Genomic DNA, 57671 nt, shown 5'->3' on the forward strand with positions numbered 1-57671 from the left:
ATGGTGCCGCCCAGCGTGGTGTTGCCGGCCACGTTGGATACCAGCGCACCGTTGTTGGTGATGTCACCCACGATCGCGCCGGTTGCACCGCCGTTGCCCACCTGCAATGTGCCACCGGCATTGATGGTGGTACCGCCGGTGTAGGTGTTGTTGCCGGTCAGCACCAGCGTACCGCTGCCGGCCTGGGTCAGGCTGCCACTGCCGCTGACCACACCGCCCACGGTTGCCGTGGTGCCGAGGTTGTAGACCAGGCTGCCGTCGTTGGTGATGTCGCCCAGCACCGAGCCGGTGCTGCCACCGTTGCCGATCTGCAGCGTGCTGCCACCGTTGATGGTGGTGCCACCGGTGTAGGTGTTGTCACCGCTCAGTGTCAGCGTGCCGGTACCACTCTGCACCAGGCCACCGGTGCCGCCGATCACGCCGGCGAACGTGGTGCTGGCGTTGTTGCCGCCGGTGGTCAGCGTTGCACCGCCCAGCGCCACCGTACTGCCGGTAACACCGGCCAGGCCACCGATGCTCTGGTTGCCACCGGCACTGATGTCCAGCGTACCGGTGCCGGCCAGGTTCACCGTGCTGGCGCCGGACAGGCTGCCGCCCGCGCCCACCGCCAGCGTGCCGCTGTTGATGGTGGTGGTGCCGGTGTAGCTGCTGGCGCCGGCCAGGGTCAGCGTGGCCGCACCGTCCTTGGTCAGGCCGCCTGCACCGGAGACCGCACCGGCCAGCGTCAGGTCGTTGTTGCCCAGCACATCAAGCGTGGCACCGGCGCCGAGTGCAACGTTGTTGGCCAGGGTCACCGCCGCGTTGGCATCCAGCGAACCGTTCCCGGCCACGTTCAACGCACCCGTACCGAGCGCGGCATTGTTGCCGACCACCAGCCCGCCGGCATTGAGGGTGACGCCGCCGCTGAAGGTGTTCGCACCGCCCAGCGTCTGCACGCCAGCGCCGTCCTTGATCAGCGCTCCCGTGCCGCCGATGGTGCCGTCGAACGTGGTGTTGCCGACGCCGCCGAGAGTCAGCGTGTTGCCACCCAGCGCCACACTCGAACCCGCCACGCCCGCCAGCGAGCCGATGCTCTGGTTGCCGCCTGCGGAGACATCGAACGCGGTACCCGCATTGGCGAGGGTGACCGCACCGGTCGCCGCCAGGCTGCCGCCGGCACCGATCGCCAGCGTGCCGGCATTGATGGTGGTGCCGCCGGTGAAGGTGTTGGTACCGGTCAGGGTTTCGGTGCCGGTGCCTTCCTTGATCAGGCCGCCGGTGCCGGCAATCGAACCACCGAACGTGCCGTTGCTGGCGTCGCCGATGGTCAGCGTGTTCGCGCCCAGATCCACCGTACCGTTGCCGATCAGCGTGCCGAACACCTGCGTACCCGCACCGGCCGACAGATCGAAGGTCGCGCCGGTGGCCAGGTTGACGGTGCCACTGGCAAGCAGGCTCGCGCCCGCGCCCAGCGCCAGCGTACCGGCGTTGATGTTGGTGCCACCGGAATAGGTGTTGGTGCCGTTCAAGGTCAGTGTGGCCAGGCCCTCCTTGGTGAGGAACCCGGTGCCGCTGAGATTGCCGTTGAGTGTCAGATCGTTGCTGCCCAGCACGGTCAGGCCGGCATTGAGAACGAAGTTGTTGCCCAGCGTGATCGCGCTGTTGGAATCGAGCGAGGCATTGCCACCCACGGTCACCGTACCCGTGCCAAGCGCGGCATTGTTGCCGACCACCAGGCCACCGGCGTTGAGCGTGACGCCACCGCTGAAGGCATTGGCACCATTCAGCGTCTGCACGCCGGCGCCGTTCTTGATCAGGCCGCCACTGCCGCTGATCACGCCGTTGTAGGTGCTGTCGGCGACGCCGCCGAGGGTCAGCGTGTTGCCGCCCAGCGCCACTGTGCTGCCGGCCACGCCGGCCAGCGAACCAATGCTCTGGCTGCCACCGCCGGAGATGTCCAGCGTGCCGGCACCGGCCAGATTCACCGCGCCGGTGGACGCCAAGCTGCCTCCGGCACCGATGGCCAGCGTGCCGTTGTTGATGGTGGTGCCGCCGGAATAGGTGTTGGCACCGGTCAGGGTCACCGTGGCTGCGCCGTCCTTCACCAGACCACCGGCACCGCTGATGATGCCGTCCAGGGTCAGCCCATTGCTGCCGAGCAGGGTGAGGTTGTTGCCGGCAGAGAGGTTGATGGCGTTGCCGAGGGTGACTGCCAGGCTGCTGTCCAGCGTCGCGTCGGCCCCCACGTCCAGCGCCCCCGTACCCAGCGCGCTGTTGTTGCCGACCACCAGGCCGCCACCGTTCAAGGCCAGACCACCACTGAACAGGTTGGCGCCGCCCAGGGTGAGGATACCCACGCCGTTCTTGACCAGCGCACCGGTGCCGGAAATCGAACCGTCGAAGGTGCTGCTGTCGGCGCCGCCGAGGATCAGCGAGTTGGCGCCGAGGCTGACCAGGGAGCCGGTCACGCCAGACAGTGAACCAATCGTCTGGTTGGCACCGGAACCCGAAATGTCGAAGCCCGCGCCGGCGGCGGCGACGTTCACCGCTCCGGACGAGGACAGACTGCCGCCGAGACCGATCGCCAGCGTGCCGGCGTTGATGGTGGTGCCGCCGGTGTAGGTGTTGGTGCCGGTCAGTGTCTCGATACCGCTACCGACCTTGGTCAGGCTACCGGTGCCGGCGATCGAACCGCTGAAGGTGCCGTTGGCGGCGCTGCCCACTTCGATGTTGTTGGCGCCCAGGTTGACCGTGCCGTTGCCAACCAGCGTGCCGAACACCTGCGTGCCGTTGCCGGCCGACAGGTCCAGCGTGGCGCCGGTGGCGAGATTGACGGTGCCGCTTGCGGCCAGGCTGGCCCCGGCGCCGAGTGCCAGCGTGCCGGCGTTGACGTTGGTACCGCCGGTGTAGGTGTTGGCGCCGTTCAAGGTCAGCATCGCAGTGCCGTTCTTGGTCAGGCTGCCGGCACCGGAGAGCACACCGTTGAGGGTGAGCGCGCTGGTGCCCAGCACCGTCAGCCCGGCGTTGAGCACCACGTTGTTGGCCAGCGTCGCCAGCGCGGTGGTATCCAGCGTGGTCGCCCCACCGACGGTGAGCACGCCGGTACCCAGCGCGGCATCATTGCCGAGCACCAGGCCGCCGGCATCGAGCGAGACGCCGCCGCCGAAGGTATTGGCACCGGACAGGGTCTGCACCCCGGCGCCGACCTTCACCAGCCCGCCACCACCACTGATCACGCCATCGAAGGCCCCGTTGGTCGCGGTGCCGAAGGTCAGCGAATTGCCCCCCAGCGCCAGTGTGGTTCCGAGCACGCCGTTGAGCGCACCGATGGTCTGGTTGCCGGTCGCGCCGGAGATATCGAAGCCCGCGCCGGCATTACCGAGCGTGAGGTCGCCAGCGGCAGCCAGACTGCCCCCCACGCCCAGCGCCAGCGTGCCGGCGTTGATGGTGGTGCCACCGCTGTAAGTGTTGGCGCCGTCCAGTGTCAGCGTGGCGGTGCCGTTCTTGATCAGGCTGCCATTGCCGGACACGATGCCGCCCAGGGTCAGCGCATTGCTGCCCGCTACGGTCAGCGCCACGCCCGAGCCAAGGTTCACCGCATTGCCCAGCGTCACCGCGGTGCCGGCATCCAGCGAAGCACTGTTGTTCACCGCCAGCGTGCCGGAACCCAGCGCCCCGTTGGCGCCCACCACCAGGCTGCCGCCGTTCAAGGTCAGGCCGCCATCGAACGTGTTGGTGTTGTTGAGCGTCAGCAGACCCGTACCGTTCTTGACCAGGCTGCCGTTGCCAGCCACCACGCCGCCGAGGGTGACATCATTGGTGCCGCCCAGCGTCAGTTGCGTACCGGCACCAAAGTTCACCGCGTTGGCCAGGTTCAGCGCCACGGTACTGTCCAGCGTGGTGGTGCCACCGATGCCCAGCGGACCCGTGCCGAGCGCACTGGAGTCGCCGAGAATCAGGCCGCCCGCGTTGAGCGCAAGGCCACCGCTGAACGTGTTGGCGCCGGACAGCGTCTGCACGCCCGTACCGGTCTTGATCAGGCCACCGGTACCGTCGATCACGCCGGCAAAACTGCCATCGGCGGCACCGCCGAAGGTGAGTGACTGCGCGCCAAGCAGCAGCTGGCTGCCTGCCACGCCGTTCAGTGCGCCGATGGTCTGCGCTGCACCCGCTGCGGAGATGTCCAGTGCCGCACCGGCGCCCGCAAGATCCACTGCACCGGTTGCGGCAAGACTGCCGCCCGCTCCCAGCGCCAGCGTGCCTGCGTTGATGGTCGTGCCACCGTTGTAGGTATTGGCGCCAGACAACGTCAGCCGCGCCGTACCGTCCTTGATCAGCCCGCCAACACCGAATACCGGGCCGGCGAGCGTCAGGTCGTTGCTGCCCAGCACCGTGAGGTTGGCGCCGGCGGCGAGGCCTATGTTGTTGGTCACGGTGAGCGCCGATGCTGCATCCAGCGAAGCGTTGCCGCCCACGTCCAGCTGGCCGGTACCCAATGCCTGCGCATTGCCCAGCTGCAGCAGGCCCGCGTTGAGGCCAACACCCCCGCTGAAGGTGTTGGCTCCGTTCAACGCCAGTGTCTCCGCACCGTTCTTGACCAGGCCGCCAGTGCCGCTGATGACACCGCCCAGCGACACGTCCTGGCTGCCCAGCAGATCCAGCACCGCGCCTGCACCGAGGTTGACGTCGTTGGCGAGATTCAGGGCCACCGAACTGTCCAGCGTGGTATCGGCCCCCACCGACAATGCACCGGTGCCCAGCGCGCCGGCATTGCCCAGCAGCAGGCCGCCGCCGTTGACGGTCAGCCCCCCACCGAAGCTGTTGGCGCCATTGAGGGTCAAGGTGGTGGCACCGTTCTTCACCAGCCTGCCCGCACCGGACACCACCCCACCCAGCGTGATCGCCTGCGAACCCGGCAGCGACAACGCGGCGCCTGCACCCAGTGCCACGTTGTTGCTCAGGTTCAGCGGCGCACTGCCGTCGAGCGAGACGTTGCCACCGATGCCCAGTGTCCCCGTACCGAGCGCGCCGCTATTGCCCAGCAGCAGGCTGCCCGCGTTTGCGTTCAGTCCACCGCTGAAGGTGTTGGTTCCGTTCAAGGTCAGTGTCGAGGCGCCGTTCTTGACCAGGCTGCCGGTGCCCGTGATGTTGCCGGCCAGGGCCAGGTTCTGGCTACCCGGCAGGGTCAGGGCCGCGCCGAGGTTGATCGCACTGCCCAGGTTCAACGCTGCCGTGGCATCCAGCGACCCGTTGCCACTGACTGTCAGCGCGCCGCTTCCCAGCGCACCGGCGTTGCCCAGCACCAGCCCACCGGCCGCAAGATTCACCCCACCGCTGAAGGTATTGGCACCGGTCAGCGTCTGCACGCCGGTACCCTGCTTGATCAGCCCACCGGTGCCGCCGATCACGCCGGCGAAGGTCTGGTTGGTGGCATCACCGAAGGTGAGCGTGCTGCTGCCCAGCGTCACCGTGCTGCCGGCAATACCGGACAGCGCGCCGATGGTCTGGTTGCCGCCGAGCGAGATGTCCAGGTCCGCGCCAACGCCGGTCAGGCTGACCGCACCGCCGGCGGCCAGGCTTCCGCCGCTGCCCACCGCAACCTTGCCGGCATTGATCGCCAGGCCGCCGATGAAGGTATTTGCGCCACCCAGCGTAAGCGTGGCCGCACCGTTCTTGACCAGGCTGCCGGTGCCACCGATGGCGCCGCCCAGCGTCAATGCATTGCTGCCCAGTACATTCAGCAGGCCACCTGCGCCGAGGTTGATGCCGTTGCTCACGCTCAGCGCCGCGCTGGCATCGAGCGTTGTCGGACCGCCGACATTCAGCGCGCCGGTTCCGAGCGCGCCGGCATTGCCCAGGACCAAGCCACCGGCATTGAGCGCCAGCCCACCACCAAAGGTATTTGCACCGTTGAGCGTCAGCGTGGTCGCACCGCTCTTGACCAGGCTGCCGGTGCCACCGATCACGCCGTTGAACGTCAACGCCTGGTTGCCGAGCAGATTGAGGCTGGCACCCGAACCGAGGTTGACCGCGTTGCCCAGTGCAAGCGCCCCCGTGGTTCCATCGAGCGTCACGTCGCCGCCGACACTGAGCGCACCGCTGCCCAGCGCAGCAGCATTGCCCAGCAGCAGGCCGCCGCCGTTGAGTGCCACGCCGCCACTGAGGTTGTTCACGCCCGACAAGGTCTGCACGCCGGTGCCCAGCTTGACCAGGCCACCCGTGCCTGCGGCGAACGTGCCGCTGTAGCTGGTATCGCCCAGCCCCGCGAGGGTGAGCGTGTGGCTGCCCAGGTTGACCGAACCGCCGAGGCCCGCCAGCGAACCGATGGTCTGGTTGGCGGCCGCCGAAAGATCCAGGCTGGTGCCGACGCCCAGCGTGATCGCGCCGGTGGGCGACAGGCTACCGCCCGCGCCCAAGGCCAACGCGCCCCCGGCCAGGTTGAAGCTGCCGCTCAGCAAATTGGCACCGTTCAGGGTCAGCGTGCCCGCACCGTTCTTGGTCACGTTGCCGGCACCGGAAATCGAGCCACTCAATGACAGCGCATTGCTGCCCAGCAGGTTCAGCGAGCCCCCGCCATTGACCACCAGGTTGTTGCCCAGGTTGAAGCCCGCCGTCGTGTCCAGCGAGGCGCTGCCACCTATGGTCAGATTGCCGCTGCCGAGTGCACCGGCATTGCCCAGCAGCAGGCCGCCGGCATTGAGGTTGACGCCACCGGAGAACAGGTTTGCGCCGCCGAGAGTAACGATGCCGGTGTTGTTGACCGTCAGTCCGCCAGCACCTGAAAGCACGCCATTCAAGCCGAACGCATTGGTCCCGGCCAGGGATAGATTGCCGCCGAGGCTGAAAGCGTTGGCCAGATTCAGACCGGCCGTGGAGGATGCGATGGCACCGCCGTTGGCGGTGAACAGCCCTGTGCCGAAGGAACCGGCATTGTTGAAATTGACCAGGCCATCATTGAGCGTGGTCGCGCCTGCAACCGCCCACGCACCCTGCAGGTTCCAGGTGCCGCTGTTGACGGTGAGTTTCTGGAAATTGAGGTACTGGTTCCAGCCCAGTGTGGTCACCGCTCCGCCGGTGCCGGCCCCCGGACCGCTGACGACGTTCTGCAACACCAGCGTGTTGTTGGCCGCACCACTGCCGGTACCGGCGTCGACCGATCCCGCAGCCGCAACCTTCACCCCGGTAACACCGGTAATCACGCCGGCAAGAGCGCCGCCGCCGCCGCTCACAACGCTGGAACCCGACACTGCGGTGAAGGTGTTGCCGCCGGTTGAATCACCCAGGTGAACGCTGCCACTGACCGCCCCCGCATTGAGGAACGTATTACCGCCAGAAGCGCCTAGGCCGACACGCCCGTCGATGGTGCCGGTGTTGGTCACATTGGCTGCCGCACCACCGTACGTCACCACGGTAGTCGCGTCGGAAACGCTGCCTGCGCCGATCAACGACGTGCTGATCAGGCCGGCGTTGTTGATGGTGGTGGTGCCGTTGACATTCTGTGCCACCAGCGCCTGTCCACCGAAGCCCAGCAGCGTTGCGATGTTGACGACACCCTTGATCTGTCCGCTGGCATTGTTGTTGACGACGATCGCGCTGTTGTTGGCAGAAGCATTGCCGATGACCAGGCCGGGCGAGGCGAGGATGATCGAGCTCGGATCGATCGTGCCATTGTTGTTGACCGTCACGTTGTCGCCGGTCAGCGTTGCTGCGTTGCCGCCGCCTACGATCGGCGGCGTACGCAGCAATGCACCCGCGTCGATGTTCAGCGTGAGGCCGTTGGTCGCGTTGGAGTAGTTGTTGATGTTGGTGGTGCTGTCGCAGTTTACGGTTGTGGTGCCCGTGCACGCTGCGAATGCCGGTCCGCTGGCCAGTGTGGCGGCCAAAGCCGCCGCCAGCTGGTGCGCCCGCAATCGCGGCACCCGCCCTGCGCTGGCCGCGCTTCCGCCGGGATTGCGGGCGATCTCCGAAGCAACCTGCATTACCCCAAGGGCACGATTGAAAACCAGACGGTAAATGCGGTTCATCGGTAAATCTCCATGAAAAGACCGGATGGCACAGCTGGCAGGTTTTTTGGAGACAATGCGGCCCACCCCGGCTCCCGATGCGGGAACAAGGTTCGAGGGCATTAACTCCTGAAAATCTTCACATCTTCACGCGATCGCACCCGGTGACAGGTACGACAGCGTGTCCCTCAAGGCGAAAACTCCCCGGTTTCGCCCGACGAATGGCGGCACTGTGCGACCGTCGGTGCCAGCGGCATGTGAATCACGCTCGTTATTTTCATGACGTACGTCAAATAAAACGGGCGGACAAAATGGTCTTGCCGAAAATGCATATACCTGCCGAAAGCGGAGATTCCTTTCCCCGCCTTAAGTAAATCATTCAGCTGCTCGAGAGTTTCATCAGCACCAGGCCGGAAACGATCAGCACCGCTGCACCGATCCGCATCGGGCTGACCTGCTCGCCGAGGAACACGATGCCGACCACGAATGCACCGACCGCGCCGATGCCGGTCCAGATTGTGTAGGCAGTGCCCAGCGGCAGGCTGCGCATGGCCACTGCAAGCAGCCAGAAGCTGGCGATCATGCCGATGATCGTGACCACGGTGGGGGTGAGCCTGGTGAAGCCTTCGGACTGCTTCATGGACACGGCCCAGACGATTTCCAGCAGGCCGGCGAACAACAGATAGATCCAGGCCATGACAGCCCTCCTCTTGGTAGGGCCAGGCCGTCCTGGTCAGTGGTTCCCGATGTGGGGGAGGCCGTTCCTCCTGGCCGGCATTGTAGCAACGCCGGTCGCGCCGGGCCCTTGCCAGCAGACGCGGGTTACAGCCGATTCAGTGCACGAAGCTGGCGTCGATGTACCTGCCTGCGCTATAGTTGCCGTCTGCCATCGGTCAGCCGATGCGCAGTCCGGCTGTGGTCTCCGGCGCGTCGCGCGCTGCTTCCCCTGATCGGTGAACACCGGTCGCCCCTTGGGCGGCCAACGTCTCTATGGTGGCCCCGTCGGCCCCTCGCGACGCTAGGTCGAAAATCCCGCCAGGGCCGGAAGGCAGCAACGGTATCGATCGACGCGGGCGCCGAGGTCAGCCGGCGGGGCCATCGCCTTTTCGGGCGCCCCACGGCCCTGGTAGCCGCCAATCTTGATTGGCGCCCCTCGCCGGGCATGGCCCACCGCTACCGCGCCTGCGGCGTTCCCTGATGGAACACCACACGCCACCCCTGCGCATGCCGACGCCACAGCGAACTGCGCAGCACCCAGCGTTGCGCCTGGCCATCGACGTGATGGCGGCTGCGGTAGCGCACCTGGGCCAGGCCCTGGGCCAGCAACCACACGGCGTACTGTTCCGATTCAATCAGCACCTGCGCGCGCTCCAACGGGATCTCCAGCAACGCGGCATCACGACCGTAGCATTGTCCGGAACTGCCGATCTCGCTGAAATCCTCGTCCAGCAGGGCCGAAAGGGCCTGGCGGTCACCCCGCACCTGCGGCGCATGCAGCGCGCGTTCCAGCGCCTCCAGTTCGGCGGCCAACGCTGCGTCCGCAGGCTGGCCCACGTCGATCACGCCGGATCCTGCGCCAGTACGTGCGGCGCGGTCGGGCTGGCCAGGGGCACGCACTGCCCCGGCTGCGCAACACGGTGCCCCCGCGCCGCCAGCGCCTGGCCATCGGCCACGCTGGCATAGTGGTAGAGCATCATCCGCGCCCGCAGCTCGGCGCTGTACTCACGCTCCAGATCGTCCACGCCGGTGTGCGACGGATTGCCGTGCAGGCCGCAGTCGTGGGCGATCAGCTCGTTGTCATTGGCGAAGCGGGCCAGCATCTCCGGAATCGGCCGGGTATCGCCGCTCCAGGTCAGCGCGCCCTGCAGGCGCAGGCCATAGGCCGTCTCCGGCCAGTGGTGGCGCACTGGGAACACCTCCAGGCGCACTCCCTCGTGCCAGAACGCATCGCCCACCACGATCAGCTGGAAGGCATCCCAGAAGTTCGCACCGCCCTCGGCCAGCACGTTCGGATAGTCACCGATGCGCTGGTGCAGCAGCGGCACCACCGTGGCCGGCACATACAGGCGCACCTTGCCGCGCTGCTGCGCATTGAAGAAGGTGTCCACGAACAGCCGTTCGAAGCCGGCCACGTGGTCAAGGTGCACATGGGTCACGAACAACGCCTGCGGCATGTGGCCGTAGTGCGCCTTGAATGCGGTCAGCCCTTCACCACCACAATCAATGGTCAGCCACGGACGCCCATCCCGCTCGATCACCGACATCGGCGACCCCAGCTCGACCGCCGACGCATTGCCGACGCCGAGGAAACGCAACGACCAATCCATCAGGTGCCCCGGTTCCAGGCCATGTCATAGGCACGGCGCAGCCGCGCGTAGTCCTTCTGCACATCTTCCACGCTGCGCTCGCCGCGCAACTTGATCAGCGAGCGCAGCAGGCGCTTGAGGTTGCGTTCGCGCCAGGCGGTGGCCGGAATGCGGATCACCCCACGGTCGAAGTCGATCAGCCAGCCATGGCCGTTGCCATCGAACAGGATGTTGTGCGCGTTGAGGTCGGCATGGTCCAGGCCGGCACGATGGAAGCGGGCGATCAGCCGCCCCGTCTCCTCCCAGGGCGCGCCCCGGCCGGCGACCAGGGCGCGGTCGGCCAGCGAGCGCACGCCCTCGATCCGCTCCATCAGGATCGCGGCCCGGTAGCGCAGGCCCTCGCGCATGTAGAACGCGGCGATCGGCCGTGGCACCGGCAGCTTCTTCTCGCGCAGCGCGCGCATCAGCCGGAATTCGGCGAAGCTGCGGGTCCGGTCCGAACCGCGCCACAGGTACTGGTCGTGGCTGAGCTTCGCGGCCAGGCCGCCCCGCAGGTAGTGCCGCAGCACGCTGGCCCCGAACGGCGCATCGACGAACCAGGCGCTGCCGCGGCCGCCCTCGCCCACCGGTCGGGCCCTGCTGCCCCAGTGCTGGGGCGAGAACAGGCCGATGTCGGCTTGCCGCAGCCGCTCGCGGTCGAACAGAATGGCCCCGATGCCGCGACCCTCGCGGCATGGCGTCAGCGCTTCATTGGCGTCGAATGCGACCATTTCATTGAGTCTAACAACACATGGCATCAGCGTCCTCCTCCTTGTGCCTCCTGCGCCTGTCCGCACTCGGCGACGTCACCCACGTGGTGCCCCTGGTGCGCACCCTGCAGGCTGCGCGCCCGGACACGCCGATCCACTGGATCATCGACAAGGTTGGCCACAAGCTGCTTGACGGCCTGCCCGGTGTCACCTTCCATGCCTACGACAAGAAGAGCGGCATGGCTGGGGTCAAGGAACTGCGCAGGCAACTGCCACCGGGGCGCTTCGAGGCGCTTCTGCAGATGCAGGTCGCATTCCGCGCCAACCTGCTGTCAGCCTTCATTCCGGCCGAGCGCCGCATCGGCTACGACCGCAGCCGCTCCAAGGACCTGCACGGGCTCTTCATCAACGAGCGCATTCCTGACCGCCCCGGCATCCATGTACTGGATGCCATCGGCAGCTTCTGCGAACCGCTGGGCCTGCGCCAGACCGAAGTCAGCTGGGATCTGGCCGTGCCGCCCTCCGCCTTCGAGTGGGCCGCCGCGCAGTGGCAGGACGATGGCCGCCCGGTGCTGATGATCTCGCCCTGCTCCAGCCACGTGCGGCGCAACTGGTATGCGGACCGCTATGCAGCGGTGGCCAACCACGCCGCACAGCGCGGTTGGCGGGTGGTGCTGTGCGGTGGCCGCAGCGAACTGGAGCGCCACATGGCCGATGCGATCCAGGCGCAGCTGCAGACGCCGGCACTGGACCTGGTCGGCAAGGACACGTTGAAGCAGCTGCCTGCCCTGCTGGCCCGCGCCAATCTGGTGATGACCCCGGACTCGGGCCCGATGCACATCGCCAACGCGATGGGCGCCAAAGTGCTGGGCCTGCATGCAGCCAGCAATCCGGACCGCAGTGGCCCGTACTCGGACCGCCGCTACTGCGTGGACCGCTACGATGATGCCGCGCGCAAGTACCTGGCCAAGCAGGCGGCGGACCTGAAGTGGGGCACCAAGATCGAATTCGACGATGTGATGGAACTGATCACCGTGGAAGACGGTATCGCTGCGTTCGAACGCTACGTCGCCGACCACCTGGGGTGATCGGCAGCCTGCCCGGGTTTACGTGCGCTGCGCGTAATCCTGGTAGGACTTCTCTTCCACGTACGCCGAGCCCAGCGCCAGGTTGATCGCCTTCTTGATGCGCGCGCGCTCGTCGTTGCGCAGGTAGACACTGCGCGCCAGGTCGATGAAGCCCTGGTCGAACGCCTGCACCTTCTCCTTCAGGCGGATGTCGTCCTCGATGTCCCACAGCTGCTCGTTGACCGCCTTCAGCTCGGCACGCAGCCTGGCGATGTCCTTCACCGCGGCCGGGTGTGCCATCCAGGTCTGCTCCAGCGCCGACAGCTCTTTGCGCACATTGGCCAGCTTGCCCTCGTCGCTGATGCGCTCGGACTTGATCTGCAGGATCGAGATCTTGTCCAGCAGCTCGCCGAAGGAAACGGGGACGAGGATTTCAGCGGTCATCGGGAAAAGCTCCAGCAGGTGATGCGTACATGTTAACCCGCAGCGTACGCACGGATATCCCGGGTAGATCCACGCCATGCGTGGATGAGCCTGCCAGCAGGAACAGCATCCACGCACCGCGCGGATCTCCCGTGATGCATCTGGAGGACCAAGCCCCTCTGTTGAGGTGCTGCCCCGACAGGGGCGGGGAGAGGCCGGCAAAGGGAGGGGCCCACGCGTTGCGCAGCAACGTGTGGGGCGACGCGCAGAGCGCGTCGCGTCCCGCGCCAGATAAAGAAAAAAGGGCCGCCTTTCGGCAGCCCTTTTTCTTTATCTGGCGGAGAGGGGGGGATTCGAACCCCCGAGGCGCTATAAACGCCTGCCTGATTTCGAGTCAGGTACATTCAACCACTCTGCCACCTCTCCGGGTGGTCCCCGGCGGACCGGGGACGCGCATCATACGAGGAAGTGAGGCCGACGACAAGTCATTCCGGCCCATGAAGTGAAAATTTCCTGGGCGCATGCCTTGCCGGATGCGTGCGGCCACCCGATGATGCCTGTCTCCCCAGCAACACCCTGCCCCAGCCCCCATGATCGAATTCGGACACCTCACCCACCCCGGCATGCGCCGCGAGCTCAACGAGGACACCTACTACGGTGACAGCGAGCTGGCCCTGTGGCTGGTGGCCGATGGCATGGGCGGGCACGCCTGCGGTGAAGTGGCCAGCGCGCTGGCACGCGAAACCATCGTGCGCGAGATACGCCGTGGCGCGCCATTGGCCCAGGCCATCCGCACCGCCGACGAAGAGATCATCCGCACCTCACGCCGTCGCAATGACAGCCTGCCGATGGGCACCACCGTGGTCGCCGCGCGCGTGCAGGGCAACCGCTATGAAGTGGCCTGGGTCGGCGACAGCCGCGCCTACCTGTGGCGCGATGGACAGCTGGCACAGCTCAGCCAGGACCACAGCGTGGTGCAGGAACTGGTCGCGCAGGGAAACCTGACCGCCGAACAGGCGCGTGCGCATCCGCATCGCAACGTGGTTACCCAGGCGCTGGGCGTGACCGATCCGGCACACCTGAACGTGGCCACCACCAGCGGTGAACTGCGCCCGGGAATGCAGCTGCTGCTGTGCAGTGACGGCCTGACCGAGGAGGTGGACGACCGCAGTATCGCCCGCACCCTCGCCTACGAAGATGCCAGCGCGCAGGAATGCGTGGACACGCTGGTCGCAGCCGCGCTCGACGGCGGTGGCCGCGACAACATCAGCGTGATCCTGGTGCGCTGCCATTGACCGGTAGATCCACGCCACGCGTAGATGCGGTAATGCCGGCCGCTGGCCGGCTCACCGGGAAACCCCGTATCACGTAGATGCCGGCCAGCGGCCGGCACCACCTCGATGTATTACGCGCTGACGGGTTCTTCCACCCTCGGGCCATCCCACAGCGCGTGGCCGGCCTTCTTGCGCAACCGCTCCAGCCGCGCGGCATGCGCTTCCAGCTCCGACGGCGTGGCCACTACGCGCGGGCGCGGCAGCAGCTTGCTGGTATCGAAGGCCTGCAGCGCCGCACCGGCGCCACCGCCATCGTCATCCCCCAGGCCGAATCCGATCTCTTCCTGCCCCGAGGTCAGCGCGATGTAGACGTCACCCAGGATCTGCGCATCGAGCAGGCCGCCATGCAGCGCACGGTGCGAATTGTCCACGCCCAGCCGCTTGCACAGCGCATCCAGCGAATTGCGCTGGCCCGGGAAGCGCTCGCGCGCCATCACCAGGGTATCGATCACCGTGCAGCGATCGGTGATCTTCCCGTACTGCGGGCCCAGCAACGACAGTTCGTTGTCGAGGAAGCCCAGGTCGAACGCCGCGTTGTGGATGATCAGCTCGGCGCCATCGATGAAGGCAAGGAATTCATCGGCGATCTGCGCGAAGTCCGGCTTGTCAGCCAGAAACTCCAGGGTCAGGCCGGTGACTTCCTGCGCGCCCTGTTCGAACTCGCAGTCCGGCTTGATGTACTGGTGGTAGTTGTTGCCGGTCGGGCGGCGCTTGAACAGCTCCACGCAGCCGATTTCGACGATGCGGTTGCCCTTCTTCCACTCCAGGCCGGTGGTTTCGGTATCGAGGATGATCTGACGCATGGGCTCAGTTTACCGGGCTGGCGTCGCGGATCTGGATGGCCGCGTTGCGGGCCAGGGTATCCACCCGCTCATTGTCCGGATCGCCGGAGTGGCCCTTCACCCAGCGCCAGTCGATCTGGTGCCGCAGCGTGGCCGCATGCAGGCGCTCCCACAGCTCGCGGTTCTTCACCGGCTCACCGCCGGCGGTCTTCCAGTTCTTGCGGATCCAGCCCGGCATCCACTGGGTCAGCCCCTGCCGCACGTACTGCGAATCGGTGTAGAGCACGATGTTGCACGGCTCGGTCAGCGTCTCCAACCCGGAAATGGCGGCCATCAGCTCCATCCGGTTGTTGGTGGTGTGCGCTTCGCCGCCGCTCAGTTCACGCTCATGGCCCTTGTAGCGCAGCAGTGCAGCCCAGCCGCCGGGGCCGGGATTGCCAAGGCAGGAACCGTCGGTGTGGATTTCGATGGTTTTCAATACAACTCCAGAATCAGGTGGCTACGGTGCCGTGCCAGCGCACCGGCAGCGGTGTCGGCCCGGGCAGGGCGAGCGTGCGCTTTTCTGCATGGAACAGGCAGGCCGCGCGCAGTGGCGCCCACCCGCCCGGGCGATGGCTGCCGGCACCGCGCCAGAGGGGGCCGATGTAACGCATATCGTCGCACTCCAGCCCGTGGCGGCCGAGCAGCAGGCGAATCCGCTGCGGCGTGCGCACCACCAGTCCGTGCTGGCGCCAATGTGTACGGTAGGGGCTGAACGGGTTGAGGCTGCTCAGCCACAGGTGGCCGCCCGGCATCAGCACGCGCTCGCACTCATCCAGCAGCTGGTCGGCATCGCCGGTGGTCACATGCTGCAGCACGATCGCGTTGACACTCTCGTTGGCCAGCGGCAGCGGCAGTGCGCAGCGGGTATCGCCGGCATAGCCCTGCCCCTGCCGGAACAGGCGCAGGCCACGCCCGCCGAGCTGCGCATCATCAAGCCAGCACGCGCTTGGCGCGATCCACAACCAGGGTTGTGCCGGCAGCACTGACAGCTGCGGCAGCAGTAATTGCCGCTCCAGCACGCGCAGGGATTCCGCCGGTTCACTGTCGAACCACGGGGTCTGGCTCGCTTGACGGGTGCTCTGCAGCGCGGGCATGGTCCAATTCTATGCGACTGACTGCCCTGCCCGCATTTGCGGACAACTACATCTGGACGTTGATCGACGACGATGGCGCCGCCGTGGTCATCGATCCCGGCGATGCCGCGCCGGTGCTTGCGGTGGCCGATCAGGGCCTGCGCGTGGACACGATCCTGCTCACCCATCATCACGATGACCACATCGGTGGCGTGCCCGCGCTGCAGGCGCGTTTTCCCGGCGTCCGGGTGATCGCGCCGGTCGAGGAGCGCATTCCCACTGCGACCCACCGCGTCGGCGAAGGTGAACGCGTTCAGGCACTGGGCCGGACGTTCCACGTACTATCCGTGCCCGGGCATACCCGCAGCCACATCGCGTTTCACACTGCTGAACATCTTTTCAGCGGAGATTCGTTGTTCAGCCTGGGCTGTGGACGCCTGTTCGAAGGTACGCCGTCCCAGCTGCTGGCGTCGATGCGCAAGCTGGGTGCCCTGCCCGCGCAACTGCTGCTTTGTTGCGCTCATGAGTACACCGTGTCAAATGCCGTCTTCGCGCGGCATGTCGACCCCGCCAACGCTGCCCTGTGGCAGCGCCAAGAGGAGGCTTTGGCCATGCGCCGCGATGACCGTTCCACCCTGCCGGTAACCCTGGCCAGCGAATTCGACTGCAATCCCTTCCTGCGTGTGCACGCGGCGCCGATCCGTGCGTCGGTGGCGGCGCACCTGGGCCGTGACGTCGTGGACGACGTCGACGTGATGGCCGGTCTCCGGCACTGGAAAGACGGCTTCCGCGCATGATGCGCCGAAGTCTGCCGCTGGCCCTGGGTCTTGCGCTGGGGCTGGCAGGAACCGCAGGCGCACAGTCGCTGGGCGCAGGCATCAGCCAGAACCTGACCGCTGCCGCTGCGCTGCCGCTGGATCCATCGGCGCTGCCGGCCGCTTCGGTACGCAACGGCCAGGAGATCTTCACAAGCTTCCGCGACGGCCTGGCCGAGCCCAGCTGCGATGCCGAGGCCACCAGCCCGCGCTGGCAGAAGCAGTTCGCCCATGCTCCCTCACGCCTGGCCAACCAGGACGACGATGCGCTGGTGCTGTTCGGCTACGTGGTCGAAGAGCTGCGCAAGGCCAACCTGCCCACCGAATTCGCACTGATTCCGTTCGTGGAAAGTGGCTATCGGCCCAATGCACGCAATGGCAGCGGTCCGACGGGCCTGTGGCAGTTCATCGCCACCACCGCGCGCAACCATCGGGTGCCCATGTCCAACGGCTACGACGGCCGCCTGTCGGCGGTCGATTCCACCCAGGCCGCGGTACGTTACCTGAAGACCCTGCACGGCATGTTCGGCGGCGACTGGCGCCTGGCCACCATGGCCTACAACGCCGGCGAGTACCGGGTCCTGCAGTCCATGCGCAAGGCCGGCATGAACGCGCAGAACGCCAAGCCATCGGCGCTGCCCGGCCTGTCACCGGTCACCCATGCCTATGTCGAGAAGCTGCATGCCCTGGCCTGCGTGCTGGAGGACGTGGAAGACCAGCCCGGCGTGATGGCCTCGCTGGACCGCACCGTGCCGGTGCTGAAGGACCACACCCTGCCGGCCGGCACCAGCATCCAGCAGTGGGCCGCACAACGCGCCCTGGACCCTGCCAGGATCGCCCGCCTCAACCCGGCCCTGGCCGCGGGCAACCGTGCCTCGGGAACCACCCGGGTGCTGGCCCCGGTCTCGGCCACCAATGCGACGGTGACGGAAACCGCGACCACGCTGGTGGCCAGCACCGCACCGGCTGCCACGACCACACCGACGCCGCAGGCGGCCAAGACCGTCGCCACGATTGCCGATCGCCCGCGCAGCCGCCGCCACACCGTGCGCGATGGCGAGTCGGCATGGACCATCGCCCGTCGCTATGGCATGCCGGTGAAGGCGCTGCTGTCACTGAACGGCCTGAGTGGCAGCAGCGTGCTGAAGCCGGGCGCGGTGCTGCGCGTCGAGGACTGACGCGCCAGCCAGGCCCTCCTGTAGAGCCGAGCCCATGCTCGGCTTCTTCATGCCTGCGCGCAGCAGATGCAGTCGAACACGGCTCGACTCTACAAAAGGCGGTCGAGCAAGCTCGACCACTGCCAGAGCGCAAGCGCGACACAAACGACGCGAAGCAAAAAAAGGCCCGGCAATGCCGGGCCTTCTTCGATCTGCTCGCCGCGAGGCTTACAGGTTCGCTTCGGTGGTCTGGATCATGAACTTCTTGCGCATCGCATCCACGTAGGCCTTGGCTGCGGCCATGCCATCGATCTGGCTCAGCTGCTCCTTGAGCTGCTTCTGCTGCTCGGCGGTCACTTCCTTGATGTCGCCCGGGTTGACCTTGTTCACTGCAAACAGCAGCGCGTGACCGTTGACGTCGACCTTGCCGTAGCTCGGCTTGCCTTCGGCCGGCACAGGCGCGCTGAAGATGGCGCGGTTGATTTCCGGGGTCGGCACCGGCTGGCTGCGCGGCAGGCCCGGCATCGGGCTCAGCTGCAGCTTCTCGCTTGCGGCCAGCGACTGCAGGGTGGCGCCCGCCTTCAGCTTGGCCAGCACGGCGTCGGCGGCCTTGTCGCTGGCCTGGCGCTGGCGGTCAGCGCGGATCGCGGCGATCACCTGCTCGCGGGCCTTGTCCAGAGGCAGGGCCTGTTCCGGGGTATGGGCGGCCACTCGGATGACCACACTGTGGTTGGTCGTGCCGCCCAGCGCAATCGGGTCGCTGGCAGTGCCGTCCTGCACCAGCACTTCAGAGAAGGCGGCACGCAGCACGGCCGGGTCAGCGGCGATGCCACTGGCGGTTGCGCGGGTGACCGGCCCCAGGGTCTGCAGCGGCAGGTTGACTTCCTTGGCCGCAGCGGCCAGATCGCTCGGGCTCTTGTTGATGGCATCCACCAGACGACCGGCCAGCTCGTTGAAGCCGCGTTCGCCGTCGGCCTTCAGCTGCTCGGCGGCCAGCGTGTCACGTACTTCCTCAAACGACTTGCCTTCCCCGCCACGCACCGCGGCGACCTTGATGATGTGGTAGCCGAAGTCGGTCTTGACCGGGCCGATCACGTCACCGGCCTTGGCAGCGAACAGTGCGTCTTCGAACGGCTTGACCATCGCACCGCGCTCGACCCAGCCCAGGTCACCGCCCTGGTCCTTGGAGCCCGGATCTTCCGAATTGGCCTTGGCCAGCGCAGCGAAGTCGGCACCGGCCGCCTTGGCTTCGGCAGCGATCTTGTTCGCCTTGGCTTCGGCGCCGTCACCGGTGATCAGGATGTGCGAGGCCTGGCGCTGCTCCGGCGAGGTGAACTTCGCCTTTTCTTCTTCATAGCGCTTGCGCAGGGTCGCTTCATCGGCCGGAGTCGGTGCCGGCAGGTTCGCACCGTTGATCTCGACGTATTCCAGCGAGACGCTCTCGGCCTGGCGGAAATCCTTGCCGTGGCTGTCGTACCACTGCTTGATCTGCGCCTCAGTCACCGGCGCGGTGTCAGCCGGTACTTCCGGCAACGCGGCCAGTTCGACGTCGCGGGTTTCACCCAGCAGCTTCAGCAGGCGCTCGGTTTCGGCCTGGGTGACAAAGCCCGAATTCTGCAGGCCCGACGGGATCACCGACTGCTGCAGGCTCTCGCGCACCAGTTCCTGGAATTGGGTCGGGGTACGCGGCGGATTGCCACCGGCCAGGGCCAGGCGATAGTTGTTTTCGTTGAACTTGCCGTTCGAATCGAGGAAGGCCGGGATGGTGGCGATGTACTCGCGCACCGCACCATCGCCAATGACAACGCCGGCTTGTTCACCGACCAGGCGCACGACCTGCTCATCGATCAGCTGGTCGAGCACGGCCAGCTTGTTTTCGGTGCTCTCGAAAGCGCGCGGGTCGAAGTTCTCGCCCTGCTGCTGGCGCTCACGCATGCGCTCCTGCTCGAAACGGGTGCGGAAATCCTGCGCGCTGATCTCATGGTGCTGCCACAGCATGCGCACCGGCCACCACGACGGTGCCGAACGCCACCAGGTCGGCGGGGCGGAAACCTTGGCCACGTTCTGAGCGCCAACGCCACCGAGGTAGCTGTTGTCGATCACGAACAGGAACGGAATCATCAGCAGCCCCAGGATCACGGTGACGATCCAGCCTGAGGTCTTGTCGCGGAGTTTCTGCAGCATGGTGAGGAATCACAAGGCCTGATTGGCGAGCCCGGCAGTGTAACCCGCTTCGCCGCAGGGACCAAAAGCAGCGGCGGCGCGGCCTGCGCATCACTTTGCGACGGCCTAAAGAAAAAGCCCCCGGCTTGCGCCGAGGGCTTTTAGAGTTGGCGGAGCGGACGGGACTCGAACCCGCGACCTCCGGCGTGACAGGCCAGCATTCTAACCAGCTGAACTACCGCTCCGCATTGTTGCTTTTTGTTTTCCCATCGGCCTGGACCTGGGAGAAAACAAAGCCTCCAGCTTTTGGCCGGAGGCCTCGTTGAATGGCGGAGCGGACGGGACTCGAACCCGCGACCTCCGGCGTGACAGGCCAGCATTCTAACCAGCTGAACTACCGCTCCACACTCAAACGTTACCGCGGTGCTGTGGTGGGTGCTGAGGGTTTCGAACCCCCGACCCTCTCCGTGTAAAGGAGACGCTCTACCGCTGAGCTAAGCACCCCAGCGAGCCGCTTAGTTTACAGCATCCTTCAGAGCCTTGCCAGCCTTGAACGACGGATTCTTCGAAGCAGCGATCTTGATGGTGTCGCCGGTCTTCGGGTTGCGGCCGGTGCGGGCAGCACGGTCGCGGACCTGGAAGGTACCGAAGCCAACCAGGGTGACCGCATCGCCGTCCTTCAGCGCCTTGGTGATGGCAGCAACGACGGCATCGACAGCGCGGCTGGACTCGGCCTTGGTCAGGTCCGCAGCTTCAGCAACGGCATCGATCAATTCGGTCTTGTTCATTCTCTACAACTCCTTTGGCGGTGGGTTCCGCTTATTCGACAGGGAAGCAACCGCACGCCTTCTGCATGCGGCCGCCATGTGGAAACGGTTCGCCGATTCAGTCATCGCTGACAGCGATCACTCATTCGCGAGTGCTGCTTTTATACCAGTGGCCCTACCCCCACGCAAGCTGGAAAGCCAGCAACGACGCGGGTTTCGGGCCATTGGACGGTGCGCGTCAATGCTTGACGCGCGCACTTCCACTCGGTTTGGCCTTGCTGCGCACCGTGACACGCTGCGCACTCTTGCGTGCCTTCTTCGGTGCCAACGGGCGCTCCAACGCCAGGTCCAGCACTTCCTCGATGTACTTCACCGGCACGATCTGCAGATCGCGGGTAACGTTTGCCGGAATGTCTGCAAGGTCCTTGCGGTTCTCTTCCGGAATGATGACCGTGCGGATGCCGCCCCGCAATGCGGCCAGCAGCTTTTCCTTCAAGCCGCCGATGGCGGTGACACGGCCACGCAGGGTGATCTCACCGGTCATCGCCACGTCGGCACGCACCGGCACCTTGGTCAGCATCGATACCAGCGAGGTGACCATCGCCGCGCCGGCACTCGGGCCGTCCTTCGGCGTAGCGCCATCGGGCACGTGCAGGTGCACGTCGTGCTTCTGCAGGAAGTCGCTGTCGATGCCGAAGCCGACGGCGCGCGAACGCACCACCGACAGCGCCGCTGAAGCCGATTCCTTCATCACGTTGCCGAGCTGGCCGGTCAGGATCAGCTGGCCCTTGCCCGGCACCAGTGTCGATTCGATCTGCAGCAGATCGCCACCGACCTCGGTCCAGGCCAGGCCGGTGACCAAGCCGATCTCGTTCTCTTCCTCGGCACGGCCGAAGTCGAAGCGACGCACGCCCAGGTACTTGTCCAGGTTCTTGCTGGACACATTGACCAGCGCCTTGGGCTTCTTCGCGCCCTTCTTCGCCTTCACCGGCTGCGGGCCGGCCAGCGCGATCTCCTTCACCACCTTGCGGCAGATCTTGGCGATCTCGCGTTCCAGGTTGCGCACGCCCGATTCGCGCGTGTAGTAGCGCACGATGTCCTGGATGGCGTCACTGCCGATCTCCAGTTCTTCCGGCTGCAGGCCGTTGGCCTTGACCTGCTTGGGCACCAGGTAGCGGGTGGCGATGTTGAGCTTCTCGTCCTCGGTGTAGCCGGGGATGCGGATCACTTCCATGCGGTCCAGCAGCGGGCCGGGAATGTTGAGCGAGTTCGAGGTGGCCACGAACATCACTTCGGACAGGTCCAGGTCGACTTCCAGGTAGTGGTCGTTGAACGCGTTGTTCTGCTCCGGGTCGAGCACTTCCAGCAGCGCCGACGACGGATCGCCACGGAAGTCCATCGACATCTTGTCGATCTCGTCCAGCACGAACAGCGGGTTCTTGCTGCCAACCTTGTTGAGGTTCTGCACGATTCGGCCCGGCATCGAACCGACGTAGGTACGGCGGTGGCCACGGATCTCGGCCTCGTCACGCACGCCGCCCAGCGACATGCGCACGAACTTGCGGTTGGTGGCCTTGGCGATGGACTGGCCCAGCGAGGTCTTGCCCACGCCCGGCGGCCCGACCAGGCACAGGATGGGGCCCTTCATCTGCTTCACGCGCGACTGCACCGCCAGGTATTCAAGGATGCGCTCCTTGACCTTCTCCAGGCCGTAGTGATCGGCATCGAGGGTGTCCTGCGCCACCTTCAGGTCCTTGCGCACCTTGCTGCGCTTCTTCCACGGCACGCCCAGCAGCCACTCCAGGTAGTTGCGCACGACGGCGGCTTCAGCCGACATCGGCGACATCTGCTTGAGCTTGTTCAGTTCATTGCGCGCCTTGGCTTCAACCGCCTTCGGCATGCCGGCCTCGGCAATCTTGCGGGCCAGTTCTTCCAGCTCGCCCGGCGCGTCGTCCAGGTCACCCAGTTCCTTCTGGATGGCCTTCATCTGTTCGTTGAGGTAGTACTCGCGCTGGCTCTTCTCCATCTGCGACTTCACGCGGCCGCGGATGCGCTTCTCCATCTGCTGCACGTCGATCTCGCCGTCGACCAGGCCGACCAGCATCTCCAGGCGGTCACCGACGGCCAGCGTTTCCAGCAGGCGCTGCTTGTCGGCCAGGCGCACGCTGATGTGCGCGGCGATGGTGTCGGCCAGGCGTGCCGGCTCATCGATGCCCGACAGCGTCTGCAGCAGTTCCGGCGGCAGCTTGCGGTTGGTCTTCACGTACTGCTCGAACAGCGACATCAACGAGCGGGCGATGGCCTCGACCTCGCGCGCCTCGCGCTCGTCGGTGGCATCGATTTCCACTGCCTGCCCGTGCAGCGAGCCGTTGCGCTCGTCAACATGGGTGACCTGCACGCGCGACAGGCCTTCGACCAGCACCTTGATGGTGCCGTCGGGCAGCTTCAGCAGCTGCAGCACCTGCGCCAGCGTGCCGACCTGGTAGAGGTCGGCCGCATGCGGGTCGTCGGTCTCGGCCGACTTCTGCGCCAGCAGCAGGATGCGCTTGTCTGCCTCCATTGCCTGTTCGAGCGCGTGCATGGACTTGTCACGGCCGACGAACAGCGGGATGACCATGTGCGGGAACACCACTACGTCGCGCAGCGGCAGGACCGGCAGGTCGAGGGTTTCACTTGGGGAACGGGCCATGGGGGCTCCAGGGAAGGGGGAAAACCGCCTCCGGGAGGGCATCTTCCGGAGACAAAAAAAGCCGATGGCCCCGTTATGGGGCCATCGGCTTTCAGATGCAAGGCATTCCTTGAAAATCCTTTCCAATCAACAACCTGGAAGGATCACTCGGCGCCTGCGGCCTTCTGTTCAGGGGCCGCCGGGGTCTGGTAGATCAGGTACGGCTCGGACTTGTGCTCGATCACCGATTCGTCCACCACCACCTTGCTGACGTTCTCCTGCGACGGCAGGTCATACATGGTGTCCAGCAGCACCGATTCGACGATCGTGCGCAGGCCGCGGGCGCCGGTCTTGCGCTTGAGCGCCTTCCTGGCGATGGCCGACAGCGCGTCCGGACGGAACTCCAGCTCCACGTTTTCCATCTCGAACAGCTTCTTGAACTGCTTGGTGATGGCGTTCTTCGGCTCGGTGAGGATCTTGATCAGGGCCGGCTCATCCAGCTCTTCCAGGGTCGCGACCACCGGCAGGCGGCCGACGAACTCGGGGATCAGGCCGAACTTGATCAGGTCTTCCGGCTCGACCTCAGCCAGCACCTTGCCCACTTCCTGCTTGCGCTCGCTGCTCTTCACCTTGGCACCGAAGCCGATGCTGCCGATGTCGGTGGAACGGGCCTGGATGACCTTGTCCAGCCCGGCGAACGCACCGCCGCAGATGAACAGGATGTTCTTGGTGTCCACCTGCAGGAATTCCTGCTGCGGATGCTTGCGGCCGCCCTGCGGCGGGACGCTGGCCACGGTGCCTTCGATCAGCTTCAGCAGGGCCTGCTGCACGCCTTCGCCGGATACATCGCGGGTGATCGACGGGTTCTCGCTCTTGCGCGAGATCTTGTCGATTTCATCGATGTAGACGATGCCCTGCTGCGCCTTCTCGACATCGTAGTCGCACTTCTGCAGCAGCTTCTGGATGATGTTCTCCACGTCCTCGCCCACGTAACCGGCTTCGGTCAGCGTGGTGGCGTCGGCCATGGTGAACGGCACGTTGAGCAGGCGGGCCAGGGTTTCGGCCAGCAGCGTCTTGCCCGAACCGGTCGGGCCGACCAGCAGGATGTTCGACTTCGCCAGTTCGACGTCGTCGTTCTTCTGCCGGCTCTCGATGCGCTTGTAGTGGTTGTAGACGGCCACGGCCAGGGTGCGCTTGGCGCGGTTCTGGCCGATCACGTACTGGTCGAGGACCTCGAGGATCTCGCGCGGCTTGGGCAGCGAACTGCGTGCCGACTGCGCCTTCTCCTCAAGCTCCTCACGGATGATGTCGTTGCACAGCTCCACGCACTCATCGCAGATGAATACGCTCGGACCCGCAATCAGCTTGCGCACTTCATGCTGGCTCTTGCCGCAGAAAGAGCAGTAGAGGATCTTGCCGGTGTCCGTGGAACGACCTTGGCGGTCTTCGCTCATGCTTCGCTTACCCAGTTACCCCACCCGCTGAACGGGGGTTCGATTCGAGAATAGCACAGGGCCGAGGGGACACCAGTCCCGCCCGACCCTGCAGGAACGGGGCCTCCATGGCCCCGTGAAGGCCGGTCAACCGGCCTGGATCGACTCATCCGGACGACGCTCCAGGACCTGGTCGACCAGACCGTAGGCCTGCGCCTCGAAGGCGCTCTTGAAGTTGTCGCGCTCGGTGTCGCGGGCGATCGTCTCCAGCGACTGGCCGGTGTGCTTGGCCAGGATCTCGTTCAGGCGCGAACGCAGGGTCAGGATCTCTCGCGCATGGATGTCGATGTCGGTGGCCTGCCCCTGGTAGCCACCCAGCGGCTGGTGAATCATCACGCGCGAGTTCGGCAGCGCGTAGCGCTTGCCGGCTTCGCCCGCGGCCAGCAGCAGGGCGCCCATGGAGGCGGCCTGGCCGATGCAGGTGGTGCTCACATTCGGCTTGATGTACTGCATGGTGTCGTAGATCGCCATGCCGGCGGTGACCACGCCACCCGGCGAGTTGATGTAGATGTTGATGTCCTTTTCCGGGTTTTCCGATTCCAGGAACAGCAACTGCGCCACCACCACGTTGGCCATGTGATCGTCGATCGGGCCCACGAGGAAGATCAGACGCTCCTTCAACAGGCGCGAATAGATGTCGTAGGCACGCTCGCCGCGGCTGGTCTGCTCGACCACCATCGGAACCAGGTTCAGGGCTTTGGTTCGGTTGTCCATTACGTGAGGTACCTATCTTGGGGGGCAACAACCCCGCGCCGGCAAAGGCGCGGGGCATCCGGTGATCCGCGGACTTACTGGCGGATCGCGTCCTGGAACGAGAGCTTCTCTTCGGTGTGCTGGGCACGCTCGGCGATCCAGTCGATCACCTGCTCTTCCATCACACGGTTCTGCAGGCCAGACATCAGCTGGGGGTCGTTGCGGTACATCTCAATGACCTGCTCCGGCTCTTCGTAGGTCGAAGCGATCAGACGCATCGTTTCGTTCAGGCGCTTGGCTTCCAGGCGCAGGTCGTTGATGCGGGCCACTTCACCGACCAGCAGGCCGACCAGCACGCGCTTGGCGGCAGCGTCCTTGTAGCCTTCGTGGGCATCGGCCGGGATCTCGCCGACGTTCTGGCCGTTGCGGCGCAGCTGCTCGACCTGCTGGGCCAGCATGGCGCGGGCTTCGTTCTCGACCAGGCGCGGCGGCATTTCGACCGACGAGTAGGCCGCGATCAGCTGCTCGCCGACTTCACGGCGCAGGCGGTTCATCAGCGCGCCCTTCAGCTCACGCTCCAGGTTGGCGCGGATGTCGCTGCGGAACTGCGCGACGTCGCCACCCTTCACGCCGAAGCTCTTGATGAAGGCTTCGTCGACCGCCGGCACGACCGGCTCGGACACTTCGGCAACCTTGACGGTGACCTGCACGGTCTTGCCGGCCAGCACCGGCACGCGCCAATCAGCCGGGAACTCGACGTCCAGGGTCTTCTCTTCGCCCTTGGCCAGGCCGACCAGGCCCTTTTCGATGGTGTCGAACATCATGCCCTGGCCGAGAACGATCGAGCCCTTCTCGGTACCCTCGGCCGGCAGGCGCTCTTCGCCGGCCTGCGACCAGGTTTCCACCGCGACCAGGTCGCCTTCCTGTGCACCACGGCTGACCGGGGCCCAGGTACGACGCTGGTTCTGCAGGTTCTCGATCATCTGGTCGATGTCGGCTTCGGTGATCTCGGCGGTGTGACGCACGACGGTAAGCTTGCTGACGTCGATGTCGCCGAAGTCCGGCACCACTTCCACGGTCGCCACGAAGGAGAATTCACCTTCGTCGCCCTTGTCGATGCGCGGGCTGCCGACGACGCGCAGGTCGTGCTCGCGCACGGCCGCGTCGAAGGTTTCGCGCAGCAGGCCGTCCAGCGCCTCGCCACGGACCTGCGCGCCGAAGCGCTGCTCGATCACCTTGGCCGGCACCTTGCCCGGACGGAACCCCTTGATGCGGGTGGTACGGGCGATTTCGCCCAAGCGGCCGGCGATGTGGCTCTGCAGACGCTCTTCCGGCAGCGAGAAGCTCAGGCGGCGTTCCAGGTTGCCGGTGGATTCGATCGAAGCTTGCATGTTGACTCCTGCCACCGGTGGCCCACGCCCCCGGCTCGATGATTGGGATGAAACGGTTGTAAGGACGCGACGTCTGGGACGCGCCTGCTTGCCGCAGCCCTTTAGTTTCGCCCAATTTGGCCTGCACTGCCAGCGCGTGCCGGTCAAGGGGCGCAGATGGCCCGATCAGGGCGGGGACAGGCCGGCACTGGTGCGAAAGGGGGGACTCGAACCCCCACGCCTTGCGGCACTGGAACCTAAATCCAGGGCGTCTACCAATTCCGCCACTTTCGCGTGGCCGGCTCAGGCGTTCATTGTCGCAGGCGATGGCAGGAATCGGAAGGCCTGCACTAAACTGAACATGGCGATCGCGCGGCGCGCGCGTTGGACCACCCCGGGGAGCGCAAGCTGATCCGGGGTGGCAGGGTTCACTGCTGCGGCCTGGCCTTGGCCGGCGCCGTATCGGACCCCGACTCGGCCGGAGGATCCACCTTGCGGATCTCCACGCCCCCGCCTTCGATGCGCCGCAGTGCCGCCGACTCCGGCGTGGCCTTGCGCACGTCCACCGAACCATCCGCATTGCGCTGCACGTCCACCGCGTCGGGCAGGGCCTCCCCTTCCGCGGGCTGAGCCGGCTGCATCTGCATGGCCTCACCCACCGGGCGCGCCGGAGCGCTCTCGGTGCCAGCATCGCGTTCGACGGTCTGCGCGGGATCGTTGGCCGGCGTGCAGGCCGCCAGTGCCAGCAACGCGAAGGGAACCCACAGCGTGCGGTGCAATCGATTGATATCAGCCATCAACATCTTCCTTCGTGCATGCGCCACTGGCGCGGAAGATCCATTGGGTGCGATACAGGACGCGACGCGGTGAGAAGCAGCGCACAGCATTGAAAACACTGATGACGCGTATGCCCCTGATTTCAGCATCGCTTCAGTAGATCCACGCCATTCATGGATGACGTGCGACCGGGCGTGCAGGCATCCGCACGCTCAACCCGGCGCGCAGACAAGAAAAAAGCCACTTGGCGAACCAAGTGGCTTTCGTCTGGTGGGCTGTCAAGGATTCGAACCTTGGACCTATTGATTAAGAGTCAACTGCTCTACCAACTGAGCTAACAGCCCGAAATCGGGGCGCGAATTATGACCCGATCCGCTCGGTGGGTGCAAGCACTTTTTTCAACGCCGTTGAAACCAGCACTGCGATCCCGCTGCCGTTGCAGATCCGCGCCGAGCGGGGCCTGCAACGCGTGATCCATCCAAATGAAGGAGTCACACTTATAAGAAAAAAGCCACCTGGCGTGCCAGGCGGCTTCTGTCTTGGTGGGCCGTCAAGGATTCGAACCTTGGACCTATTGATTAAGAGTCAACTGCTCTACCAACTGAGCTAACGGCCCGTGAAACTCAGACGCACATTGTAGCGTGCATTCTTCTTATTGCAATACCGTTTCGGCTGCGCCGGCACGGTTGAAACAGTGGGGTGGCTGAGGGGATTCGAACCCCCGACCACCGGAATCACAATCCGGTACTCTAACCAACTGAGCTACAGCCACCACTGAAACGCTTGTTCCTGCCGATGCGGCTGGCGACGGAACCTGAAACCTTTGCCTGGAGACTGTCACCGAAGTTCCGGTCCGCCGAAGCGAGTCCGATATTCTGGTGGAGTCTTTACGCTTTTGCAAGCACTTCTTCACATCGGCCGATGCGATCCCGTTACTCGCCGATGGCGCGCCCGACAGGAATCGAACCTGTAACCGCCGGCTTAGAAGGCCGGTGCTCTATCCAGTTGAGCTACGGGCGCCCGAACCGGAACGGTGTCCAATCCGACGTGACGTGGGATTGGTCGGGGTAGAGGGATTCGAACCCCCGACATCCTGCTCCCAAAGCAGGCGCGCTACCAGACTGCGCTATACCCCGGTCTTGCAATCCCCTCGGGCCAGGCCCGGGGAGTCGTTCATTGTGGCCAAGCACATCGTGAGCTGTCAACGCAGGCGAGACCAGCCATGAAACCGCCACGGCGCCATGCGTGGTCATCGGCTATGCTCGCAGGCATCGGCCGGACGGCCGTCCCGACCTTTCATTCGCACGGAGAACACGCATGCGCAGCGGCAATCCGGCTCTTTCCGAGTCGACCTTCCTCGACCTCGCCAGCGGCTCGGTGGTGACCAGCCCCGACCAGGCAATGACCCTCAACGGCACCGTCAACAAGACCGGCTTCCTGTTGCTGTTGACCGTGCTGACGGCCGCTTTCGCCTGGAACCAGACCATCGATGACTACGGCCAGGTCATGGCCGGAGCCAAGCTGTATGCCATGGGCGGCGCCATCGGCGGCCTCGTGCTGGCGCTGATCACTGTCTTCAAGAAGGAATGGTCGCCGGTCACCGCGCCGATGTACGCGCTGGTGGAAGGCCTGTTCCTCGGCGCCATCTCGGCCGTGTTCAACGCCAAGTTCCCCGGCATCGTGTTCCAGGCCGTGCTGCTGACCTTCGGCACCCTGTTCGCGCTGCTGTTCGCGTACCGCAGCGGCCTGATCAAGGCCACCGAGAACTTCAAGCTGGGCGTGATCGCGGCCACTGGCGGCATCGCCCTGCTCTACCTGGCCTCGTTCGTGCTGGGCTTCTTCAACATCAACGTGCCGGTGATCCATGACTCCGGCTGGCTGGGCATCGCCTTCAGCCTGTTCGTGGTGGTCGTGGCCGCGCTGAATCTGGTGCTGGACTTCGACTTCATCGAGACCGGTGTCGCCCAGCGCGCGCCGAAGTACATGGAGTGGTATGGCGCATTCGGCCTGATGGTGACCCTGGTCTGGCTATATGTGGAGTTCCTGCGCCTGCTGTCGAAGATCCAGCAGCGCTGAACCGGATAGAGCCATAAACGACAAAGGGCGCCTTCTGGGCGCCCTTTTCTCTTTGTTACGCATCGCTGCATTTCCCGGCTAGCCAGTCGCGCCCACCTGTGCAGCGTAGTGCGCCGCAAGGTGCTCGACCAGCGCGCGCACTTTCGGCGCCAGCGCCCGCGCATGCGGATACAGCGCGAAGTAGCGCCGCTGCCCGGCGTGCCAGGCGGGCAGCACACGGATCAAACGACCGGCGCGCAGGTCTTCCTGCACGGTCAGTGCGGTGAACAGGCTGATGCCCATGCCCGCCAGCGCGGCGGCATACAGCGCCGGCGTTGCATCCACCCGCAGGCGTTGCCCGGCCTCGATGCTCGCGCAGGCGCCGCGCGGCCCCTGCAGCTGCCAGGGCGACATCGCCGCTGCAGGACTGAACCCCAGCAGCGCGTGCTGCGCAAGGTCCGACGGCTGACGCGGCAGGCCATGACGCGCCAGGTAGGCCGGTGCGGCGACCAGGATGCGCGGGCAGCTGGCCAGCTCGCGCGCGACCAGCTGGCTGTCCGGTAGCGAGGCTGCAATACGCAACGCCAGGTCGAAGCCACCACCGACGACATCGACGAGCTGATCATCGGCCGACAGATCCAGCGCGACCTGCGGGTAGCGCTGCAGGAAGAACGGCAACCAATGCGGCAGCTCCTGGCTGGCCACCACCTGCGGCACGCTGATCCGCACCCTGCCACGGGGTTGCGCCTGCCCGGCGCGGGCACGATCGTCCGCCTCCTGCAGGCGGTCCAGCAGCGTTGCCGCCTCGCGATAGTAGTCGCGCCCGGCCTCGGTCAATGACAGCCGGCGGCTGTTGCGATCGAGCAAGCGAACCTGCAGATGTTCTTCCAGCTGGCGCAACTGCCGTGACATCGCCGAGTGGGTGGTTCCCAGGCGTTCAGCGGCCGCGGTGAAACTGCCCGCGTCAACGATGGCGCGCAGCGCACGCAGGGCGGCGAAGTGATCCATCGGCTAGTGGCTCCACGTTGCGGTGCCCACGGCATGCGGGCCCCGCCAGCTTATCAAGCGCCGTCGCCAGCCTTGCGCACCGGCAACGCCAGGATCGCGTCGGTACTCATGACATCCCCGAACGCGTCTTCGATCTGCGCCAGCGAGGCGTCATGCAGCGCGCGATGGCCGATGCGCTGGCCACCGGCCAGGTCCAGGTCGCGGCTGGCGCTGGCGTCGGACGAGACGATCACCCGGTAGCCACGTGGTGCGGCCGCTGCGTCGCGCGCAGCACCGGCGACGCAGGCATGGGTCTGCAGGCCGGTGACGATCAGGGTGTCGATACCGGCATGCTTCAGCACCGTGTCGAGCACCGCGGCCGAGCTGCCAGCGAACACGCTGACGCTGTCCTTCTGCACCACGGTCTCGCCCTTGCGCGGCTGCAGGTCGCGATGGAAGTCGGCATTGACGCTGCCCAGCGCGAACAGCGGTGCGCCGGCCGGCAACACATGCTGCACGTGGATCACGCGGATGCCGTGGGCATCGGCGAACGCGACCACCCGCTTGGCCTGGCGCAGTGCGGCCACGCCATCGGGAATGACCATGCGGCCACCGGCGAAGCCCGGCGCGGCGCTGGCGTCGAAGTACTCGTTCTGGAAGTCGATCACCAACACCGCAGTCTTCGCCGCATCCAGCGAGGCCGCGACCGGCGCGCCCGCCATATGGCGGATGGTGGGATGGGCCGGCTCGGCGGCGACGACCGGAGTGGTGGCGGCCATGCCGATCAGGCTGGCCAGGCCGAAGGCGGTGAGATTCATGGAGCGACTCCTGTGCAGTGGAAAGTGGGCACAGGATGCGGAGCGAATGGCGCACCAACCAGCCACGTATCGGTACATGATCTGTGCGATTTTTGCACAGACGGCTCATGTAGTGTCGAGCTCTACCAGGCCAGCTTGACCCCATTGAGTCGCACGATCATCGCGTGGTCACGACCCAGCACCACTTCGGCGGTATTGCTGCCCATACGCACGGCATGTGCAAGGCCTGCCGGATACTTCACTGGGACGCCGGCCAGCGTCTGCACATGCTGGGCCGGAGAGATCCTGCTCCTGATCACGAATGCCGCACAGTTGCCTTCGAGCAGATACACAGGCAATCCTGCCGGAAATTCGACCAACCGCAGGATGCGCGCCTCGCTCTCCCGCAGGCTGCGGAGGGGCACCCCATGCCTGCTCAAGCGGCGCAGCGCACGCTGGGCACGGGACCACGGCCAGTAGAAGGTGGCGTAGATCGCCACGCCGATGGCATAGACGGCAACGGCCGCCACGACCCACACGGCCGCCTCAGGCATCTGGAAACATCCTGTTGGTCAAATCCCGCGATTGAAAACGTAGACGGGCCGTACAAGGACGGCCCGTCTTCAACGCTCCGCGGCCCCGACTGGACGTCGCCCGAGGGCGATCTCCAGCCGGAATGCCAGCCGCTTACAGGCGGCTGGCGATGGCCCGGGCAAAGCTCATGGTGGTACCGGTACCGCCCAGGTCGCCGGTCAGCGAATCCTTGGCTTCCATGGTCGCCACGATGGCCTTGCGCAGGCGTTCGGCGTTTTCCGGCTGGCCAATGTGGTCCAGCATCTGCGCGGCTGCCAGCAGCAGCGCGCACGGATTGGCCTTGCCCTGGCCGGCGATGTCCGGCGCGGTGCCGTGCACGGCTTCGAAGATCGCCGCGTCCTTGCCGATGTTGGCACCCGGGGCCAGGCCCAGGCCGCCGACCAGGCCGGCGCACAGGTCGGAGATGATGTCGCCGAACAGGTTGGTGGTGACGATCACGTCGAACTGTTCCGGACGCATCACCAGCTGCATGCAGCAGTTGTCGACGATCATTTCCTGGAATTCGATGTCCGGGTACTGCGCGGCCACTTCACGGGCGACGTTCAGGAACAGGCCCGAGGTCGACTTGATGATGTTGGCCTTGTGCACGGCGGTGACCTTCTTGCGGCCGGTGCTCTTGGCCAGCTCGAAGGCGTAGCGCACGATGCGCTCGGAGCCCTTGCGGGTGATGCGGGTGCCGGAGAACGCGGTCTCGCCGTCGGCAGACACTTCCTGGCCTTCGGCCAGGTAGGCACCTTCGGTGTTCTCACGAACGGTGATCAGGTCGACGTTGTCGAAACGCGACTTGGTGTTCGGGAAGGTGTGGGCCGGACGCACGTTGGCGTACAGATCGAAATGGCGGCGCAGGCTGACGTTGATCGAGGTGAAGCCACCACCGACCGGGGTGGTCAGCGGGCTCTTCAGCGCGACCTTGTTGCGCGCGATCGATTCCAGGGTCACCGCCGGCATCAGGTCGCCGTGCTTTTCCAGGGCCACCAGGCCGGCGTCAGCGTCTTCGTACTCCAGGCCAGTCTTGAGCTGGTCGAGCACGAACAGGGTGGCGTCCATGATTTCCGGGCCAATGCCGTCGCCGCGGATGACCGTAATTTTCTGCGTCATTGATCGATGTTCCGAACAGGGGGAAAAACGCCGTCCGGACGTGCCCGGAAACGCCGGCGCAAAGGAAGTTTCACCGGCAATTATGCCTGAGCCGGGGCCGAGGTCCCAAATAGACCATGGTCCCAGTCCCCGGCTCAGGCAGAATTGCCCGCGCATCCCGCCTTAACCCTGCGCCTGTCGGCGCGCCCCCTTGAACAACAAGGGGGCTCCTGGACTGTTGGATTGCGGGGAAGGCCCCCTTGCAGGTCCGGTAGTGCCGGCCGCTGGCCGGCAGCCCCGGCCATGCCGGGTTCAGGCGATGCCGGCCCGCGGCCAGCACACCCCTCAGTGCTCGTGCGCGGCTGGCGCGGCGGCGCCGCCTTCGAGCTGGTCGAGGAAGTCGACCGCGCGGCGCAGGTGCGGGATAACGATGGAACCGCCGACCACCAGGCCGACCGAGAAGGTCTCGAAGAACTCTTCGCGGGTCGCCCCGGCGTCCTTGCACTGGGCCACGTGGTAGCTGATGCAGTCGTCGCAGCGCAGCACCATCGAGGCCACCAGGCCCAGTAGTTCCTTGGTCTTCACGTCCAGCGCGCCGGCCTGGTAGGTCTGCGTGTCCAGTGCGAAGAAGCGCCGCACCACCTGGTTCGGTTCGCCCAGGATGCGTTCGTTCATGCGCTTGCGGAAGTCGGTGAATTCGGCGATGCGGTCCTTGCTGCCGTCGTCGGCCGCGCTCATGCCTGGCCCTGCCCGGCCAGCAGCGGCTCGAGCTTGCCTTCACGGTGCAGGGCCATCATGTCGTCGTAGCCGCCGACATGGACGTCGCCGACGAAGATCTGCGGCACGCTGGTACGGCGGGTCTTGGCCACCATCTTCTCCCGCTCGGCCGGGTCCAGGTCGATGCGGACCTCGGTCCACTGCTGGCCCTTGCTCTTCAGGAAGTTCTTGGCGGCCACGCAGTACGGGCAGACGGCGGTGGAATAGATGGTGATGGCGGGGGCACCGCCGGCGGTCTGGGCTGTCACGGGAAACTCCACGATGGATCGACGGTCTACATATGGTACCGGTGCGCTGGAATTTCCACGCCACGGCCGCAACACTGTGGATTAACGAATGGTTGCCCCCTGCCCTGCCACGCTTGGCGCGCCCCGCCCGAGGACCCCCTGCTTGCGAGCCCTGCTGCTGACTACCGCCGTCACCCTGGCCCTGGCCGTGCCGCTGGCCCAGGCCCAGGAGAAGCTGCCCGACATCGGCTCCTCGGCCGGTGAGCTGCTGACCCCGGCCCGCCAGGCCGAGTACGGCGCGATGATGCTGCGCGAGCTGCGCAACTATGGCTACCTGCTGGACGACCCGCTGGTGAACGACTGGCTGCAGACCATGGGTACCCGGCTCGGCTCCAACAGTGACCAGCCACGGCAGCCCTATACCTTCTTCGTGATGAAGGACCGGCAGATCAACGCCTTCGCCACCCTCGGCGGCTACATCGGGGTCAATGCCGGCCTGGTGCTGACCGCCGAGCGCGAGGACGAGGTGGCCGCGGTGCTGTCCCACGAAATCGCCCACGTTACCCAGCAGCACGTGCTGCGCGGGGTAGAGCGCGCCCAACGCGACCAGATCCCGATCCTGCTGGGCATGCTGGCGGCGGTGGTGGCCGCGCAGGCCAGCAACAGCACGTCCTCCGGCAACGCGACCATGGCCGCGATCAGTTCCGGCATGGGCCTGATGCAGCAGCGGCAGATCAACTACACCCGTTCCAACGAGTCCGAGGCCGACCGCCTCGGCATCCGCACGCTGTCGCGCAGCGGCTACGACGTGGATGCCATGGCCGGCTTCTTCGAACGGATGGCATCGGCGATGCGCGGCAACGAAGGCGGCTACAGCGTGCCCGAGTTCCTGCGCACCCACCCGGTCAACATCACCCGCATCAGCGAGGCCAAGGCCCGCGCCGAGCAGATGAAGAAGGACACGGTGCTGCTGACCACCACCACCCCCAGCGGCGAGCGCAGGGAGCGCGTGGACCCGGCCGACCCCAGCCTGGCCGAGCCCCTGCTGCGCGGAAACAACCCGCTGCTGCCCAGCAACGTGCTGCGCATCCCGATGGGCCAGCTCAGCCGCGGCGCCAGTGGCGACTTCGACTGGGCGCGCGAGCGCCTGCGCGTGCTCAGCGCGGACTCCACGCCCGAGCTGGAACGCGAGTACGCCGATCTGGCCAAGCGCCAGAAGGACGGCCTCAACGATGCCCAGCGCTATGGCCAGGCGCTGGCGGTGATGCGCGGCGGTCGCGCCGGCGCCATCCAGGCCCAGCAGACCCTGGCCGGCCTGCTGCAGGCCCGGCCGGACAACCTGTGGCTGGCACTGGCGCTGGGCGAAGCGGAGTCACGGGCCGGCCAGGCCGCCCAGGCCAACAGCCGCTTCGAGCAGTTGCTGCGCCAGCACCCGAACAGCCGCCCGGTGGCACTGACCTATGCCGAGATCCTGAACGAACAGGGTACCCGTGAGGCCGGCCAGCGCGCGCAGGCCATGCTGCGGCCCCTGCTGTCGCAAAGCGGTAACGATCCGGTCTTCCAGCAGCGATATGCCCGCGCCAGCGAGCTGGCCGGCGACAGCGTGCGTGCCAGCGAGGCCTATGCCGAGGCGGCCTTCCTCAGCGGACGGCCGGAGCAGGCGCTGCTGCAGTTGCAGGCGCTCAAGCGCAACCCGGCACTGGATTACATCGGCCGTGCGCGGGTTGACGCGCGCATCGAATCGATCACCCCGACCGTGCTGGAGCTGCGCCGCCAGGGTGTGCAGGATCCGGACCTGGACCGGCGCTGAGCGCTGCATGACCGGCCGATGGCAGTCCCAGCCGGTTCCAGGCCGGGTAGTCACAAACATGTCATCAAACCGTAGTCTACTGGCACCACTCCAGTAACCGAGCCCTACGGTGTCCTCGTGCAGAAACGCATCCTGATCGTCGATGACGAGCCCGCGATCCGTGAAATGGTCGCCTTCGCCCTTCGCAAGGGCGATTACGAACCGGTCCACGCCGGCGATGCCCGGGAGGCCCAGACTGCGATCGCCGACCGCGTCCCCGACCTGATCCTGCTGGACTGGATGCTGCCCGGTACGAGTGGCCTGGAGCTGGCCCGTCGCTGGCGCAAGGAAACGCTGACCCGCGAAGTGCCGATCATCATGCTGACCGCGCGCGGTGAAGAGAACGACCGCGTTGGCGGCCTTGAAGCCGGCGTCGACGACTATGTGGTCAAGCCGTTCTCGGCGCGCGAACTGCTGGCCCGCATCCGCGCGGTGATGCGCCGCGCCCGCGAGGACGACGAGGACGGCAGCGTGGCGGTCGGCCCGATCCGCATCGATGGCGCGGCGCATCGCGTATTCGCCAATGACCAGCCGGTGCCGATCGGCCCGACCGAATACCGCCTGCTGCACTTCTTCATGACCCACCCGGAGCGCGTCTATACCCGCGCCCAGCTGCTGGACCATGTGTGGGGCGGCAGCGTGTACGTGGAGGAGCGCACCATCGACGTGCACATCCGCCGCCTGCGCAAGACGCTGGAACCGTTCAACGCCGAAAACATGGTGCAGACCGTGCGCGGCGCCGGCTACCGTTTCTCCACTGCCACCTGAGTCTCGTCGTGCCGGCGCCAAGCACCTGCGGTTGCCGGCGCCGGCAACTCTGCTATAACCCTCGGTTCACCCCAGTGAACCGCCGCACCTCAACGACGAGATCGCAATGCCCCGCCACATCCGCTCTGCCTGGTTGAAGACCCTGGCCACCGTTGCCGCGGTGCTGCTGTTCGCCGGACTGGTGGGGTGGCTCTCGGGGCATCTGTGGCTGTGCATCGCACTGGGCGCGCTGGCCACCCTGGCCTGGCACTACTGGCGGCTGCGCAGCGTGCTGCGGCGGCTGACCGCGCGCCAGCGCTGGGACACCGCCGAGGAAGGCAGCGGCGTCTGGAACGAGCTGGACCGCCTGCTGTACCGCAACCAGGTGGAAATGCGCGTACGCAAGCGCCGCCTGCTGGACATGCTGCGCAGCTACCGCGCCGCTGCCGCCGCGCTTCCCGATGCGGTGGTGGTGCTGGACCGCAACAGCCAGCGCGTGCAGTGGTTCAACGAAGCGGCTACCGCCCTGCTCGGCCTGCACCATCCCGGTGACCTTGGCGAGGCCCTGGTCGAACGCCTGCAGCCAATGCCGCTGGCGCACTGGCTGGCCGGTGGCCGCAACGCCGAGCCGATCCTGGACGTGCCCTCCCCGGTCGACCCGGCGATCCGCCTGAACCTGCGCCTGATTCCCTATTCGTCGGATTACTGGCTGCTGATCGCGCGTGACGTCAGCAAGCTGCTTCGCCTGGAACAGGTGCGCCGCGACTTCGTGGCCAATGTTTCACACGAACTGCGCACGCCGCTCACCGTGGTCCACGGCTACCTGGACATGATGGACCCGGAGGATTTCCCGGGAACCGGGCCGATGCTGGAAGAAATGCGCAAGCAGAGCCAGCGCATGGCCCAGCTGGTGGAAGACCTGCTGACGCTGTCACGCCTGGAATCGCAGGAACACAGCGAGGAAGAGACCGTGGCCATGCAGCCGATGCTGGCAACCCTGCGCCGCGAGGCCGAAGCGCACAGCCAGGGCCGCCACCAGATCAGCATCGACGATCTGGCCGGCGTTGACCTGCAGGGCTCGACCAAGGAGCTGCACAGCGCCTTCTCCAACCTGGTCACCAACGCGGTGCGCTACACCCCGGCCGGTGGCCGCATCGCGGTGGAGTTCCGCCGCGAGGGCGACGGCGCCGTGCTGGCCGTGCGCGATTCCGGCTACGGCATTCCCGCCACGCACCTGCCGCGCCTGACCGAACGCTTCTACCGGGTTTCCAGCAGCCGCTCACGCGAGAGTGGCGGTACCGGACTGGGCCTGTCGATCGTCAAGCACATCCTCGGCCTGCACCACGCACGGCTGGAGATCGAAAGCGAAGTCGGCAAGGGCTCGGTGTTCTCCTGCCATTTCGATGCCGACCACGTGCGCCCGCGCGAGTCCGCCCCCCTGACCTCCATCGAAGAATGACGCCATGAGCAGCCTCGGATCCCTCCCCCTCCCCGTGAGCCCGGACAACGATCCGTTGCGCGACCCGGCGCTGTACATCAACCGTGAGCTGTCGCAGCTGGATTTCAACTTCCGCGTGCTGGCCCAAGCGATGGACCCGCAGGTGCCGCTGCTGGAGCGCCTGCGCTTCATGTGCATCTCCTGCACCAACCTCGACGAGTTCTTCGAGATCCGCGCCGCGGCCGTGCGCCACGCGCAGGAGTTCGGCCTGCCGCCGGCACCGGACGGCATGAGCCCGCAGGCCATCCTCAACGCCATCCATGACCGCGCTGCGGAGCTGGTGGACCAGCAGTACCGCTGCTGGAACGAGACGCTGCGCCCGGCGCTGATGGAGGCCGGCATCGGCGTGCTCGGCCGCCATTCCTGGACCGATCGACAGAGGCGCTGGCTGCGCGCCTATTTCCGCAACGAGATCATGCCGGTGCTGTCGCCGCTGGGCCTGGACCCGGTGCATCCGTTCCCGAAGATCCTCAACAAGTCGCTGAATATCGTGGTGGTGCTCAAAGGCACCGACGCGTTCGGCCGCGCCGGCCACCTGGCCATCGTGCGTGCGCCGCGCTCACTGCCGCGCATCATCCAGCTGCCGGAAAAGCTGGGCGGATCACAGAATTTCGTGTTCCTGTCGTCGGTGCTGTCCACCTTCGTCGATGAGCTGTTCCCGGGCATGGAAGTCCAGGGCGCCTACCAGTTCCGCGTTACCCGCAACTCCGAGCTAGTGGTGGATGAGGAGGAAGTGGAAAACCTGGCGCTGGCGCTGCGCGACGAGCTGGTGGACCGCGGCTACCGGCCGGCGGTGCGCCTGGAGATCGCCCACGACATGCCGCGTGAGATCGTGCGCACCCTGCTGCAGAATTTCGGCCTGACCGAGAACGCGGTCTACCGCATCGATGGCCCGGTCAACCTCAACCGCATCATCCAGCTGTACGACCTGATCGCGCAGCCGGACCTGAAGTACCCGCCGATGACCCCGCGCACCCTGCGCGACAGCGACGGCATCTTCGAGACAGTGACACGCCAGGACCTGCTGCTGCACCATCCGTTCGATGCCTTCACCGCGGTGCTGGACCTCATCCGGCAGGCGGCGATCGATCCGAACGTGCTGGCGATCAAGCAGACCCTGTACCGCACCGGCAAGGATTCGCTGATCGTCGATGCACTGATCCAGGCCGCGCGCAACGGCAAGGACGTGACCGTGGTGGTTGAACTGCGCGCGCGCTTCGACGAGGAAGCCAACCTGGGCCTGGCCGATCGCCTGCAGGAGGCCGGCGTGCAGGTGGTGTACGGCGTGGTCGGCTACAAGACCCACGCCAAGATGCTGCTGATCGTGCGCCGCGAAGGCCGCAAACTGCGCCGCTATGTACACCTGGGCACCGGCAACTACCACAGCGGTACCGCCCGCGCGTACACCGACATCAGCCTGATCACGGCTGACCCGGACATCGGCAACGACGTGCACCTGCTGTTCCAGCAGCTGTCCGGCCTCGCCTCGAAGATGAAGCTCAAGCGCCTGCTGCAGTCGCCCTTCACTCTGCACACCGGCATCCTCGGCCGCATCGAGCGCGAGACGCGCATCGCCGCCGCCGGCCGCCCGGCGCGGATCATCGCCAAGATGAACGCGTTGAACGAACCGCAGGTGGTGCGCGCCCTGTACGCGGCCTCGCAGGCCGGCGTGCAGATCGACCTGATCATCCGCGGCGCCTGCACCCTGCGCCCGGGTGTGCCGGGCATCTCGGACAACATCCGCGTGCGCTCGATCGTCGGCCGCTTCCTGGAACACAGCCGCGTCTACTGGTTCGGCAACGACGGCGCTCCAGAAATGTACTGCGCCAGCGCCGACTGGCTGGAGCGCAACCTGCTGCGCCGGGTCGAGACCTGCTTCCCGATCCTCGACCCGGAGCTGGCCAAGCGGGTCTATCGCGAAGTGCTGCAGAACTACCTGGACGACAATCTCAACGCCTGGGAACTGGATGCCGACGGCATCTACCACAAGCGCGCGCCGGCGCACGACGAAGCGCCGCATTCCGCGCAGATGGCATTGATGCAGGGGCTGTGACCCGGTGTGTCGACCAAGGTCGGCGCGTTTGGACTCATCCACGCATAGCGTGGATCCACCGTGTCGACCAAGGTCGACACCCACCAACAGCCGCACAGCACGCCGTCCCGGCAGATCGCAGGGAACTGTCGGAAGCGGGGTGGGTCCGGTTGCGGGGGTGTCCGCGGCATGGATGCCGCGGCCAAGCCCCCAAGGATGGGTTTACGGCGTCCCCCGCGACCGGACCCACCCCGCCATCCCACGGATAGCCTGCTGTTGCCGGCCAGCGGCCGGCACTACCGCAGGTGCAGGGCGCAGCCCTGCCGCACTCCCCCCACAACATGTGAAGGCCGCGCGGTGACGAGCACACCGCCCCTTCGGCTAACATTCGTCCATGCCGCATACCACCACGACTCCGCCCGCATTGCAGGATGGCGACCTGCTGGCCGCCATCGACCTTGGCTCCAACAGTTTCCACATGGTCATCGCGCGCTACACGCTCGGTCAGCTGCGGGTGATCGACCGCCTGCGCGAGACGGTGCGCATGGCCGATGGCCTGGATGGCAAGGGTGGTCTCTCTTCCGCTGCACGCCAACGTGCACTGGAATGCCTGGCCCGCTTCGGCCAGCGCATCCGCAATGTGCCGCCGCACCGGGTGCGTGCGCTGGCCACCAACACCGTGCGCCAGCTGCGCTCGCCGCAGTCGTTCCTGGTTCCCGCCGAAACCGCGCTCGGGCATGCCATCGAAGTGGTCAGCGGCCGCGAAGAAGCGCGCCTGATCTACCTGGGCGTGGCCCATGCGCAACCACCCAAGCCCGGCCAGCGCCGGCTGGTGATCGATATCGGCGGCGGCTCCACGGAATTCATCATCGGCATGGGCATGCAGACCTTGGAGCGCGAAAGCCTGCAGGCCGGCTGCATCGCCAGCACCCGGCGTTTCTTCCCTGGCGGCAAGCTGAGCAAGAAGCGCTGGAAGGATGCACTGGCCGAGATCGGCCGTGAGTTCCAGCCCTTCGCCAGCAAGTACCGCGCGCTGGGCTGGCAGGAAGCCCTGGGTTCTTCAGGCACGCACAAGGCGATCAGCGAGATATGCGCGACGATGAAGCTGAGCAAGGGCGCGATCACTGCCGAGGCCCTGCCGCAGCTGCGCGATGAACTGCTGAAGGCGAAGAAGATCGACGACATCCAGCTGCCCGGGTTGTCCAGCGACCGCCGCCCGATCATCGCCGGCGGGATCCTGGTACTGGAAGCCGCGTTCCAAGCGCTGGGCCTGCAGAAGCTGCTGGTGAGCAAGGCCGCGATGCGCGAAGGCATCCTGTATGACATCGTCGGCCGCGCCGGCGAGAACGACCTGCGTGATGAATCGGTGGCCGCACTCAGCCAGCGCTACGGCATCGATACCGTGCAGGCCGAGCGGGTGCAGGAGACCGCGCTGTCGCTGCTGGAACAGGTGCAGGATCGCTGGAGGCTCGATGCCGACGATGCGCGCATGCTCGGCTGGGCCGCGCGCCTGCACGAGCTGGGCCTGATGATCGCGCACAGCGGCTACCACGTGCACGGCAGCTATGTGCTGGAGCACTCGGATATCGCCGGCTTCTCGCGCCAGGAGCAGCAGATGCTGGCCGCGCTGGTGCGCAGCCACCGCCGCAGCGTGACCAAGACCGCCTTCGACGCCCTGCCCGAGCGCCTGCTGCTGACCGCACGCCGGCTGGCCGCCCTGCTGCGCCTGGCGGTGCTGCTCAACCGTGCCCATGAGGACGATCCGCTGCCGGCACTGGAACTGACCGCCGACGACAACCGCCTGTCGCTGATCGTGCCGCAGGCCTTCATCGATGCCCGGCCGCTGCTGCGCGCGGACCTGATCGGCGAGACCGATGGCATCGCTGGGCTGGGCATCCAGTTCCGGCCGTTCGTGGCCTGAGCGCCGCGCCCCCACGAGGGGAGAAGGTCACACACCGTTACAGTTCGCGCACGTGCCCCGCATGGATCTGCTGCGATGCAGCAGATCATGTCGAGCAAGCGCATTCAGCGTGACCGCTAAGCGACTGCTTTTGTTGAGCTTTCGTGAAATCTGATGAAGAAAGCTGGTACAAACCGACATATCCACTTTACAGAGACTTAACCAACGAGACTACTATCGGGTCATCGGTCCGCTTGTCGGCGGCCGATTTCTTCGACGCCCTTTTTTGGCGTCCCTGCACGACCTTAGAGAGAGAGAGCTCGTCATGACTTCACGTACTACCCCCCTGGGGCAGGCCATCCGCTACGCCCTGGCAACCACGGCGGCGCTGGCCGCCCTGCCTGCGTTCGCCCAGAGTGGCGGCACCGCCGCGCCGACCACCCTGGATCGCATCGAGATCACTGGCTCGCGCATCCGCCAGGTGGACGTGGAGACCGCTCAGCCGGTCCTGGCACTGAGCCGGCTGGACATCGAGCGCCAGGGCTTCAGCTCGGTGGCCGACATCCTGCAGAACGTCACCGCGATGGGCAGCCCGGCGATCAGCCGTGCCAACGCGCTGAGCGCTGGCGAGAACACCGGCGGCACCTATATCGACATGCGCAACCTGGGCGCGCAGCGCACCCTGGTGCTGGTCAATGGCAAGCGTCTGGGCATCAGCACCTCCGGCTACCAGGACGTGTCCTCGCTGCCGGTGTCTGCGGTGGAGCGCATTGAAGTGCTGAAGGACGGCGCCTCGGCCATCTACGGTTCCGACGCGATGGCGGGCGTGATCAACATCATCACCCGCTCCAACGTCAACGGCGTGACCGCCAATGTCTACCACGGCCAGTACAGCGAAGGCGACGGTGCCCGTGACCGCTTCGATGTGGTCGGCGGCTGGAGCAACGATCGCGTGTCGCTGACCCTGGCACTGGAGCACTCCGAAGAAAAGAGCGTCTGGGCAAAGGACCGCTGGTTCAGCAAGTACGGCGTGAGCGACCGCCACCCGAACGACGCCTCCAACTGGACCACGCTGAGCCAGTGGGGCCAGGTTACCGGCCTGAAGGGCGGCCCGGGCTGCACCAACGCCACCCAGGGGTGTGGCTACTCGCTCAACCGCGGCGCTGACCCGACCAACCCGGCCAACTACCACCTGACCGACGCAACCCCGTTCACCGGCGACGTCAGCAACGCCAACGAACAGATGCACGTCATGTATCCGCTCAAGCGTGATTCGGTGTACTTCGACGGTCGCTTCAAGATCACCGACCAGGTCAACCTGCGCACCGAATTCGGCTACAACAAGCGTTCGGCCGAGCGCCAGATTGCAGGCTACCCGCTGCAGTCCAGCTCGGTGTCCATCTCCGGTGACCCGACCGCCACCGGCCTGATGTCCAAGGACAGCTACTTCAACCCGTTCGGCACCCAGCACGGCTATGCCAGGCCAACCGACGTGGCCTGGAACCGCCGCACCTGGGAGATCCCGCGCGTGAGCACCAGCGAACTGAAGACCTACCGTGCGGTAGTGTCGCTGGATGGCAGCTTCGAGATCGGCCAGCGCTACTTCGACTGGGACGTGGGCTACCAGTACAACCGCAACGAGCTGACCGCTACCGCCACCGGCAACCTGCACAAGAAGCGCGTGCGTGACGCCGTGGGCCCGTCGTTCCTGGATCCGGCCACCGGCAAGGTGATGTGTGGCCGTCCGGGCGCGGTGATCAGCGGCTGCACGCCGTGGAACCCGCTGGTGCCCTACGGGAAGAACGATCCGAACGGACTGACCGGCAATGAAGAACTGATGGCCTGGCTGTTCCCGGCGGAGCACACCACCGGCCGGACCACCACCAAGAACGCGTTCGCCAATCTGTCCGGCAGCATCCTGACCCTGCCGGCCGGCGACCTGGGCTTCGCCTTCGGTGTGGAAAGCCGCAAGGAAGATGGCCGCTACACCCCCGACGCTCTGGCCCAGACCGGTGCCACCACCAACCTGGCCGCTGGCCCGACCGGTGGCAGCTACAACGTGAAGGAAGCCTACCTGGAACTCAACGTGCCGGTGCTGGCCGACCTGCCCGGCGCACGCGAGCTGAGCTTCAATGCCGCTACCCGCTACTCCAAGTACAACACCTTCGGCAACACGCTCAACAGCAAGTTCGGCTTCAAGTGGAAGCCGATCGACCAGCTGCTGGTCCGTGGTACGTGGGCAGAAGGCTTCCGCGCCCCGACCATCAACGACCTGTACGGTGGTGGTTCGGAAACCTTCGCGCAGTTCAGCGACCCGTGCGACACCGTGTTCGGCTCGGCCAAGGGCAGTGCCGAAGTCCGCGCACGGTGCGCACGTGACATCGCCGATGCAGCCAACTTCCGCCAGCTGAAGCAGGGCAACACGCCGGTAACCACGGCGCAGGATGCCACCCCGACGCCGTTCGTGTCCGGCTCCAACCCGCTGCTGGTTCCGGAGACCTCGACCAGCAAAACGCTGGGCCTGGTGTGGAGCCCGACCTTCCTCAGCAACTTCAACGTGGCGCTGGACTGGTGGAAGATCCGCATCGACAACACCATCGTCGGTGACAGCCCCAACCAGATCCTGAAGGATTGCTATGAGCAGGGCATCGAATCCCGCTGCAGCCGCTTCACCCGCGATCCGTCCAACGGCATCGTCACCGGCCTGAAGTTCGGCAACCGCAATGCCGGTTTCGCCGAGACCGAGGGCTACGACCTGGATGTCAGCTATCGCGTCGACACCGGCTACGGCAAGCTGAGCGCAGGTTGGACCAGTACCTATGTGAGCAAGAACGTCTACCGCTCCACCAATGATGTCCGCGATGCGATCACGCCGATCAACGGCGTTGCCAACACCATCGGCACCGCTACCAGCCTCGCGTTCCGCGTGCGCTCGAACCTGGTGCTGGGCTGGGATGTGGGTGACTTCGGCGTCAGCTGGACCGCACGCTACTACTCCGGCGTGAAGGAGCGCTGCCTCAACGCCTCGCGGTATGCCGACGAATGCTCCGATCCGACCTTCCTGGCCCCGTGGCTGAAGTCGCCGACCGCCTACAACGAGCGGGGCGCGGTGACCTTCCACGACGTGCAGTTCCGCTACAACCTGCCGTGGGATGCAACCGTTTCGGTGGGTGCCAACAATGTGTTCGGCAAGGAAGCGCCGGTGATGTACAGCAAGCCGAACTCGTCGTTCTCCTACTACGGTGGCTACGACATCGGTCGTTTCATGTACATGAAGTACCAGCAGCGCTTCTGATCCACCCGCGTCGCTGACGCTTGTCGACCACGGCCCTTCGGGGCCGTGGTTCTTTCTGATTCTGCGCAGACTGTCGCTTTCCACATTGCCCGTGCTGCGTTCCATCAGGGACCCGGTCCGCTGCCTCGCCTCCGCCGTAACGCCGCAGGCCGGAGCAATCGATTGATCTGCTTCCGCTTTGTGCAGAAGCGTCACACCTGTCTGCACGACTTTCGTCGCTTGCCCATACGTCTCCGCGCCCATCTTCACTAGGTTCGAACATCCACCACCGCGGTGGGATTGACGCAGCCCCGCTTGGCTGTGCTCCGAAGACTTCGAAGACTGAGAGAGAGACCCATGACCATCCGTATTCCCGAGCTCGGGTTGGCGATCCGTCGTGCCCTGGCGGTGACGGCCGCCACCGCGCTGGCCGCCCCCGCATTTGCCCAGCACGCACCGGAAGCCACCACGCTGGACCGTGTCGAGATCACCGGTTCGCGCATCCGCCAGGTCGACCTGGAAACCGCACAGCCGGTGCTGACCATCAGCCGCGCCGACATCGAGCGGCAGGGCTTCAATTCCGTCGCAGACATCCTGCAGAACCTGACCGCGACCGGAAGCCCCGCGCTCAGCCGCGCCAGCCCGCTCAGCGCCGGCGAGAGCGCAGGCGGCAGCTACGTGGACATGCGCGGGCTGGGGGCGCAGCGCACGCTGGTGCTGGTCAACGGCAAGCGCCTGGGCATGACCACTTCGGGTTACCAGGACATTTCCAGCATTCCGGCCGCTGCGGTGGAGCGCATGGAAGTGCTCAAGGACGGCGCGTCGGCCATTTACGGTTCCGACGCGATGGCCGGCGTGGTCAACATCATCACCCGGCGCAACGTCCAGGGCGTGGCGGCCAACGTCTACCACGGGCAGTTCAGCGAAGGTGACGGTGCGCGCACCCAGTACGACGTGGTTGCCGGCTGGTCGAACGACCGCGCCTCGATCAGCGTCGCCGCCGAGCATGTCGAAGAGAAGGGCGTATGGGCCAAGGACCGCGGCTTCAGCGCCTACAGCTACACCGATCGTCATCCGGACGATGGCTGGACCACGGTCGGCCAGTGGGGGCGCATCGTCGGCTTCAAGGGCCCGGGCTGCAGCAGCAGCCGTGGCTGCAGCTATTCCCTCGACCGCGGCAGCCAGCCGGGCGGGCCGGACAGTTTCCACCTCAGTGACAACACACCGTTCACCGGTGATGTCAGCAACAGCAACGAGCAGATGCACGTGCAGACACCGATCAAGCGCGATTCGCTCTTTGTCGACGCACGCATGGATATGAACGACCAGGTCCGCTTCAGTACGCAGCTGGCCTACAACCGGCGTTCCACCACGCGCCAGGTCGCCGGCTATCCGTTCCAGTCCGCTGCGGCCGGCATCACGCCGATGTCCGCCGACAGCTGGTTCAACCCGTTCGGCAGCCACCACGGCTATGAACACCCAAGCGACGTGCACTGGAACCGCCGCACCTGGGAGATTCCGCGGGTCAGCATCAGCGAACTGACCACCTGGCAGGGTGTGGCCGCGTTTGAAGGCAACTTCCAGTTCGTCGGTCGCGAGTTCGATTGGGAAGCCGGCTACCAGTACAACCGCAGCGAACTGGAGCAGCGTGCCACCGGCAACCTGCACAAGCAGCGCGTCGCCGATTCCACCGGCCCTTCGTTCTACAACCCGGCCACCGGCAAGGTGGAATGCGGTACACCGGAGGCACCGATTGCCGGCTGCAAGCCCTGGAATCCGCTGGTACCGTATGGCCAGGATGACCCTTACGGCCTGACCGGCAACAGCGAACTGCAGGACTGGCTGTTCCCCGAGGAAATCACCCGTGGCAGAAACACCACCCGCAACCTGTTCGCCAGCCTCAGTGGAGGCCTTGCCACGCTGCCTGCGGGGGAACTGGGCTTCGCCCTGGGCGTGGAGAGCCGCCGCGAGGAGGGGCGCTTCATTCCCGACGCGCTGGCCCAGACCGGTGCCACCACCAACCTGGCGGCGGGCCCCACTGGAGGGGGTTACCGCGTCGACGAGGCCTACCTGGAGCTGAGCGTGCCGTTGCTGCACGACCTCCCCGGTGCACGCCAGCTGACCCTCGACGCGGCAACGCGCTACTCGGACTACACCACCTTCGGCGGAACGCTCAACAGCAAGTTCGGCGTGTCGTGGAAGCCGATCGACCAGCTGCTGGTCCGTGGCACCTGGGCGCAGGGCTTCCGTGCACCGACCATCGCGAATCTGTACGGTGGGGGTTCGCAGACCTTCACCACCGGCTTCCGTGACCCCTGCGATACGGTGTATGGCGCGGCCGCCAGCAGCCCGGAGGTGCGTGCACGCTGCGCCGCCGACATCGCCAATGCAGACAGCTACCGCCAGCTCGGCCAGGGCAATGAGCCGATCACCGGCAGCAGCGGGCAGACACCGCTGCCCTTCACCAACGGTTCCAATCCCGACCTGAAGCCGGAAACCTCCACCAGCCGCACCCTGGGCCTGGTGTGGAGCCCGACGTTTGCCGAAGGGCTGAACATCGCGCTGGACTGGTGGAAGATCCGCATCGACAACACCATTGTCGCCGACCACCCCAACGACATCCTCCGCGACTGCTACGAACTGGGCATCGCCGAGCGCTGCGGCAGCTTTACCCGCGACCCGGAGCTGGGCATCGTCAACACGCTCAGCTATGGCAGCCGCAACAGCGGTTTCCGCCAGGCCGAAGGCTATGACCTGGAGATCGGCCACAAGATCGAAACCTCCTGGGGCACGTTGAGCGCCGACTGGAAGACCACCTATGTGGTCGCCGCGGAGCAACGGACCACCAACGAGGCGGATGTACCGCCGATTCCCAGCAATGGCATCGCCACCGACGGTGGCATCGGCTTCCGCGTGCGCTCCAACGCATCGCTGGGCTGGGAACGCGGCAACCTCGGCCTGAACTGGGGCCTGCGCTACTTCTCTGCGGTCAAGGAGCGCTGCCTGGGCGTTGATGAGTATCCGAACGAGTGTTCGCACCCCGACCAGCGCGCACCATGGTTCAGCGGCAGCCGTGACTACAACCGTCGCGGATCGGTCACCTTCCACGACGTGCAGGCACGCTACAACCTGCCATGGGATGCGACCGTCTCGATCGGTGCCAACAATGTGTTCGGCCGCCAGGGTCCGGTCATGTACAGCCAGCCGAGCGCCAATTTCTCCTACTACGGTGGCTTCGACATTGGTCGTTTCATCTTCATGAAATACCAGCAGCGCTTCTGATCCACCGCGCTTGCTGCAGCACCGCCACGGCCCTTCGGGGCCGTGGCTCCACGGCAACCGGACGGTCGTCATCCCGTGGTCGCAAAGCGGTCATATCCGCTACATCGCCAGGCCCGAGCATGCCGGAAACCCGGAGGCCCGCCATGCGCTATGCCATCGTCACCGAGACCTACCCGCCGGAAGTGAACGGCGTTGCCCTCACCGTGCAGGGCCTGGAGCAGGGACTGCGCAATTCCGGCCATGACATCGACCTGATCCGGCCACGCCAGGCCAGCGAAGCACCGGACTCGGCGCCAGGTGCGCTGCTGGTTCCGGGCGCCGCACTGCCGCGCTACCCCGGCCTGCGCTTCGGCCTGCCTGCGCCGATCCGGCTCAACCGCCACTGGCAGCAGCAGCGTCCCGATGCGGTCTACATTGCCACCGAGGGCCCGCTGGGCTGGTCGGCGCTGCGCACCGCACGCCGCCTTGGCATTCCGGTCGCCAGTGGTTTCCACACCCGCTTCGACGAGTACCTGCCCGACTACGGCGTGGCCTGGCTGCAGGCCGCGGCGATGCGCTGGATGCGCCGGTTCCACAATCAGGCCGATGCAACCCTGGTGCCCACCCGCGAACTGCAGCAGTTCCTTGTTGAACAGGGCTTCGACCGCGTGCGCCTGCTGGCGCGCGCGGTCGACAGCCAGCAGTTCGATCCCGGCCGGCGCGACCCGGCGCTGCGCGAGGAATGGGGCGTGGACGGCAATGGCCTGGTCGCGATCTACGTCGGCCGCATCGCCGCGGAAAAGAACCTTGGCCTGGCGGTGAGAGCCTTCCGACGCCTGCAGCAGATCCGGCCCAAAGCCCGCTTCGTATGGGTGGGTGATGGCCCGGCCCGCGAGAAGCTGGCCCATGAGAATCCCGACTTCATCTTCTGCGGCATCCAGCGCGGCGATGCGCTGGCCCGGCATTTCGCCAGCGGCGATCTGTTCCTGTTCCCCAGCCGCAGCGAGACCTTTGGCAACGTGACCCTGGAAAGCATGGCCAGCGGCCTGGCCACCGTCGCTTTCGACTATGGCGCGGCTCGCGAATACCTGCGTGACGGCGAGAACGGCGCGGCCGTGGAGAACGATGAGCAGTTCATCGAGGCAGCCGTGCAGCTGGCCGCCGATGATGCACGGCGCCGCGAGTTGGGCAGCAGCGCCGCGCGTGCGATGAAGCGCCTGCATCCACAGCAGGTGGTTGCCGAATTCGATGCGCTGCTGGCCGAGCTGGCCCAGTCGCGGAGGAGCGGCCATGCGCACTACGCCGCTTGAGCTGCTGGCCGGCCGCGAAGCACGGCTGTGCCGCCGGGCCAACCACTACTGCCGGCGTCGCCGTGTGCGCCGGCTGTTCTCGGTCATCAGCCGGCTCGGCGATGGCGTATTCTGGTACGTGCTGATGGGCGCACTGGTGCTGCTGGACGGCTTCGACGGACTGCGTGCATCGGTGCACATGGCCGCCACCGGGTTGGCCGCACTGCTGCTCTACAAGGGCCTCAAGCGCTGGACCCGACGCCCTCGCCCGTATGCGGCCGATCTGCGCATCCGCGCCTGGGTGGCGCCGCTGGACGAGTTCAGCTTCCCTTCCGGGCACACCCTGCACGCGGTGTCGTTCACCATCGTCGCGCTGGCCTACCACCCGTGGCTGGCACCGCTGCTGGTTCCCTTCACCTTCGGCGTTGCGCTGTCGCGGGTGGTACTGGGCCTGCACTACCCGTCCGATGTACTGGCCGCCACCGGCATCGCCATCCTGTTGGCCTCGGCCAGCCTGGCCTGGCTGCCGCTGCCGGTGTGATGGCCGCTGCACCGGCCGCGCGTGGCCCGGCGCTACCGTCATCGTTGATGGCCTAGAATGCAGGCATGACCACGCTGTTCATTTCCGACCTGCATCTGGACCACAGCCGTCCGGAGATCACCGACCTGTTCCTGCGCTTCCTGCGCGACCAGGCGCCCGGCGCCGATGCGCTGTACATCCTGGGCGACCTGTTCGAGGCCTGGATCGGCGACGACACGCCCTCGCCCACCGCCGATGCGGTGGCCGTCGCACTGAAGGCACTCTCCGACAGCGGCGTGCCGGTGTACTTCATACGCGGCAACCGCGATTTCCTGCTCGGCGAGGACTATGCCCGCCGCGCCGGCCTGCGCATCCTGCCCGACCCCTGCGTGATCGAACTGTACGGCCGCCCTGTGCTGCTGCAGCACGGCGACCTGTTGTGCACCGACGACATTCCCTACCAGCAGTTCCGCGCGCAGACGCGCGACCCGGCATTCCAGGCGCAGTTCCTGTCGCAGCCGCTGGCCGCACGCATCGCCTTCGCGCAGAAGGCACGCGACGCCAGCCAGGCCCGCCAGTCGGAAATGAAGCAGGGCGATCGTGCGCAGTTCGAGACCGTGACCGATGTGGCTCCGGCCGAAGTCGATGCCACCTTCGTGCGCCATGGCGTGGACACCATGATCCACGGCCACACCCATCGCCCGGCGGTGCACACGCTGCAGGCCGGGGGACGCACCTGCACCCGCATCGTACTGGGCGACTGGTACGAACAGGGATCGGTGCTGCGCGTGGATGCCGGCGGCTGGTCGCTGGATACGCTCGCGCGCGAATGATGGATCGCAGGGTGCCAACCAGGGTTGGCATCTACCCGGGCAGGTGCACGCACCCGGGCAGACACCGCCCCTGGCCGGCGCCTGGCCTCAGCGGAAGCCCGCGATGGTGGCCTTGGTATTGACCAGCACGCGCTGGTTGTCGGCGGTACTGGCGTTGCCCATCGGGATGCCGTTGTAGCTGATGTTCGGGTTGGACCAGTAGTTCAGGCGCGGGCAGCTGCGGGTGCAGTTGTAGGCCATGATCGTGCGCCAGCCGGTGCCGCTGGACGGCTCATAGCGATAACCATGGCCATAGGCGTACGGCGAGGTGCTCGGGTCGGTGGCGATATCATGCCGTGCACTCTGCAGGTGGCCGATCTCGTGCGCGAACGAGTAATAGCCTGTCGCGCAATCCCAGTACACCGCCGCGAAGGCGGTGGAAGCCGTCGAGCCTATGCCCGAGGCCAGGCCACAGTACGCACTGTTGTTGATCAGCAGCACGCCCACGTCCGCCGTGTAGGTGTTCCGGCTGGTGTGGATGCTGTCCATGTAGCCGTCGCTGGTGCCACGGAAGCGGGCCAGATCAGTATCGAAGCTGCCCGATTCGGTGTAGTTGGTGGTCTCGTAGCGGGCCAGCTGCATGGTGATGCCCACGTTGCTGTTGACATACCCCTGGTTGGACTCGGCCACGGCCAGCTGCACCAGCGACTGCATGTTGCCGCCATAGGCCGCCACGGCCGCATTGGTCGCCACCACCAGCACGCGGATGGTGGCCGGGGTGCCGGACGACGCCTGTGCGGTACCGATGCGATCGTTGGCGCCCATCGGGATTTTCGGCAGCTGGTTGTAGTCGGCCGGATGGTCGGCCGGCATCCGCGATTCGTCCACTTCCACCAGCACGTGGCGGTTGCCCAGCGGGCGCAGGCGATAGAGCTTGCCGTCCTTGCGGATCGACCCAGTGATGGTGTCGCCCGAGCGCACCAGGATCAGCGAATTGCCCGGATCGTCCTGGCCATTGGACGTGGCAGCGGTCAGCTTGTCCGAAGGGGAGCGGAACTGGCCGTACCAGATGCTGCCGCCATCGGGCAGCGCCTCCACCTTGCTGCGCACCGCCTGCACGCGCCGGCCGAGCAGTTCGAACTCGAGCTGCGGCTGCGCGGTGGCAGCTGCATCGACACGCACTTCCTGTACCGTCGCGGTGGACGGGGTGGCCAGCAGCTTGCCCAGCGCGGGCTCACTGTTTGCCGATGCACGGCTGATGACCGTCACTGGCTCCAACAACGGTGCCGCCTGCGCGGCCGCTGCCACCGACAAACCCAACACCAGGCCACCTGCCGCTTTGCCAATCGATCTGGACAACATTGCGTCGCTCCTTGAATGATGTGAACAGCGTTGATGCAGCACGCCCGGGTTTGCCGGGTTTGGCCATATGGCCTGCGTGGGCCGTGTGAATTCAATAGAAGACGGAGATGAAAATCAGGAACTGTGATCCACCGCATCTACGTTAATTAAGGTCAAAAGCATCACTACACTTCGCCAATACACCGCTTTCGCGCTACCGTGACGTAGCCACGACGGGACATGCACATGGCTCCATCGCAGGACACGGACGAAGATGTCGGCTTGCTGCGGATAGGCCTGTTCTTCGATGGCACCCGCAACAACGCACACAACCTGGCACGCGGTCGCCCCCGGGTTCCGCAGCCACGTCCGGCGCAGCTGCGTGCGGATGACGATTCGACCTACCAGAGCCGGCTGACCAGCAGCTACGACAACGGCCTGACCAACATCGCACGCCTGCAGCAGCTGTATCCGGACAGCCGCCGCGATGCGATGGCCACACCTTCGCTGTCGATCTACGTGGAAGGCGTGGGCACCCGCGACGATGCCGACGACGACCTGATCGGACTGGCGTTCGGCATCGGCGCCAGTGGTGTGCGCGCGAAAGTGCAGCGCGCGCTGCAGGTGCTGCTTCCGGCCGCACTGTCTGGACTATCCGCACGCTGGCAGCGACCGCTGCATGGCGTGCAGCTGGACCTGTTCGGTTATTCACGCGGCGCTGCTGCCGCACGTGACATCGCCAACCAACTTCAGGGCTGGGACGGCGTGCGCTGGCGCCAGCTGCTACAGGCCGCCGGCCTGTCCTGCACTGCGAACTTCGCCCCGGCCACGCCGGTGCTGCGCTTCATCGGGCTGTTCGACACCGTGGTCGCGGTCAATGGCGGCCGCGCCGAGGAACAGCCGCAACTGGCGCTGCGCAGTGGCATCGCACGCCACGTCGTGCAGCTCACCGCGCGTGATGAACATCGCCAGCACTATGCACTGACCAGCGTGGCGCCGCCGTTCACCGAGATTGCTCTGCCCGGCGTGCACGCCAACATCGGTGGCGGCTACAACCAGCTCGACGAAGGGCCCAAGCTGCTCAGTCGCCCGCGCCGGCAGTTGCTGCGCCGCCCCGCGGTTGCCGACTACCAGATTCCTCCACTGGCGATGCTGCAGGCCACCACGGCCTATGCTGAAACACAGGCCGATGCCGAACGCTGGCGACAGCAGCTGGGCGTGGACGAGAAGGAAATCTGGGTGGATGTCTGGCACCAGTGGCAGCAGCAGCGACGCGCCGGCAGCCGCAGCGTGCTGTTGTCACCGGTGCTGTATGTGACCGCCGCTGTGGTACTGCGCCGGCCCATCGACTGGCGTTACCAGCTGATCGCACTGCAGGTGATGCAGCAGCAGGCCATCGATGCCGGCGTGCAATGGACTGCAAATGCCGCCGAGGTTCCCGGCTGGGAACTGCCGTCCGCCCTGCGGCCTATCGCACGGCGCCTGGTGGCCGGACAGCCACTGACGGCGACACAGGAGGCGCTGCTGCGTCGGCGTTACCTGATGCAGTCGGCGCACTGGAACTTCGATGCGCTGGGCGACACCGCACTGACCTACGCCGCCGATGCCGGCGTCAGCGAACTGCCGTATCGACCAGGCCCTGGCTTGTTCTATATCAACCGGCCAACCGTGGATGGCAAGCGGGTGGTCCTGCCCAACGCATGACGCGCATCCACGCATGGCGTGGATCTACTGGTGCAGCCAGATGAAGTAGATCCACGCCATGCGTGGATGCCGCCAACCGGCGCGGATCAGCCCGCCTGTTCGATCAGGTTGGCCAGCTCATCCGCATCGAACCCGGCCAGCAGGCGCGCTTCGATGTTGAACGGTCCGTGCAGGTAGCCGCCGGCGTACTCCACCAGCAGTTCCTTGAAACGTGCACGCGGTTCGACACCGGCGCGGTCGCAGTACCAGCGGTACCAGCGCGAACCGGCGGCAACATGCGCCACTTCCTCACGCAGGATCACCTCCAGCACATCGGCGGTTTCGCCATCACCGACATTGCGCAGCTTCCCGATCATGCCCGGGGTGACGTCCAGGCCGCGCGCTTCCAGCACGCGCGGCACCAGCGCCATGCGTGCCAGGCCATCGTGCGCGGTCTTTTCGCACATTTCCCACAGGCCGTTGTGCGCGGGGAAGTCGGCGTAGTCGTGGCCATGCACCTGCAGGCGCTCCCGCAGCAGCATGAAATGCCGCGATTCGTCGTCGGCACAGCTGACCCAGTCGGCATGGAACGCCGACGGCAGGCCACGGAAGCGGTACACCGCGTCCCAGGCCAGGTCGATCGCGTTGAGTTCGATATGGGCGATGGCGTGGATGAAAGCGGCCCGCCCTTCCACGCCACCCAGTCCGCGCCGCGGCACTTCGCGCGGATGCACCAGCATCAGCTGCGCCGGCCGGCCCGGCATGCGGATCGGTTCCGGCGGTGGCGCATTGGCCGCCACCTTCAGGCGACCGGCACGGAACGCGGCCGCATACGCCTGGGTCAATGCGACCTTGCGCAGCGGATCGGCTTCAGCCAGGCACTGCTGCGCAGCGCGCAGCAGGTCGCCACCAACGTCGGGCACATCCACCACGCCTGATCCTCAGGCGCGGCGCTTGTGCTTGGCATCGTCCGACCGCAGCTGCTGGATGCGCTCGAAGTAGCCCGGTTCAATGCCGGTCGGGTAGTGGCCGTTGAAGCAGGACGAATCGAAGCTGCGCAGCGCCGGGTTGCCTTCGCTCACCGCCGCTTCCATGTCTTCCAGGTCCTGATAGATCAGCCAGTCGCAGCCCAGGTGGGCCTCGATCTCTTCCACCGTGCGGTTGTGCGCGACCAGCTCTTCAGCCGCCGGCATGTCGATGCCGTAGATGTTCGGGTAGCGCACCGGCGGCGCGGCGCTGGCCAGATAGACCTTGCGCGCGCCCGCGTCACGGGCCATCTGCACGATCTGCTGGCTGGTGGTGCCACGCACGATCGAATCGTCCACCAGCAGCACCACGCGGTTGCGGAACTCCAGGTGGATCGGGTTGAGCTTGCGGCGCACCGACTTCACGCGTTCGCCCTGCCCCGGCATGATGAAGGTGCGGCCGATGTAGCGGTTCTTGATGAAGCCCTCGCGGTACTTCACCCCAAGTACGTTGGAGATTTCCAGCGCCGCGTCGCGCGAGGTGTCCGGGATCGGGATGATGGTGTCGATGTCATGATCCGGGCGCAGGCGCAGGATCTTCTCGCCCAGCTTGATGCCCATGCGCATGCGCGCCTTGTGCACCGACACGTTGTCGATCATCGAGTCCGGGCGCGCGAAGTACACGTATTCGAAGATGCACGGGGTGTGCTCGGCCGGCTCGGCGCAGATCTCCGAGAACAGCTCGCCGCGTGCAGTGATGACCAGTGCCTCGCCCGGCTGCACGTCGCGCACGCGCTGGAAGCCCAGCACATCCAGCGCGGCCGACTCGGACGCCACGATGTACTCGTCACCCTCGGCATGGCTGCGCTTGCCCAGCACCAGCGGGCGGATGCCATGCGGGTCGCGGAAGGCGACCAGGCCCAGGCCCAGCACCACGCTGACCACCGCATAGCCGCCCTTGCAACGGCGGTGCACGCCGGCCACCGCGCGGATCGCGGCTTCCGGGCTGAGCTGGCGCTGCTGTTCCAGCTCGTAGGCGAACACGTTCAGCAGCACTTCGCTGTCCGAATCGGTGTTGACGTTGCGGCGGTCCTGTTCGAACACCTGCTGGCGCAGCGCCTCGGTATTGATCAGGTTGCCGTTGTGGGCCAGCGCGATGCCGTACGGCGAATTGACGTAGAACGGCTGCGCCTCGTCCATGCCTTCCGAACCGGCGGTCGGGTAACGCACGTGGGCGATGCCGACGCTGCCTTCCAGGGTGGACATGGTGCGGGCATCGAACACATCGCGGACCAGGCCGGTGGCCTTCTGCACGCGCAGGCGGCTGCCATTGGCGGTGGCGATGCCCGCCGCGTCCTGGCCACGGTGCTGGAGGACGGTCAAGCCGTCATACAACTGCCCGGCGACGTTCTGGTTGCCGACGATTCCGACGATGCCACACATGATGCGAGGTCTCCGCTGGGCTGTGCCCAGTTACAAGGAAGGTGGCCGTACCTGGCCGCGGTGGTCGCCGCGCACGCGGTCGACGTTGGCCGGATCGCCCGGCTCGATACTGTCCGGCAGTGCAGGAGCATCCGGGCGCACTTCCGCCGGATCGTAGGAATCGCCCTGTTCCGCTTTCGCAGGCCGCAGCCATCCGCTGCCTGCCACTACCTGGTTGAGGATGCCATTATCGCCTGCCGCGCCCGGCTTTCCCAACCCGGCGCCTGCGTTCTTGCCCAACTCCATCAATGCAGATGGGGACAGCGCGTCGGTCGGCAAGGCCTTGGGCAGCAGATCGGCCCCGGGAACCTCCCAGTGCGGCAGCTTGCTGTTCATCCACGCAACGGTGGGATTCAGCAGTGGCCGCACCGCCGAGCGCTGCCAGGAGGGCTCGGCAGTCAACGGGGTGAAACTGCCCAGCAGCAGCAGGATCGCGGCGATCAGGCCGCCCCGCACGGCCCCCAGCACCCCGCCCAGCAGGCGGTCCAGGCTGGTCAGCATGCTGCGGTGGACCAGAGCCTTGATGACCATGCCGATCACCGCAACCACGATCATCACGCCGATGCCGACGCCCAGGTAGCCGCCGACGAAGTGTTCGCCACCGGGGGCCGCCGGGGCAGCCCACCAATGGGCGGCATCATTGCCGAAGGCGAAGGCCGCCCACGCGGCCAGCAGCCACGACAGGGTGCCAATGACGATGCCGACGAAGCCGCGCAGCATCCCCAGCAGGGTGGAGGCGGCGATCACGATCAGCAGCACCACGTCGATCATGGCGCCCCGCTCCTTCGGCGGCGCTGGCAACGCGGCTGCGCGTGGGTCATGGGTGCGGCCGGACCATGCCGG

Annotated in this window: 43 protein-coding genes, 10 tRNA genes and 1 other RNA gene (1 of these 54 running past the window's edge); 17 read left to right on the forward strand and 37 right to left on the reverse strand. The window is 66.2% G+C overall.

The features are described 5' to 3' along the window. Nucleotides 1-8003, reverse strand: an 8003-nt coding sequence (locus BN1263_RS06700) for an autotransporter-associated beta strand repeat-containing protein (RefSeq protein WP_058980309.1), incomplete at its 3' end; no start/stop codon positions are given. A gap of 358 nt (nucleotides 8004-8361) precedes the next feature. After that, the gene (locus BN1263_RS06705; protein WP_005415486.1) at nucleotides 8362-8679 is read right to left on the reverse strand and encodes a DMT family transporter; all 318 of its coding nucleotides are present in this window, start codon (nucleotides 8677-8679) and stop codon (nucleotides 8362-8364) included. 302 nt (nucleotides 8680-8981) lie between these two features. Here BN1263_RS06705 and ffs point away from each other — a divergent pair. Next, an RNA gene (gene ffs, locus BN1263_RS20040) (signal recognition particle sRNA small type) lies at nucleotides 8982-9078 on the forward strand. A 77-nt stretch (nucleotides 9079-9155) separates the two neighbouring features. Here the strand turns inward: ffs and BN1263_RS06710 are convergent. Genes BN1263_RS06710 through BN1263_RS06720 form a run of 3 tightly spaced genes read right to left on the reverse strand, consistent with a single transcriptional unit; the run spans nucleotide 9156 to nucleotide 11058 of the window. Further along, nucleotides 9156-9545 (reverse strand): nuclear transport factor 2 family protein, encoded by a 390-nt coding sequence (locus BN1263_RS06710; protein WP_058980310.1) that lies wholly within the window; start codon nucleotides 9543-9545, stop codon nucleotides 9156-9158. Beyond that, nucleotides 9542-10309, reverse strand: coding sequence for an MBL fold metallo-hydrolase (locus BN1263_RS06715; protein ID WP_058980311.1), 768 nt, complete (start codon nucleotides 10307-10309; stop codon nucleotides 9542-9544). Before BN1263_RS06715 ends, BN1263_RS06710 begins: the two co-directional genes overlap by 4 nt. Next, nucleotides 10309-11058, reverse strand: a complete 750-nt coding sequence (locus tag BN1263_RS06720; protein ID WP_021204519.1) for a 3-deoxy-D-manno-octulosonic acid kinase — start codon at nucleotides 11056-11058, stop codon at nucleotides 10309-10311. The genes BN1263_RS06715 and BN1263_RS06720 overlap by 1 nt, the downstream gene beginning before the upstream one ends. Nucleotides 11059-11078: 20 nt before the next feature. Here BN1263_RS06720 and BN1263_RS06725 point away from each other — a divergent pair, with 20 nt between their 5' ends. After that, complete coding sequence (locus BN1263_RS06725) at nucleotides 11079-12125, forward strand: glycosyltransferase family 9 protein (protein ID WP_058980312.1); 1047 nt, start codon at nucleotides 11079-11081, stop codon at nucleotides 12123-12125. Nucleotides 12126-12143: 18 nt separating this feature from the next. Here BN1263_RS06725 and BN1263_RS06730 read toward each other — a convergent pair whose 3' ends face one another. Both BN1263_RS06730 and BN1263_RS06735 read right to left on the reverse strand, forming a co-directional pair. Then, entirely contained in the window at nucleotides 12144-12548 is a 405-nt protein-coding gene (locus BN1263_RS06730; protein ID WP_058980313.1) for a DUF6165 family protein, read from the reverse strand. Between the two features lie 314 nt (nucleotides 12549-12862). Then, nucleotides 12863-12953, reverse strand: a tRNA-Ser gene (locus BN1263_RS06735). Between the two features lie 164 nt (nucleotides 12954-13117). On the opposite strand from BN1263_RS06735, the gene BN1263_RS06740 reads away from it, so the two are divergent. After that, entirely contained in the window at nucleotides 13118-13822 is a 705-nt protein-coding gene (locus BN1263_RS06740) for a PP2C family protein-serine/threonine phosphatase (protein ID WP_019659519.1), read from the forward strand. A gap of 110 nt (nucleotides 13823-13932) precedes the next feature. Here the strand turns inward: BN1263_RS06740 and dnaQ are convergent, their stop codons facing one another. The 3 genes from dnaQ to BN1263_RS06755 are packed head-to-tail and all read right to left on the reverse strand — an operon-like array spanning nucleotide 13933 to nucleotide 15779. Next, the gene (gene dnaQ, locus BN1263_RS06745) at nucleotides 13933-14664 is read right to left on the reverse strand and encodes a DNA polymerase III subunit epsilon (RefSeq protein WP_058980314.1); all 732 of its coding nucleotides are present in this window, start codon (nucleotides 14662-14664) and stop codon (nucleotides 13933-13935) included. Between the two features lie 4 nt (nucleotides 14665-14668). Next, the gene (gene rnhA, locus BN1263_RS06750; RefSeq protein ID WP_019659521.1) at nucleotides 14669-15121 is read right to left on the reverse strand and encodes a ribonuclease HI; all 453 of its coding nucleotides are present in this window, start codon (nucleotides 15119-15121) and stop codon (nucleotides 14669-14671) included. Between the two features lie 13 nt (nucleotides 15122-15134). Next, nucleotides 15135-15779 carry a class I SAM-dependent methyltransferase gene (locus tag BN1263_RS06755; RefSeq protein ID WP_058980315.1) on the reverse strand — a complete coding sequence of 215 codons (645 nt, stop codon included), beginning with the start codon at nucleotides 15777-15779 and terminating at the stop codon, nucleotides 15135-15137. A gap of 11 nt (nucleotides 15780-15790) precedes the next feature. Between BN1263_RS06755 and gloB the strand changes: the two genes are divergently transcribed. Continuing rightward, nucleotides 15791-16555 (forward strand): hydroxyacylglutathione hydrolase, encoded by a 765-nt coding sequence (gloB, locus tag BN1263_RS06760; protein ID WP_021204521.1) that lies wholly within the window; start codon nucleotides 15791-15793, stop codon nucleotides 16553-16555. Continuing rightward, complete coding sequence (locus BN1263_RS06765; RefSeq protein WP_058980316.1) at nucleotides 16552-17751, forward strand: lytic transglycosylase domain-containing protein; 1200 nt, start codon at nucleotides 16552-16554, stop codon at nucleotides 17749-17751. Before gloB ends, BN1263_RS06765 begins: the two co-directional genes overlap by 4 nt. 207 nt (nucleotides 17752-17958) lie before the next feature. On the opposite strand, the gene BN1263_RS06770 is transcribed toward BN1263_RS06765, so the two are convergent. The 16 genes from BN1263_RS06770 to BN1263_RS06845 form a co-directional block, all read right to left on the reverse strand. Further along, nucleotides 17959-19914 carry a peptidyl-prolyl cis-trans isomerase gene (locus tag BN1263_RS06770; RefSeq protein WP_058980317.1) on the reverse strand — a complete coding sequence of 652 codons (1956 nt, stop codon included), beginning with the start codon at nucleotides 19912-19914 and terminating at the stop codon, nucleotides 17959-17961. A gap of 147 nt (nucleotides 19915-20061) precedes the next feature. Next, nucleotides 20062-20138 (reverse strand) — tRNA-Asp (locus BN1263_RS06775). Nucleotides 20139-20220: 82 nt separating this feature from the next. Further along, nucleotides 20221-20297, reverse strand: a tRNA-Asp gene (locus BN1263_RS06780). Nucleotides 20298-20322: 25 nt separating this feature from the next. Further along, nucleotides 20323-20397 (reverse strand) — tRNA-Val (locus tag BN1263_RS06785). 11 nt (nucleotides 20398-20408) lie between these two features. After that, nucleotides 20409-20681, reverse strand: coding sequence for a non-specific DNA-binding protein Hbs (gene hbs, locus BN1263_RS06790; RefSeq protein ID WP_005408270.1), 273 nt, complete (start codon nucleotides 20679-20681; stop codon nucleotides 20409-20411). 217 nt (nucleotides 20682-20898) lie between these two features. After that, nucleotides 20899-23349, reverse strand: a complete 2451-nt coding sequence (gene lon / locus BN1263_RS06795) for an endopeptidase La (RefSeq protein ID WP_058980318.1) — start codon at nucleotides 23347-23349, stop codon at nucleotides 20899-20901. A gap of 143 nt (nucleotides 23350-23492) precedes the next feature. Then, on the reverse strand, nucleotides 23493-24782 hold the full coding sequence (clpX, locus tag BN1263_RS06800; protein WP_049466059.1) for an ATP-dependent Clp protease ATP-binding subunit ClpX: 1290 nt from the start codon (nucleotides 24780-24782) through the stop codon (nucleotides 23493-23495). 126 nt (nucleotides 24783-24908) lie between these two features. Next, the gene (gene clpP / locus BN1263_RS06805; protein ID WP_019659528.1) at nucleotides 24909-25535 is read right to left on the reverse strand and encodes an ATP-dependent Clp endopeptidase proteolytic subunit ClpP; all 627 of its coding nucleotides are present in this window, start codon (nucleotides 25533-25535) and stop codon (nucleotides 24909-24911) included. A 74-nt stretch (nucleotides 25536-25609) separates the two neighbouring features. Beyond that, entirely contained in the window at nucleotides 25610-26905 is a 1296-nt protein-coding gene (tig, locus tag BN1263_RS06810; RefSeq protein ID WP_058980319.1) for a trigger factor, read from the reverse strand. Nucleotides 26906-27093: 188 nt separating this feature from the next. Continuing rightward, a tRNA-Leu gene (locus BN1263_RS06815) sits at nucleotides 27094-27178 on the reverse strand. A gap of 134 nt (nucleotides 27179-27312) precedes the next feature. After that, the gene (locus BN1263_RS06820; protein WP_058980320.1) at nucleotides 27313-27681 is read right to left on the reverse strand and encodes a hypothetical protein; all 369 of its coding nucleotides are present in this window, start codon (nucleotides 27679-27681) and stop codon (nucleotides 27313-27315) included. A gap of 248 nt (nucleotides 27682-27929) precedes the next feature. Further along, nucleotides 27930-28005: transfer RNA gene (locus BN1263_RS06825), tRNA-Lys, on the reverse strand. A gap of 196 nt (nucleotides 28006-28201) precedes the next feature. Then, nucleotides 28202-28277: transfer RNA gene (locus BN1263_RS06830), tRNA-Lys, on the reverse strand. A 79-nt stretch (nucleotides 28278-28356) separates the two neighbouring features. Continuing rightward, nucleotides 28357-28433 (reverse strand) — tRNA-His (locus BN1263_RS06835). Between the two features lie 171 nt (nucleotides 28434-28604). Continuing rightward, nucleotides 28605-28681, reverse strand: a tRNA-Arg gene (locus tag BN1263_RS06840). A 39-nt stretch (nucleotides 28682-28720) separates the two neighbouring features. Next, a tRNA-Pro gene (locus tag BN1263_RS06845) sits at nucleotides 28721-28797 on the reverse strand. A 181-nt stretch (nucleotides 28798-28978) separates the two neighbouring features. On the opposite strand from BN1263_RS06845, the gene BN1263_RS06850 reads away from it, so the two are divergent. Continuing rightward, nucleotides 28979-29737, forward strand: a complete 759-nt coding sequence (locus BN1263_RS06850; protein ID WP_021202979.1) for a Bax inhibitor-1/YccA family protein — start codon at nucleotides 28979-28981, stop codon at nucleotides 29735-29737. A 78-nt stretch (nucleotides 29738-29815) separates the two neighbouring features. Here BN1263_RS06850 and BN1263_RS06855 read toward each other — a convergent pair whose 3' ends face one another. From BN1263_RS06855 to grxC, 6 genes are all read right to left on the reverse strand, one after another. Continuing rightward, on the reverse strand, nucleotides 29816-30724 hold the full coding sequence (locus tag BN1263_RS06855; protein ID WP_058980321.1) for a LysR family transcriptional regulator: 909 nt from the start codon (nucleotides 30722-30724) through the stop codon (nucleotides 29816-29818). Between the two features lie 53 nt (nucleotides 30725-30777). Then, a complete protein-coding gene (locus tag BN1263_RS06860; RefSeq protein WP_058980322.1) occupies nucleotides 30778-31521 on the reverse strand; it encodes a cysteine hydrolase family protein in 744 nt (247 codons plus the stop codon). A gap of 122 nt (nucleotides 31522-31643) precedes the next feature. Further along, a complete protein-coding gene (locus BN1263_RS06865; protein WP_058980323.1) occupies nucleotides 31644-32054 on the reverse strand; it encodes a hypothetical protein in 411 nt (136 codons plus the stop codon). 133 nt (nucleotides 32055-32187) lie between these two features. After that, the gene (locus BN1263_RS06870) at nucleotides 32188-33192 is read right to left on the reverse strand and encodes an isocitrate dehydrogenase (protein ID WP_058980324.1); all 1005 of its coding nucleotides are present in this window, start codon (nucleotides 33190-33192) and stop codon (nucleotides 32188-32190) included. Between the two features lie 324 nt (nucleotides 33193-33516). After that, nucleotides 33517-33909 carry a carboxymuconolactone decarboxylase family protein gene (locus tag BN1263_RS06875; protein ID WP_058980325.1) on the reverse strand — a complete coding sequence of 131 codons (393 nt, stop codon included), beginning with the start codon at nucleotides 33907-33909 and terminating at the stop codon, nucleotides 33517-33519. Further along, nucleotides 33906-34196 (reverse strand): glutaredoxin 3, encoded by a 291-nt coding sequence (gene grxC, locus BN1263_RS06880; protein ID WP_019659535.1) that lies wholly within the window; start codon nucleotides 34194-34196, stop codon nucleotides 33906-33908. Before grxC ends, BN1263_RS06875 begins: the two co-directional genes overlap by 4 nt. A gap of 142 nt (nucleotides 34197-34338) precedes the next feature. Between grxC and BN1263_RS06885 the strand changes: the two genes are divergently transcribed. The 10 genes from BN1263_RS06885 to lpxH all read left to right on the forward strand — a co-directional run bounded on the left by BN1263_RS06885 (nucleotide 34339) and on the right by lpxH (nucleotide 51378). Beyond that, on the forward strand, nucleotides 34339-35985 hold the full coding sequence (locus BN1263_RS06885) for a M48 family metalloprotease (protein ID WP_058980326.1): 1647 nt from the start codon (nucleotides 34339-34341) through the stop codon (nucleotides 35983-35985). Between the two features lie 117 nt (nucleotides 35986-36102). Further along, nucleotides 36103-36792, forward strand: a complete 690-nt coding sequence (gene phoB / locus BN1263_RS06890) for a phosphate regulon transcriptional regulator PhoB (protein WP_058980327.1) — start codon at nucleotides 36103-36105, stop codon at nucleotides 36790-36792. A 106-nt stretch (nucleotides 36793-36898) separates the two neighbouring features. Beyond that, nucleotides 36899-38230, forward strand: a complete 1332-nt coding sequence (phoR, locus tag BN1263_RS06895; protein ID WP_019659537.1) for a phosphate regulon sensor histidine kinase PhoR — start codon at nucleotides 36899-36901, stop codon at nucleotides 38228-38230. Between the two features lie 4 nt (nucleotides 38231-38234). Continuing rightward, a complete protein-coding gene (gene ppk1, locus BN1263_RS06900) occupies nucleotides 38235-40322 on the forward strand; it encodes a polyphosphate kinase 1 (protein ID WP_058980328.1) in 2088 nt (695 codons plus the stop codon). A 373-nt stretch (nucleotides 40323-40695) separates the two neighbouring features. Continuing rightward, nucleotides 40696-42222 carry an exopolyphosphatase gene (gene ppx / locus BN1263_RS06905; RefSeq protein WP_019659539.1) on the forward strand — a complete coding sequence of 509 codons (1527 nt, stop codon included), beginning with the start codon at nucleotides 40696-40698 and terminating at the stop codon, nucleotides 42220-42222. A 304-nt stretch (nucleotides 42223-42526) separates the two neighbouring features. Further along, the gene (locus BN1263_RS06910; RefSeq protein ID WP_058980329.1) at nucleotides 42527-45496 is read left to right on the forward strand and encodes a TonB-dependent receptor domain-containing protein; all 2970 of its coding nucleotides are present in this window, start codon (nucleotides 42527-42529) and stop codon (nucleotides 45494-45496) included. A 336-nt stretch (nucleotides 45497-45832) separates the two neighbouring features. Then, nucleotides 45833-48757, forward strand: a complete 2925-nt coding sequence (locus BN1263_RS06915) for a TonB-dependent receptor domain-containing protein (protein WP_058980330.1) — start codon at nucleotides 45833-45835, stop codon at nucleotides 48755-48757. A gap of 143 nt (nucleotides 48758-48900) precedes the next feature. Further along, nucleotides 48901-50046: a glycosyltransferase family 4 protein gene (locus BN1263_RS06920; RefSeq protein WP_058980331.1), complete on the forward strand. Its 1146-nt coding sequence runs from the start codon at nucleotides 48901-48903 to the stop codon at nucleotides 50044-50046. Further along, the gene (locus tag BN1263_RS06925) at nucleotides 50027-50566 is read left to right on the forward strand and encodes a phosphatase PAP2 family protein (RefSeq protein WP_058980332.1); all 540 of its coding nucleotides are present in this window, start codon (nucleotides 50027-50029) and stop codon (nucleotides 50564-50566) included. The genes BN1263_RS06920 and BN1263_RS06925 overlap by 20 nt, the downstream gene beginning before the upstream one ends. 65 nt (nucleotides 50567-50631) lie before the next feature. Next, nucleotides 50632-51378 (forward strand): UDP-2,3-diacylglucosamine diphosphatase, encoded by a 747-nt coding sequence (gene lpxH / locus BN1263_RS06930; RefSeq protein ID WP_058980333.1) that lies wholly within the window; start codon nucleotides 50632-50634, stop codon nucleotides 51376-51378. Between the two features lie 87 nt (nucleotides 51379-51465). Here lpxH and BN1263_RS06935 read toward each other — a convergent pair whose 3' ends face one another. Continuing rightward, a complete protein-coding gene (locus BN1263_RS06935) occupies nucleotides 51466-52719 on the reverse strand; it encodes a M12 family metallo-peptidase (protein ID WP_058980334.1) in 1254 nt (417 codons plus the stop codon). Between the two features lie 225 nt (nucleotides 52720-52944). Between BN1263_RS06935 and BN1263_RS06940 the strand changes: the two genes are divergently transcribed. Further along, nucleotides 52945-54402, forward strand: coding sequence for a T6SS phospholipase effector Tle1-like catalytic domain-containing protein (locus BN1263_RS06940; RefSeq protein ID WP_058980335.1), 1458 nt, complete (start codon nucleotides 52945-52947; stop codon nucleotides 54400-54402). An 86-nt stretch (nucleotides 54403-54488) separates the two neighbouring features. Here BN1263_RS06940 and BN1263_RS06945 read toward each other — a convergent pair whose 3' ends face one another. The 4 genes in view from BN1263_RS06945 to BN1263_RS06960 are tightly spaced (at most 46 nt apart) and all read right to left on the reverse strand, a layout consistent with a single transcriptional unit that may run on beyond the window. Further along, complete coding sequence (locus BN1263_RS06945) at nucleotides 54489-55313, reverse strand: ferritin-like domain-containing protein (protein ID WP_058980336.1); 825 nt, start codon at nucleotides 55311-55313, stop codon at nucleotides 54489-54491. Nucleotides 55314-55322: 9 nt separating this feature from the next. Then, a complete protein-coding gene (gene purF / locus BN1263_RS06950) occupies nucleotides 55323-56789 on the reverse strand; it encodes an amidophosphoribosyltransferase (RefSeq protein ID WP_049414284.1) in 1467 nt (488 codons plus the stop codon). 30 nt (nucleotides 56790-56819) lie between these two features. After that, on the reverse strand, nucleotides 56820-57599 hold the full coding sequence (locus tag BN1263_RS06955; protein WP_019659549.1) for a CvpA family protein: 780 nt from the start codon (nucleotides 57597-57599) through the stop codon (nucleotides 56820-56822). Between the two features lie 46 nt (nucleotides 57600-57645). Further along, nucleotides 57646-57671 carry the 3' end of an SPOR domain-containing protein gene (locus BN1263_RS06960; RefSeq protein WP_058980337.1) on the reverse strand. It continues 1018 nt past the right edge of the window, so 26 of the gene's 1044 nt are visible here — the last part of the coding sequence; its start codon lies off the right edge, out of view; it ends in the stop codon at nucleotides 57646-57648.

The sequence above is a fragment of the Stenotrophomonas thermophila genome, from assembly GCF_001499715.1.
GTDB lineage: Bacteria > Pseudomonadota > Gammaproteobacteria > Xanthomonadales > Xanthomonadaceae > Stenotrophomonas > Stenotrophomonas hibiscicola.

Bases quoted from the DNA above. Each gene is read 5' to 3' on its own strand.
- BN1263_RS06705 (WP_005415486.1), bottom strand. From the start codon at position 8,679: ATGGCCTGGATCTATCTGTTGTTCGCCGGCCTGCTGGAAATCGTCTGG.
- BN1263_RS06715 (WP_058980311.1), bottom strand. From the start codon at position 10,309: ATGGATTGGTCGTTGCGTTTCCTCGGCGTCGGCAATGCGTCGGCGGTC.
- BN1263_RS06720 (WP_021204519.1), bottom strand. From the start codon at position 11,058: ATGGTCGCATTCGACGCCAATGAAGCGCTGACGCCATGCCGCGAGGGT.
- BN1263_RS06725 (WP_058980312.1), top strand. From the start codon at position 11,079: ATGGCATCAGCGTCCTCCTCCTTGTGCCTCCTGCGCCTGTCCGCACTC.
- BN1263_RS06730 (WP_058980313.1), bottom strand. From the start codon at position 12,548: ATGACCGCTGAAATCCTCGTCCCCGTTTCCTTCGGCGAGCTGCTGGAC.
- BN1263_RS06740 (WP_019659519.1), top strand. From the start codon at position 13,118: ATGATCGAATTCGGACACCTCACCCACCCCGGCATGCGCCGCGAGCTC.
- dnaQ (WP_058980314.1), bottom strand. From the start codon at position 14,664: ATGCGTCAGATCATCCTCGATACCGAAACCACCGGCCTGGAGTGGAAG.
- BN1263_RS06755 (WP_058980315.1), bottom strand. From the start codon at position 15,779: ATGCCCGCGCTGCAGAGCACCCGTCAAGCGAGCCAGACCCCGTGGTTC.
- gloB (WP_021204521.1), top strand. From the start codon at position 15,791: ATGCGACTGACTGCCCTGCCCGCATTTGCGGACAACTACATCTGGACG.
- BN1263_RS06765 (WP_058980316.1), top strand. From the start codon at position 16,552: ATGATGCGCCGAAGTCTGCCGCTGGCCCTGGGTCTTGCGCTGGGGCTG.
- BN1263_RS06770 (WP_058980317.1), bottom strand. From the start codon at position 19,914: ATGCTGCAGAAACTCCGCGACAAGACCTCAGGCTGGATCGTCACCGTG.
- hbs (WP_005408270.1), bottom strand. From the start codon at position 20,681: ATGAACAAGACCGAATTGATCGATGCCGTTGCTGAAGCTGCGGACCTG.
- lon (WP_058980318.1), bottom strand. From the start codon at position 23,349: ATGGCCCGTTCCCCAAGTGAAACCCTCGACCTGCCGGTCCTGCCGCTG.
- clpX (WP_049466059.1), bottom strand. From the start codon at position 24,782: ATGAGCGAAGACCGCCAAGGTCGTTCCACGGACACCGGCAAGATCCTC.
- clpP (WP_019659528.1), bottom strand. From the start codon at position 25,535: ATGGACAACCGAACCAAAGCCCTGAACCTGGTTCCGATGGTGGTCGAG.
- tig (WP_058980319.1), bottom strand. From the start codon at position 26,905: ATGCAAGCTTCGATCGAATCCACCGGCAACCTGGAACGCCGCCTGAGC.
- BN1263_RS06820 (WP_058980320.1), bottom strand. From the start codon at position 27,681: ATGGCTGATATCAATCGATTGCACCGCACGCTGTGGGTTCCCTTCGCG.
- BN1263_RS06850 (WP_021202979.1), top strand. From the start codon at position 28,979: ATGCGCAGCGGCAATCCGGCTCTTTCCGAGTCGACCTTCCTCGACCTC.
- BN1263_RS06855 (WP_058980321.1), bottom strand. From the start codon at position 30,724: ATGGATCACTTCGCCGCCCTGCGTGCGCTGCGCGCCATCGTTGACGCG.
- BN1263_RS06860 (WP_058980322.1), bottom strand. From the start codon at position 31,521: ATGAATCTCACCGCCTTCGGCCTGGCCAGCCTGATCGGCATGGCCGCC.
- BN1263_RS06865 (WP_058980323.1), bottom strand. From the start codon at position 32,054: ATGCCTGAGGCGGCCGTGTGGGTCGTGGCGGCCGTTGCCGTCTATGCC.
- BN1263_RS06870 (WP_058980324.1), bottom strand. From the start codon at position 33,192: ATGACGCAGAAAATTACGGTCATCCGCGGCGACGGCATTGGCCCGGAA.
- BN1263_RS06875 (WP_058980325.1), bottom strand. From the start codon at position 33,909: ATGAGCGCGGCCGACGACGGCAGCAAGGACCGCATCGCCGAATTCACC.
- phoR (WP_019659537.1), top strand. From the start codon at position 36,899: ATGCCCCGCCACATCCGCTCTGCCTGGTTGAAGACCCTGGCCACCGTT.
- ppk1 (WP_058980328.1), top strand. From the start codon at position 38,235: ATGAGCAGCCTCGGATCCCTCCCCCTCCCCGTGAGCCCGGACAACGAT.
- ppx (WP_019659539.1), top strand. From the start codon at position 40,696: ATGCCGCATACCACCACGACTCCGCCCGCATTGCAGGATGGCGACCTG.
- BN1263_RS06910 (WP_058980329.1), top strand. From the start codon at position 42,527: ATGACTTCACGTACTACCCCCCTGGGGCAGGCCATCCGCTACGCCCTG.
- BN1263_RS06915 (WP_058980330.1), top strand. From the start codon at position 45,833: ATGACCATCCGTATTCCCGAGCTCGGGTTGGCGATCCGTCGTGCCCTG.
- BN1263_RS06920 (WP_058980331.1), top strand. From the start codon at position 48,901: ATGCGCTATGCCATCGTCACCGAGACCTACCCGCCGGAAGTGAACGGC.
- BN1263_RS06925 (WP_058980332.1), top strand. From the start codon at position 50,027: ATGCGCACTACGCCGCTTGAGCTGCTGGCCGGCCGCGAAGCACGGCTG.
- lpxH (WP_058980333.1), top strand. From the start codon at position 50,632: ATGACCACGCTGTTCATTTCCGACCTGCATCTGGACCACAGCCGTCCG.
- BN1263_RS06935 (WP_058980334.1), bottom strand. From the start codon at position 52,719: ATGTTGTCCAGATCGATTGGCAAAGCGGCAGGTGGCCTGGTGTTGGGT.
- BN1263_RS06940 (WP_058980335.1), top strand. From the start codon at position 52,945: ATGGCTCCATCGCAGGACACGGACGAAGATGTCGGCTTGCTGCGGATA.
- purF (WP_049414284.1), bottom strand. From the start codon at position 56,789: ATGTGTGGCATCGTCGGAATCGTCGGCAACCAGAACGTCGCCGGGCAG.
- BN1263_RS06955 (WP_019659549.1), bottom strand. From the start codon at position 57,599: ATGATCGACGTGGTGCTGCTGATCGTGATCGCCGCCTCCACCCTGCTG.